The sequence below is a fragment of the Pseudomonas sp. SWRI111 genome (assembly GCF_014268555.1).
Lineage (GTDB): Bacteria > Pseudomonadota > Gammaproteobacteria > Pseudomonadales > Pseudomonadaceae > Aquipseudomonas > Aquipseudomonas hamedanensis.
In genome coordinates this window covers 1-48012 of sequence record NZ_JABWQQ010000031.1, presented here as the reverse complement: position 1 = coordinate 48012, position 48012 = coordinate 1, and the positions used below count along the sequence as shown (strand labels likewise).

Annotated in this window: 40 protein-coding genes and 7 tRNA genes; 39 read left to right on the top strand and 8 right to left on the bottom strand. The window is 60.5% G+C overall.

Features of this window, described 5'->3' with window-relative positions:
• Positions 1–235: 235 nt before the first annotated feature.
• From HU755_RS25020 to HU755_RS25005, 4 genes are all read left to right on the top strand, one after another.
• The gene (locus HU755_RS25020; RefSeq protein ID WP_186637599.1) at positions 236–1438 is read left to right on the top strand and encodes an EAL domain-containing protein; all 1203 of its coding nucleotides are present in this window, start codon (positions 236–238) and stop codon (positions 1436–1438) included.
• A gap of 91 nt (positions 1439–1529) precedes the next feature.
• Entirely contained in the window at positions 1530–1967 is a 438-nt protein-coding gene (locus tag HU755_RS25015) for a chemotaxis protein CheY (protein ID WP_186623404.1), read from the top strand.
• 138 nt (positions 1968–2105) lie between these two features.
• Positions 2106–2729, top strand: a complete 624-nt coding sequence (locus HU755_RS25010; protein WP_186637597.1) for a response regulator transcription factor — start codon at positions 2106–2108, stop codon at positions 2727–2729.
• A gap of 10 nt (positions 2730–2739) precedes the next feature.
• Positions 2740–5958 (top strand): transporter substrate-binding domain-containing protein, encoded by a 3219-nt coding sequence (locus HU755_RS25005; protein WP_186637595.1) that lies wholly within the window; start codon positions 2740–2742, stop codon positions 5956–5958.
• Here the strand turns inward: HU755_RS25005 and dkgB are convergent, their stop codons facing one another.
• Positions 5959–6762, bottom strand: a complete 804-nt coding sequence (gene dkgB, locus HU755_RS25000; RefSeq protein WP_186637592.1) for a 2,5-didehydrogluconate reductase DkgB — start codon at positions 6760–6762, stop codon at positions 5959–5961.
• 346 nt (positions 6763–7108) lie between these two features.
• Here dkgB and HU755_RS24995 point away from each other — a divergent pair, with 346 nt between their 5' ends.
• The 4 genes from HU755_RS24995 to HU755_RS24980 all read left to right on the top strand — a co-directional run bounded on the left by HU755_RS24995 (position 7109) and on the right by HU755_RS24980 (position 11458).
• Positions 7109–7975: a pirin family protein gene (locus HU755_RS24995; protein ID WP_186637590.1), complete on the top strand. Its 867-nt coding sequence runs from the start codon at positions 7109–7111 to the stop codon at positions 7973–7975.
• 240 nt (positions 7976–8215) lie between these two features.
• Complete coding sequence (locus tag HU755_RS24990; protein WP_186623410.1) at positions 8216–9658, top strand: mechanosensitive ion channel family protein; 1443 nt, start codon at positions 8216–8218, stop codon at positions 9656–9658.
• Between the two features lie 82 nt (positions 9659–9740).
• On the top strand, positions 9741–10535 hold the full coding sequence (gene xth, locus HU755_RS24985; RefSeq protein ID WP_186637588.1) for an exodeoxyribonuclease III: 795 nt from the start codon (positions 9741–9743) through the stop codon (positions 10533–10535).
• 89 nt (positions 10536–10624) lie between these two features.
• Positions 10625–11458 carry an arylamine N-acetyltransferase gene (locus HU755_RS24980; protein ID WP_186637586.1) on the top strand — a complete coding sequence of 278 codons (834 nt, stop codon included), beginning with the start codon at positions 10625–10627 and terminating at the stop codon, positions 11456–11458.
• Here the strand turns inward: HU755_RS24980 and HU755_RS24975 are convergent.
• Both HU755_RS24975 and HU755_RS24970 read right to left on the bottom strand, forming a co-directional pair.
• On the bottom strand, positions 11455–11790 hold the full coding sequence (locus HU755_RS24975; RefSeq protein ID WP_186637584.1) for a BrnA antitoxin family protein: 336 nt from the start codon (positions 11788–11790) through the stop codon (positions 11455–11457). The genes HU755_RS24980 and HU755_RS24975 overlap by 4 nt on opposite strands.
• Before the next feature lie 3 nt (positions 11791–11793).
• The gene (locus HU755_RS24970) at positions 11794–12078 is read right to left on the bottom strand and encodes a BrnT family toxin (RefSeq protein ID WP_186637582.1); all 285 of its coding nucleotides are present in this window, start codon (positions 12076–12078) and stop codon (positions 11794–11796) included.
• A gap of 253 nt (positions 12079–12331) precedes the next feature.
• On the opposite strand from HU755_RS24970, the gene HU755_RS24965 reads away from it, so the two are divergent.
• Positions 12332–13858 carry a nucleobase:cation symporter-2 family protein gene (locus HU755_RS24965; RefSeq protein WP_186637580.1) on the top strand — a complete coding sequence of 509 codons (1527 nt, stop codon included), beginning with the start codon at positions 12332–12334 and terminating at the stop codon, positions 13856–13858.
• Positions 13859–13984: 126 nt separating this feature from the next.
• Here the strand turns inward: HU755_RS24965 and HU755_RS24960 are convergent.
• A tRNA-Asn gene (locus HU755_RS24960) sits at positions 13985–14060 on the bottom strand.
• A gap of 219 nt (positions 14061–14279) precedes the next feature.
• Between HU755_RS24960 and HU755_RS24955 the strand changes: the two genes are divergently transcribed.
• On the top strand, positions 14280–14510 hold the full coding sequence (locus tag HU755_RS24955; protein ID WP_186637578.1) for a hypothetical protein: 231 nt from the start codon (positions 14280–14282) through the stop codon (positions 14508–14510).
• On the opposite strand, the gene HU755_RS24950 is transcribed toward HU755_RS24955, so the two are convergent.
• Positions 14507–14707 (bottom strand): hypothetical protein, encoded by a 201-nt coding sequence (locus tag HU755_RS24950; RefSeq protein WP_186637575.1) that lies wholly within the window; start codon positions 14705–14707, stop codon positions 14507–14509. The two genes, HU755_RS24955 and HU755_RS24950, sit on opposite strands and share 4 nt — an antisense overlap.
• Before the next feature lie 230 nt (positions 14708–14937).
• Positions 14938–16134, bottom strand: a complete 1197-nt coding sequence (locus HU755_RS24945; RefSeq protein ID WP_186552476.1) for an amino acid aminotransferase — start codon at positions 16132–16134, stop codon at positions 14938–14940.
• Positions 16135–16471: 337 nt separating this feature from the next.
• Between HU755_RS24945 and uvrB the strand changes: the two genes are divergently transcribed.
• The 11 genes from uvrB (at position 16472) to HU755_RS24890 (ending at position 24666) form a co-directional block, all read left to right on the top strand.
• On the top strand, positions 16472–18487 hold the full coding sequence (uvrB, locus tag HU755_RS24940) for an excinuclease ABC subunit UvrB (RefSeq protein WP_186637572.1): 2016 nt from the start codon (positions 16472–16474) through the stop codon (positions 18485–18487).
• 218 nt (positions 18488–18705) lie between these two features.
• The gene (gene gltX, locus HU755_RS24935) at positions 18706–20187 is read left to right on the top strand and encodes a glutamate--tRNA ligase (protein ID WP_186637569.1); all 1482 of its coding nucleotides are present in this window, start codon (positions 18706–18708) and stop codon (positions 20185–20187) included.
• A gap of 201 nt (positions 20188–20388) precedes the next feature.
• Positions 20389–20464, top strand: a tRNA-Ala gene (locus tag HU755_RS24930).
• A gap of 79 nt (positions 20465–20543) precedes the next feature.
• Positions 20544–20619 (top strand) — tRNA-Glu (locus HU755_RS24925).
• A gap of 53 nt (positions 20620–20672) precedes the next feature.
• Positions 20673–20748 (top strand) — tRNA-Ala (locus HU755_RS24920).
• Positions 20749–20828: 80 nt separating this feature from the next.
• Positions 20829–20904 (top strand) — tRNA-Glu (locus HU755_RS24915).
• A gap of 181 nt (positions 20905–21085) precedes the next feature.
• Entirely contained in the window at positions 21086–21625 is a 540-nt protein-coding gene (locus tag HU755_RS24910) for a TetR/AcrR family transcriptional regulator (RefSeq protein ID WP_186552347.1), read from the top strand.
• A 30-nt stretch (positions 21626–21655) separates the two neighbouring features.
• Positions 21656–22489 (top strand): alpha/beta fold hydrolase, encoded by an 834-nt coding sequence (locus HU755_RS24905; protein WP_186637566.1) that lies wholly within the window; start codon positions 21656–21658, stop codon positions 22487–22489.
• 46 nt (positions 22490–22535) lie between these two features.
• A complete protein-coding gene (locus HU755_RS24900) occupies positions 22536–22985 on the top strand; it encodes a thioesterase family protein (protein ID WP_186552349.1) in 450 nt (149 codons plus the stop codon).
• Between the two features lie 158 nt (positions 22986–23143).
• Positions 23144–24103, top strand: a complete 960-nt coding sequence (locus tag HU755_RS24895) for a tRNA-dihydrouridine synthase (protein WP_186637563.1) — start codon at positions 23144–23146, stop codon at positions 24101–24103.
• 119 nt (positions 24104–24222) lie between these two features.
• On the top strand, positions 24223–24666 hold the full coding sequence (locus HU755_RS24890) for an Hsp20 family protein (RefSeq protein WP_186552351.1): 444 nt from the start codon (positions 24223–24225) through the stop codon (positions 24664–24666).
• A 49-nt stretch (positions 24667–24715) separates the two neighbouring features.
• Here HU755_RS24890 and HU755_RS24885 read toward each other — a convergent pair whose 3' ends face one another.
• Together HU755_RS24885 and HU755_RS24880 are read right to left on the bottom strand one after the other, a co-directional pair.
• Positions 24716–27994, bottom strand: a complete 3279-nt coding sequence (locus HU755_RS24885; protein ID WP_186637560.1) for a PAS domain S-box protein — start codon at positions 27992–27994, stop codon at positions 24716–24718.
• 68 nt (positions 27995–28062) lie between these two features.
• Entirely contained in the window at positions 28063–28953 is an 891-nt protein-coding gene (locus tag HU755_RS24880) for a LysR family transcriptional regulator (protein WP_186637558.1), read from the bottom strand.
• A 139-nt stretch (positions 28954–29092) separates the two neighbouring features.
• Here HU755_RS24880 and leuC point away from each other — a divergent pair, with 139 nt between their 5' ends.
• The 18 genes from leuC to HU755_RS24790 all read left to right on the top strand — a co-directional run bounded on the left by leuC (position 29093) and on the right by HU755_RS24790 (position 48012).
• Positions 29093–30511, top strand: a complete 1419-nt coding sequence (leuC, locus tag HU755_RS24875) for a 3-isopropylmalate dehydratase large subunit (protein ID WP_186637555.1) — start codon at positions 29093–29095, stop codon at positions 30509–30511.
• An 11-nt stretch (positions 30512–30522) separates the two neighbouring features.
• Positions 30523–31167: a 3-isopropylmalate dehydratase small subunit gene (gene leuD, locus HU755_RS24870; RefSeq protein WP_186623428.1), complete on the top strand. Its 645-nt coding sequence runs from the start codon at positions 30523–30525 to the stop codon at positions 31165–31167.
• 129 nt (positions 31168–31296) lie between these two features.
• Positions 31297–32064, top strand: coding sequence for a class I SAM-dependent methyltransferase (locus HU755_RS24865; RefSeq protein WP_186637553.1), 768 nt, complete (start codon positions 31297–31299; stop codon positions 32062–32064).
• Positions 32065–32118: 54 nt separating this feature from the next.
• Positions 32119–33201 carry a 3-isopropylmalate dehydrogenase gene (gene leuB, locus HU755_RS24860; protein ID WP_186637548.1) on the top strand — a complete coding sequence of 361 codons (1083 nt, stop codon included), beginning with the start codon at positions 32119–32121 and terminating at the stop codon, positions 33199–33201.
• 66 nt (positions 33202–33267) lie between these two features.
• Positions 33268–34380 carry an aspartate-semialdehyde dehydrogenase gene (gene asd / locus HU755_RS24855; RefSeq protein WP_186637546.1) on the top strand — a complete coding sequence of 371 codons (1113 nt, stop codon included), beginning with the start codon at positions 33268–33270 and terminating at the stop codon, positions 34378–34380.
• A 248-nt stretch (positions 34381–34628) separates the two neighbouring features.
• Positions 34629–35639, top strand: coding sequence for an aspartate-semialdehyde dehydrogenase (locus tag HU755_RS24850; protein ID WP_186637544.1), 1011 nt, complete (start codon positions 34629–34631; stop codon positions 35637–35639).
• 208 nt (positions 35640–35847) lie between these two features.
• Entirely contained in the window at positions 35848–38475 is a 2628-nt protein-coding gene (locus HU755_RS24845) for a FimV family protein (RefSeq protein ID WP_186637542.1), read from the top strand.
• 266 nt (positions 38476–38741) lie between these two features.
• The gene (gene truA / locus HU755_RS24840) at positions 38742–39566 is read left to right on the top strand and encodes a tRNA pseudouridine(38-40) synthase TruA (protein WP_186552368.1); all 825 of its coding nucleotides are present in this window, start codon (positions 38742–38744) and stop codon (positions 39564–39566) included.
• A 63-nt stretch (positions 39567–39629) separates the two neighbouring features.
• Positions 39630–40262, top strand: a complete 633-nt coding sequence (locus HU755_RS24835) for a phosphoribosylanthranilate isomerase (protein ID WP_186637540.1) — start codon at positions 39630–39632, stop codon at positions 40260–40262.
• A 200-nt stretch (positions 40263–40462) separates the two neighbouring features.
• A complete protein-coding gene (gene accD, locus HU755_RS24830; protein WP_186624032.1) occupies positions 40463–41383 on the top strand; it encodes an acetyl-CoA carboxylase, carboxyltransferase subunit beta in 921 nt (306 codons plus the stop codon).
• Positions 41380–42687 (top strand): bifunctional tetrahydrofolate synthase/dihydrofolate synthase, encoded by a 1308-nt coding sequence (gene folC, locus HU755_RS24825; protein WP_186637537.1) that lies wholly within the window; start codon positions 41380–41382, stop codon positions 42685–42687. Before accD ends, folC begins: the two co-directional genes overlap by 4 nt.
• Positions 42671–43327, top strand: a complete 657-nt coding sequence (locus tag HU755_RS24820; protein WP_186624028.1) for an SPOR domain-containing protein — start codon at positions 42671–42673, stop codon at positions 43325–43327. Before folC ends, HU755_RS24820 begins: the two co-directional genes overlap by 17 nt.
• A gap of 98 nt (positions 43328–43425) precedes the next feature.
• On the top strand, positions 43426–43986 hold the full coding sequence (locus HU755_RS24815; protein ID WP_186552365.1) for a CvpA family protein: 561 nt from the start codon (positions 43426–43428) through the stop codon (positions 43984–43986).
• 41 nt (positions 43987–44027) lie between these two features.
• Entirely contained in the window at positions 44028–45533 is a 1506-nt protein-coding gene (purF, locus tag HU755_RS24810) for an amidophosphoribosyltransferase (protein WP_007956466.1), read from the top strand.
• Positions 45534–45606: 73 nt separating this feature from the next.
• Positions 45607–46818: an O-succinylhomoserine sulfhydrylase gene (locus HU755_RS24805; protein WP_186637534.1), complete on the top strand. Its 1212-nt coding sequence runs from the start codon at positions 45607–45609 to the stop codon at positions 46816–46818.
• Entirely contained in the window at positions 46815–47591 is a 777-nt protein-coding gene (locus HU755_RS24800; RefSeq protein ID WP_186552367.1) for an SDR family oxidoreductase, read from the top strand. Before HU755_RS24805 ends, HU755_RS24800 begins: the two co-directional genes overlap by 4 nt.
• Before the next feature lie 217 nt (positions 47592–47808).
• A tRNA-Val gene (locus HU755_RS24795) sits at positions 47809–47884 on the top strand.
• Positions 47885–47939: 55 nt separating this feature from the next.
• Positions 47940–48012: transfer RNA gene (locus tag HU755_RS24790), tRNA-Asp, on the top strand.

The following is a 48012-nucleotide window of genomic DNA, read 5'->3' as shown; positions in this document are numbered from 1 at the left end:
AGTGTGGGAGCCAGCCTGCTCGCGAAAGCGCAGTGTCAGTCGCAGATGCGTTGACTGACGAAACGCCTTCGCGGGCACAGTGCGCGCAAACCACGTCGGCTGATCCTGGCCCTGGGGCCATTGTTGACGTTCGACGTTTAGGAAATTTCTCACGAATTTTGAGACGTTTCCTGAAGATTTGCCTCCTCGAATGACCCAGACTGACTCACGCCATTCAACCCGTGAGTCCGTCCCCATGTCCGATCTGCCGCTACGGGTTTTAGTGCTGGAGGACCATCCTTTTCAACGTTCGGTTGCGGTGAATATCTTGCGCACCCTGGGCTGTCGCGAGGTACTTGAGGCGAGTGACGGTGCCCAGGCGCTGGCTTTGCTGGACAAGGTCGGCACGGTCGACGTGGCCCTGTGCGACTTGCAGATGGAAGGCATGGATGGGTTGGAATTTTTGCAGCGGGTCGGCGCGTCAGGCCAGGTCAAGTCAGTGATCATCAGCAGTTCGCTGTCGGTGGATTTACGCCGGGCTGTGCATCAAATGGTTGCGTTACTCGGTCTGGAACTGCTCGGCGATGTTGGCAAGCCGGTGCACATACAGGGGCTGGCAGACCTGTTGAAAAAAGCCGTCGACAGGCCGCGCGTGACCTGCCTGCCGGCAGCCACCGTGAAGCTGGCCAGCGCAGCGGCGGTGCGCCAGGCCTTGGCTGCACAGCAGTTGCGCGCCTGGTACCAGCCCAAGTTCAACCTGCACACCGGTGAAGTCTGTGGCGTCGAAGTGTTGTGCCGCTGGCTGCATCCGCAGCAGGGGATCATTGCCCCGGCGTTGTTCATGCCCGTGCTGGAACAATGCGGGTTGCTCGACGCGTTGTTGTTTTCTCAAATGGAACAGGCCCTGACGGTGCAACGCAGCGCCGGGGCCAACGGTTTCGCCGTGAACATGGCGTTCAATCTGCAAACGGTGCAACTGGCCAACGCTGAGCTGGCCGCCAGTCTCAAGGCTTTGCTCCGGCGCCACGGCGCGTGCGGCGCCAGCCTGACCTTCGAACTGACGGAAAGCGGCTTGCTGGAAGCGCCGGCCACCAGCCTGGAAACCCTGGTGCGTCTGCGGATGATGGGCTGTCGCTTGTCGATCGATGACTTCGGCGCCGGGTTCTCCTCCTTGCAGCGTTTGTGTCAGTTGCCGTTCAACGAGATCAAGCTCGACGCTGATTTCGTTCGCAACCTCGCCGATGAGCCGCGCTGCCGGGCGGCAATCAGCAGCACGCTGGCGCTGGGTGAGGCCTTGGGCATGAGCGTGGTGATCGAGGGCATCGAGACCGATGCCCAACGCCGCGAACTTCTTGCGCTGGGCTGCACGCAAGGTCAGGGCTACTGGTACGCGAAGCCCATGGCCGGAGCGGATCTTCTCGTCTGGTTGCAGCAGCGCAGCTCGGCGGACCTCGGATGAATAACCGGTTTTTTAGGAAAAGTCTTACAGAGTCTTCCAGGTGTCCTGCGTAGCCTTATCCTAAGAAAATTTCACCCTCGGGAGATTGACCATGATCAACAAAGCCCTGCGAATCCTGATCGCCGACCCGCAGCATTTTCACCGGATGAAGATCGAGCGCCTGTTCAACCACCTCGATTACTACCGCGTTGCCCCGGTGCAGGACCTCGCCGAGTTGTTGACCCTGGTCGACTACGGCTGTGACCCCTTCGATGTGGTGGTCATCAACGCCGAGCTGGCCGCTGGCCGGCTCGACCTGCTGGGCTTCTTCCTAGGCAATGCACAGGTGCGCCATGCCCTGATCTACAACGAACCCAGCGCACCCCTGCAGATGGCGGCCGGTTTTGCCCAGGAAAATGTCCAGATCAGCCCTGTCGCATTGCCCTCATCGGCGTTGATCCGGCAATTGATGGCGTTCGTCGATGCGCCAGAGCAGCAACCGGACGCGTCAGGCTGGGCACCGCAAGCAGCGCTGCAGCGTCGGGCCTAACACAGTTTGTTGTTTTGCGCACCTGTCAGACTTGACAGGTGTTTCGATTTTCATCCCGTGTAACAGTCGCTGTGCAGCCACCGTGTCTGGAACAGTCCAGTGGTCGCCTGCATTGCCAGTTTTGCCTCGGGAGTGTCCATGAAGTCAGCGCTGATCGTCGACGACCATCCAGTGGTGTGCGCTGCCGTCCGGATTGTGCTGCAAGCCGAAGGCTTCAAGGTGATCTACGAGGCCAGCAATGGCAACGAGGTGGTGTCGCTGATCCGCGAACACGCGCCGCAACTGGTGATCCTTGACTTGCATTTGCCGGTATTCGACGGACTGGAGGTCATGGCGCGGATCAAAACCACTGGGCTTGACTGTCGCATTGTGGTGTTCAGTTCCTATGATCCGTTGTTTTACCAGGAGCGCTGCCAGCGCGCCGGGGCCATGGCCTACGTGACCAAAACCAATCAACTGCAACAACTGCACGAAGCCATTCGCGCGGTGATGTCGGGCTATACATTTTTCTCTTCTTTGCCGGACGGCCACGCGTCGAGCATTGCGCAGCGCTCGGAAAAAGACCTGATCGACCGGCTTTCCGATCGCGAACTGAGTATTTTCCTGCAATTGAGCCAGGGCAAGACCAACAAGGCAATTGCCGAGGGCATGCACCTCAGCCATAAAACAGTGAGCACGTATAAGAAACGGCTGATGCAAAAGCTCGGGATGAGTTCGGTCGTGCATTTGCGCGAATTTGCCATACGCAATCATTTGATCTGAACGCACGGACATGGCACTGGGATATCGGCTTTTCGGGCTGTGGCTGAGCTGCCTGACCAGCGCTTGGGCGGATGAAACATCGCAGCGGCTGGAACTGGTGACGCGTGCCGGGGCGGCGCATGCCGAGGTTCGCCTCGACGCGCAGGATCGCCAGTGGTTGCGTGAGCACCCGGTATTGCGCATGGGCATTTCCGGGCCGGATTACCCGCCGTTCGAAATCACCCGTCATCAACATGAAGTGGAAGGGCTCACCGCCGATTACGCTGATCTGCTGGGGCAACTGCTCGGCGTCCGGATCGATGTTCGGCGCTTCGCCGACCGGCCGGCCTTGATGGCGGCGCTCAAGCGTGGCGAACTGGACTTGCTGGGCACCTCCAACCGCTTTGAAATCGCCGACCCCGATTTTGTGCTGTCCCGCGCTTACGCCGAAGACCAGCCGATGCTGGTGATCCGCCACGACGACACACTGTCGGCCGATCTTGCAGGCAAGCGTATCGCCATGGTCGAGGACTATCTGCCGCTGGCAAGCGTACAAGCGTTCTATCCCGACGCTCAGGTGCAACGCTACCCGTCGGCCATGGATGCCCTCGGTGCGGTGGCTTTCGGTGCGGATGATGTCTACCTGGGAGACTTCATCAGTTCCAACTACCTGATCAACACCAATTACCGCAACGATCTGCAGCTGGCCGGGCCGTCCGGGCTGGATGCCAACCCGTTCGGCTTTGCCCTGTTGCGCACCGACGTGCGCCTCAAGCGCCTTGTCGACAAGGCGCTTGAGGCCGTGCCCATGGAGCGCCGTCAGCTCATCGAGCAGCGTTGGAGTGTCGGTCATGCGGAGATGGCGGAACAGTCACAGGTGCAACTCAGTGTGATGGAGCAAGACTGGCTGAATCGACATCCGGTGGTGCGGGTCGGTGTCATCGATGATTTCGCCCCGCTGACTTTTTTCGATGCCGACGGCCGTTTCAGCGGGCTGGGCGCGCAGTTGCTGACTCTGATCAGTCAGCGCAGCGGTTTGCAGTTCGAACGGGTGCGCGGGGTTTCCCTCGACCGTCAGATCGAGCAGCTCAAGGCCGGTGAACTCGATCTGCTGCCGGTGGTAACGCCGAGCAATGAGCGCGAAGCCGAACTGGCCTTCACCCGCGCCTACCTGAACAATCCGTTTGTCCTGGTTGCTTCGACAGCCGCGCAGAGCCCGCGTCGCCTCGATGACCTGACCGGCAAACGCCTGGCCATTTATCGCGGCCACCCACTGCGTGACTACCTGTTGGAACGCATTCCCGGCGTGCGTCTGGTCGAAGTCGCAAGCCCCGCCGAGGGCATGGTACTGATCGCCAAGGGGCAGGTGGACGCCACGGTCAGTTCGTTGCTGGTTGCGCGCTTTTTACTGACCCGTCATTACCGTGATCGCTTGCGTATCATCGGTACGGTCGGCGACCAGCCGGCGCGGATTGCCTTGGCCACTGCTCCGCAGGCGACCGCGCTGCACTCGATTTTGAACAAGGCGCTGCTGAGTATTGCGCCGCAGCATATGGATGAATTGGTCGAGCGCTGGAGCCATGATGTGGTGGTGGATGACAGCTACTGGTTGCGCCATCGCCAGTCGATTTTGCTGAGCTTCGCCGCTGCGGCCGTGCTGCTGGTGCTGGCGCTGCTGTGGATCGGTTTTCAGCGCCGGCAGATTCGCCAGCGTCAGCAGTGGTTGCAACAATTGCAGCAAGCCAAGCAGACGGCCGACGACGCCAACCGCGCAAAAACCACGTTTCTGGCGACCATGAGCCATGAAATCCGTACGCCGATGAACGCCTTGATCGGCATGCTCGAACTGGCGCTCAAGCGGGCGGAGGAGGGCGAAACCGATCGGTTGGCGATTCAGGTTGCGGCCAACGCCGGGCAGCAACTGCTGGCGTTGATCGGCGACATTCTCGACATTGCCAGGATTGAGTCCGGGCACCTTTCAGTGGCACCGGAACGCGCCAACCTGCGCGATCTGGTGACGTCGGTGAGTCGTGTCTTCGAAGGGCTGGCGCGGCAAAAGCGGCTGTTGTGGCGCATCGATCTGGACGAACACAGTGACGTCGATGTGCTGATCGATCCGACACGTTTCAAGCAAGTGCTGTCGAACCTGCTGAGCAACGCCATCAAGTTCACTGAGCAGGGTGAAGTCAGTCTGTCGCTCAAACTCAAGCTGAAATCGGCAGAAAAACTGGCACTGACCGTGATCATCGAGGACAGCGGACTGGGCATCAGTGCCGTTGATCGGCAGCGGTTGTTCAGTCCGTTTGTCCAGGTCGGCAACCTTCCGGGTGCGGTGCGCAGCGGTTCTGGACTGGGACTGGTGATCAGTCGCAGCCTCTGCGAGCTGATGGGCGGCACCTTGCAACTCGACAGCGAACCGGGGCTCGGCACGCGGGTCGAGCTGCGCTTTGAACTGCCGCGCCTGACTGCACTCGCAGCGGCTCCGCCAAGTACGCAAGAGGCGCCGTGCGCGCTGCGATCGCTCGACGTGCTGGTGGTCGACGACCATCCGGTCAATCGGTTGTTGCTGTGTTGGCAACTCAGCGACCTCGGGCATCGCACCGTCGACACCGAGAATGGCGAGCAGGGCCTGGAGCGTTGGCGCGCTCGGGTGTTCGATGTGGTGATCACTGACTGCAACATGCCGCATCGCAACGGCTATGAGCTGGCACGGGCAATCCGCGATGAGGAAGCGCACAGCGCACGCGCACCGTGCCGGATCGTTGGGTTTACCGCCAACGCCCAAGTGCAGGAGCGGGTGCGCTGTTTCGAGGCCGGCATGGACGATTGCCTGTTCAAACCGATCCGCTTGAGCGACCTGGCACAGGCCTTAAAGGGGGTCGCCCATTGCCAGCAAGAAATCGAGCCATTGCCGGCCCCTGTGTTGACGGAAATCGACCTCAGTGCGCTGGAGCAAATGGCCGGCAATGACCACGCGTTGATTGAACGCCTGCGCGCCGAAGTCTCGCGCAGCCTGGACCAGGACCTGCAGCGTCTGGCGAGTTTGCAGGGCGGGGATGACCACAGTGGCTTGCGCGAACTGGCCCATCACATCAAGGGCGGTGCGCAAATGGTCGGCGCGGCGCGCCTGGTGGCCGCGTGTGTCGAACTCGAACAGGCTTGCCAGCAGGCCGATGCGGTGGCGGTTCTGCCGGCAATCAAGACGCTGCGCGAAGCCATGCACAACCTCGCGCAACGTCTTCAGGCCTGATCAGTCCCAGGCAGGGGCCAGGCCTTTTGGGCTGGTCAGGCGATGGCCGCGGTCCAGGCTGGCGATCAGCGCCATGTCGGCATCGCTCAGTGTCAGCGCGGTCGCGCCGAGGTTGCTGTGCAGGTTGGCGCGTCGGGTCGAGGACGGAATCACCGCAAAACCCGACTGCATCGCCCAGGCCAGCGTGACCTGCGCCGGGGTGGCGTGCAGGCGCTCGGCAATCTTCTGGATCAGCGGATCCTGCAACACTTCACCGTAGGCGAGGGTCATGTACGAGGTGATGTGAATGCCTTGGCTGTGGGCGAACTCGACGACTTTACGGTTTTGCAGGTACGGGTGCAGTTCGATCTGATTCGTCGCAATGTGCTCGGCACCGACGGCGGCGATGGCCTGTTTCATCAGGTCGATGGTGAAGTTGGACACGCCGATCTGTCGCGTCAGGCCCAGGCGTTTTGCCTCCAGCAGCGCGCCCATGAACTCTTCGACAGGAACCTCATGGTTGGGCGATGGCCAATGGATCAGCGTCAGGTCGAGGTAGTCGGTCTGCAATTTGTGCAGGCTTTCCTTGAGACTGGCGATCAGGCGATCTGCGGCGAAGTTGGCCACCCAGATCTTGCTGGTAATGAACAGCGCGTCGCGCGCGATTCCACTGGCAGCGATCGCCTGACCCACCTCGGCTTCGTTTTCGTAAATCTGCGCGGTGTCGATGGCGCGGTAGCCGAGTTCGAGGGCTGTGCTCACTGAATCAATGACCACCTGGCCTTGCAGTCGAAACGTACCAAGGCCGAAAGCGGGAACAGACATGGAATGACTCCTGGAATGCAGTGGGAATGGCCGCAGTATCCGCGTCCGGATCAATGAGAAAAACCGCTGGTTGGACAAAGCAATGTTGAGCAGAAGTCATGAATCATTTTCGAGACCCGGGTTGTCCGGCCTGTCCCCTTCGCGAGCAAGCTGGCTTCCACAGAAGTTGTGGTTATGCACAAATCACGAATTCATCCAGAATCCTGTGGGAGCGAGCCTGCTCGCGAAGGGCGCACCGCCGATCCAGCGTTCTGCATATAGAACACTCAAGCCGGTTTTCGCGGTCTAGTGCGAAACTCGATCTCCCTTTAGGCTTAATCCAAGGCATTTACCCATTGGAGAGCCCATGAAAAACATTCTCGGTATCTACACCAGCCCGCGCGGCCATTGGGTCGGCGATGGTTTTCCGGTTCGCACGCTGTTTTCCTACGACAACCTGGGCAAACACATCAGCCCGTTCCTGTTGCTCGATCACGCCGGTCCGGCCGAATTCACCCCGACCACCGAGCGGCGCGGCGTCGGCCAGCACCCGCACCGTGGTTTCGAAACCGTGACGATCGTGTACGACGGCGAAGTGCAGCACCGCGACTCCACCGGCAGCGGCGGCACTATCGGCCCGGGCGACGTGCAATGGATGACAGCCGCGTCGGGAATTCTCCACGAGGAGTTCCACTCCGACGATTTCGCCAAAACCGGCGGCCGTATGGAAATGGTGCAACTGTGGGTCAACCTGCCGGCCAAGGACAAAATGGCCGCGCCGGGCTACCAGACCATCCTCGACAGCGATATCCCGCGCATTGCGCTCAAGGACAACGCTGGCAGCCTGCGTCTGATCGCCGGTGAGTTCGAAGGCCATAAAGGTCCGTCGCGCACGTTTACGCCCATCGACGTCTGGGACTTGCGCCTGAACGCCGGCAAGTTGCTGACGCTGGAACTGCACGATGGGCGCAACACCGCGCTGGTGGTATTGAAAGGTTCGGTGCAGGTCAACGGCGCGGAATCGGTGGGGGAAGGGCAGTTAGTGCTCTTCGAGCGTGATGGCGATCGATTGACCCTCCAGGCCAGCCAACAAGCGGTAGTGCTGTTGCTCAGCGGCGAGCCGATCGACGAACCGATCGTCGGCCATGGCCCGTTCGTGATGAACACCGAGCAGGAAATCCACCAGGCATTCGCCGACTTCCAGTCGGGCCGCTTTGGCCGGATGCAGGCCTGAGTCACAGCCAGGGGCAGTCACCTGACACACCCCAAAACCCAATGTGGGAGCTAGCTTGCTCGCGAATGCGGTGGAACAGTCACAGACACATCGACTGACACGACGCCTTCGCGAGCAAGCCCGCTCCCACAGTTGTTTTGCGGTGTTTTTGTGCGGGTGTTCATCCGCTGAAATCAATTGCTCCTACACTGGCTCAATCTGTGCGATCTTCTCGCGATTGGCCTTCGTCGGAGTGGTTTGATGTTGTCTTTGCTGACCGAACATCCGCTGTTTTGCGCATTTGTCCTGATCCTCCTCGACCTTGGATTCTGGCGTCTGATCAGTTCCCGAGGCAGCGAGTGGAAGCTGTTGGTGCGGGTGCTGATTTTTACCCTGTTCAGCATCGTCCTGTTCAACGAAGGCCTGAATCCGATGGAGCCGGCACCGTGGGCCGACAACGTGCCGCTGCACCTGGCGGCGACGGCGTTGCAGATCGGTTGGTGGCTGTTCGGCGCGCGGACCCTGACGGTGTTGATCGGCGCAGTGATGATGCAGCGGGTCGGCCACACCGGACGGCTGTTGCAGGATTTGCTTGGCGCCGTGATTTTCCTCATCGCGATTATTGCCGCGCTGGCCTACGTGCTGGACCTGCCGGTCAAAGGCGTGCTGGCGACGTCGGGCGCGCTGGCGATCATTGTCGGCCTGGCCTTGCAGAGCACCTTGAGCGATGTGTTTTCCGGCATCGTCCTCAACACCACCAAGCCCTATCAGCTCGATGACTGGATTTCCATCGACGGCACCGAAGGCCGGGTCACCGATATCGATTGGCGCGCCACACGTCTGCAAACCAGTCAGGGCAGCATGGCGGTGATTCCCAATTCGCTGGCGGCCAAGGCCAAGATCATCAACTTCAGTCGGCCGAGCAACATGTTTGGCGTCGCGGTCGGCGTGCAAGTCAGCCCGCATGCGCGGCCCAGCTCGGTGATCGAGGCGCTGGAGCGGGCCATGCAAGGGTGCCGCCAGTTGCTCGACAGTCCGGCGCCGAGTGTCGCGCTGAAAAGCTCTGGCAGCAGCGGCGCGGAATACGAAATCAGTGGTTTCGTCGCCTCGATGGGCGAGAAGCGCGCAGTGCGCAATCAGTTGTTCGATCTGGCTTACCGCCACTTGCAGGCGTCCGGGGTCAATCTGCTGTCCAGCAATGAAGCCAGTACAGCGTCTACGCTGTCGCGGCCACGGGCACTGCTCGACAGTTCGCCGATTTTTTCCACGCTGCGTGAGGAAGAAAAAGACACCTTCAGCCAGAACATGACCCTGCAGACGTTCCGCGCCGGCGAGACCCTTCTGGCGGGCGGGGAGGTCAGCGATCATTTGTTCATTATCGAGTCCGGCGTGGTCTCGGTGACGTTGAAGCGGCACGGCACAGCGCTGGAGTCCGGGCGCATGGGGCCGGGCGAAGTGATCGGGGAGGCGGGGATTCTCAGCGACACGGCGCTGCCTGCCGACTTTACGGCGAAGACGTTTTGCACCTTGTATCGCATCGAAAAGTCATACCTGAAGCCGTGCCTGGACGCCCGCCATGACATCCACGATGCCATGCAGGCGTTGCTCGATTTTCGTCTGCACAAGGCGCAATCGCTCACCGAAGAAGCGCCAGCCGTTGCGCCGAAAAGAGGCTTCTTGCAGTGGCTGCGCAATCGCGCCTGAGGGCTGGCCGTGGTGATTGAATGCAACCTGCGCAACGGTTAGGGGGTCAGAAGTGCAATCCCCCTGACAGGAGCGGCGAACGATGAAAAACCTGCGCATTGCCACGTTCAACGTCAACGGCCTGCGCGCGCGGCTGCCGAATCTGCTGGCGTGGCTGGAGCGTGAGCAACCGGACATCGCATGCCTGCAAGAACTGAAATCGGTGGACAGCGCGTTTCCGGCAGCCGAGCTCGAAGCGGCGGGTTACGGGGCGATCTGGCAAGGCCAGGCGTCGTGGAACGGTGTGGCGATTCTGGCGCGGGATGCACAACCGCTGGAGAGCCGGCGCGGGCTGCCCGGCGATCCAGACGACGCCCAGAGCCGCTATATCGAAGCGGCGGTGCACGGGGTGCTGGTCGGTTGCCTGTACTTGCCCAATGGCAATCCGCAGCCGGGGCCGAAATTCGAGTACAAGCTGGCCTGGTTCGAGCGGTTGATCAGCTACGCGGAAGACCTGCAAAGCAGCGATCACCCGGTGGTGCTGGCCGGTGACTACAACGTCGTGCCTACTGACATGGACATCTACAATACCCGTTCCTGGCTCAAGGACGCCTTGCTGCAACCGCAAAGTCGCGAGTGTTATCAACGTCTGCTGGATCAAGGCTGGACCGATTCGCTGCGGCATTTGTATCCCGAGGAACGCCTCTACACCTTCTGGGATTATTTCCGCCAGCACTGGCAAACCAACTCCGGCCTGCGCATCGACCATCTTTTGCTGAACCCGGCGCTGAGTCCGTATTTGCACGAGGCGGGAGTCGATGCCTGGGTGCGCAACGAACCGCACGCCAGTGATCATGCGCCGACGTGGATTCGTATCGGCTCGCGTAAAAAACGCTGAGCGGTTGATTGGCGAAATCAATTGTCGAAAACCCCGCTCGATCCCGTATACAGGGTGTCTATCAACGCCCCCTGCATAAGGACCGAGCAATGAGCGAGCCACGCCTGACCCACCTGAAGCTGTACCTGCAACGCCTGGGTTTTGATGCGCCTCCATCGCCGACGCTGGCTACCCTGCGCCAGTTACAGTTGCGCCACACCGCTGTGTTTGTTTTCGAAAACCTGGCCACGGTTACTGGCGCGCCGGTGTTGATCGATTTGCCGTCAATTGAAGAAAAAATCCTGTTGGGTGGTCGCGGCGGTTACTGCTACGAGCTCAACAAGCTGTTTTTCACCCTGTTGCTTGAACTGGGCTTCGACGTTCGCGCAATCAGCGGGCGCGTGGTGATGAATCAGCCTGAAGGCAGTTGGACGGCGCGGACTCACCGCTTGAGCCTGGTCACCCTCGACGGTGTTCGCTATATCACTGACGTCGGCTTCGGCGGCATGGTGCCGACCGCACCGCTGATGCTCGACACGGAAGCCGTGCAACCCACCCCTCACGAACCTTATCGCATCGAAAAACAGGCCGACGGCTATATGTTGCACGCCAACGTCGCGGGCGAATGGCGGCCGATGTACCTGTTCGACCTGCAACGCCAGGAAGACGTCGATTACACCGTCGGCAACTGGTACGTCTCGACGCACCCAGACTCACCGTTTGCCCAGCGATTAATGGTCGCGCGCACCGGGGAGGGCTGGCGCAAGACGCTGAACAATGGCAGCTTCGCCCTTCATCGCATCGGTGATGAGAGTGAGCGGCGCGACGTGACGCAGGTCGATGAGTTGATTGAATTGCTGGCGCGCGAGTTTGGCCTGCAGGTGGCTGATTCGCCGTCAATGCGGCAATCGCTGGCGCAGGTGATCGCGCGAGTGTCTGCCTAGGGCTTCACGTCTGGTTCCAGCACGCGGCGGATTTCGCCGATGGCCGCCGACAGTTTTCTCTCGAGGCTCTTGAGGTCAGCGGCCGTAATGCCTTTTTTAAACTGCCCGGACACCTCGCCATTCTCCGCGTCGGTCTGCTGGCGAGGGTTTTCCAGCAGGGCATGGCGCAGCGTGTTGTTGATCACTGTCTGATAACCAAAACCCTCGTTTTCGGCGACTGCACGCGCCGCCTCGATCACCGCATCGTCAAGCATGATGGTAATGCGCCTTTTACCTTTGCTGGACGCCACGGCACCGCGTTTGCCCTGGGAAAAGTCATATTCATCGTTCATCGGTCAAGCCTCCGGAAAATACGCGCGCCGTTCGCTCGGACTGGCGGCACGTGCAGAAATGATTCGAACCACATTGGCTGCGCGATAGCTGTATGCAACGACCAGCAAGCGTCCTTTGCCATCGAGGCCAAGGGTGATCCAGCGTTGTTCGTCATGGTCGCTGTCCTCAAGGGTGATCGCGCGTTCGTCGTAGAAGACCGGTTCGGCTTCGGCGAGGCTGATGCCTTTGTGCTTGAGTTTGTTGGCTGCGTTCTTGCTTTTGTCGTACTGAATGTCGAATGACTTCATTATGCATACTTTATATGTATAGAGAAGGGCGGGACCGCGCCGTCGGTCGCCATGAACACTTCAGCCTAGTGGGCAGGTGCGCTGGCGCAGTCGGGGATGTGTTGCCGGATTTGTGCGGGCGCAAACCGCAGGCTGGAAGGTTGGGTGGCTAGCTAACCATTATGTGACTGATAAGTTGTATACAACTCTATGGACATTTGTCCCGAGTATTGAATACAGTGTGCGCATAACAAAAACCAGGGAACCCCCCACCATGAAAACGCCCCATGTTTCACACCAACGGCCCGAGGATGAAAATCTCGGGGTCGGCGCGAATATGGCTTACGGCCTGCAACATGTTCTGACGATGTACGGCGGTATCGTTGCGGTGCCACTGATCATTGGCCAGGCGGCCGGTTTGTCGCCGGCGGACATCGGCTTGTTGATTGCTGCTTCATTGTTTGCGGGGGGGCTGGCGACGCTGCTGCAAACCCTGGGCCTGCCGTTTTTTGGTTGTCAGTTGCCGCTGGTACAGGGCGTGTCGTTCTCCGGCGTGGCGACCATGGTCGCGATCGTCAGCAGTGGCGGGGAGGGCGGCTTTCAGTCGGTGCTGGGCGCGGTGATTGCCGCTTCGTTGATCGGCTTGCTGATCACGCCGGTGTTCTCACGCATCACCAAGTTCTTTCCGCCGTTGGTCACTGGCATTGTCATCACCACCATCGGCCTGACGTTGATGCCGGTGGCCGCCCGCTGGGCCATGGGCGGTAACAGCCATGCGCCGGATTTTGGCAGCATGCAGAACATCGGTCTGGCGGCGGTCACGCTGGTGCTGGTGTTGCTGCTGAGCAAGGTCGGCAGTGCAACCATTTCGCGCTTGTCGATCCTGTTGGCGATGGTGATCGGCACGGTGCTGGCGGTGTTCCTCGGCATGGCGGATTTCTCCAGCGTCACCACAGGTCCCATGTTCGGCTTCCCGACGCCGTTCCACTTCGGCATGCCCACCTTCCACTTCGCCGCGATTCTGTCGATGTGCATTGTGGTCATGGTGACGCTGGTGGAAACCTCGGCGGACATTCTGGCGGTCGGCGAAATCATCGAAACCAAGGTTGATTCAAAACGTCTGGGCAATGGCCTGCGCGCCGACATGTTGTCGAGCATGTTTGCGCCGATCTTCGGTTCCTTCACCCAGAGCGCTTTCGCCCAGAACGTCGGGCTGGTGGCGGTGACCGGGATCAAGAGCCGTTTCGTGGTCGCCACCGGCGGTCTGTTTCTGGTAATCCTTGGCCTGTTGCCATTCATGGGAAGGGTGATTGCTGCTGTGCCGACGTCGGTCCTCGGCGGCGCCGGTATCGTGCTGTTCGGTACCGTAGCAGCAAGCGGCATTCGTACGCTGTCGAAGGTTGACTACCGCAATAACGTCAACCTGATCATCGTCGCCACGTCGATCGGTTTCGGCATGATTCCGATTGCTGCGCCGAACTTCTACGACCAGTTCCCGAGCTGGTTCGCGACGATTTTCCACTCCGGCATCAGCTCGTCGGCGATCATGGCGATCCTGCTCAACCTGGCGTTCAACCACTTTACCGCTGGCAACTCGGATCAGCAGTCTGTGTTTGCCGCGGCGGAAGAGCGAACCCTGCGTTATCGCGATCTGGCTGCGCTGCGTGAAGGCGACTACTTCAGCGACGGCAAGCTGCATGACTGCGACGGCAAGGAAGTGCCGGTGATCGAGGTGGATTCGGAGCACGATCATGGGCATGGCGCACCGAAAGCGCAGGCGAAAAGCAGCGAACATGTCTGACCGCGGCGTCTGAAAAAAGGGCCGATCTGTTAAGTACTGATCGGCCCTTTTTATTGTCGATGTTTTGATCTTTTGGAGCGCCCACAAAAAAGCCCCTGAATCTTTCAATTCAGGGGCTTTGCTATTTGGCTCCACAACCTGGACTCGAACCAGGGACCCAATGATTAACAGTCATTTGCTCTACCAACTGAGCTATTGCGGAATTGGTGCGTATGTTACTGATTCAAAAAGAGAAGTCAAGCTCCGAATAACACCTTTTGCGATTCGTCGGGACGGACGGCGTTTTGTCAGCGATTGGCGCTTACCAGAGCGGCACCGGAGGTCTACCATGGCCACCCGGAAGTGGTCACACGCGCTGCCGGCCATTCGCCGAAAAGGTACGCGCCATGAGTCAGTTCATTTGTATCACCGAGGTATCCGTATGAGCATCACGCAGATCAGCCTGCCAAAAGGCGTCGGCCCACACGCCGAAAAACTCTTCGACGCGATCACTCAGGCAAGCACCGCCGAAGAATTGAACCGCGCCGGCGGCAAGGCCGAAGGTTTCGTGCTCGGTCTTGAGAGCACCAAAGCCATCAAGAGCCAGATTGCCGAATCGCTGTATGTCGTCTATGACGACGCCGCGAGTCAGCGCGCGACCGAGTTGGCTTAACCGCCAAAGGTAATCGTGCCGAGCATCAGCCTGGCGTAAGCGGCCGTGGCCGCCAGTTGCACCAGCCACAGCGCCAGGCCGCCGAGGAAAACCCCGGTGGCGATTTGCAGGACCAGGCTTTTTTCCCGTTTGGCCGACACACGGGGAATGAAATCCTCCAGTTCGTCACGGTCGGCACGCAGGTTGTCGTTTTTCATGTGGGTTCTCATCAAAAATGCAGGGCGTACACAAAAACCAATTGTGGGGGCGGGCTTGCTCGCGAATGCGGTAGGTCAGTCAATCCATTTTTGGCTGACAGACCGCTTTCGCGAGCAAGCCCGCTCCCACAGTTAAAGCTCTGTGCAGTCTAGAGGTTGTGGGACGTTTCCAGACACAAACAAAAAACGGGAAGCCATCAAGGCTTCCCGTTTTTCATCACGCCGCGAAATCAGATGACCTGAACAATCGCATCCGTCACGGCCTTGATGTTGCTCTGGTTCAGCGCCGCCACGCAGATGCGGCCGGTGTCCAGGGCATAGATGCCGAACTCGTTGCGCAGGCGATGCACCTGTTCAGTGGTCAGGCCGGAGTAGGAGAACATGCCACGCTGGCGACCGACGAAGCTGAAGTCGCGGCCCGGCGCTTTCTCCGCCAGCAGATCGACCATCTGCGTGCGCATGCCACGAATGCGCAGGCGCATCTCGGCCAGTTCCGCTTCCCACTGTGCGCGCAGTTCCGGGCTGTTCAGCACGGCGGCAACGATGCTGGCGCCGTGGGTCGGCGGGTTGGAGTAGTTGGTGCGGATCACGCGTTTGACCTGCGACAGCACACGTGCGCTTTCTTCTTTCGACTCGCTGATGATCGACAACGCGCCCACACGCTCGCCGTACAGCGAGAACGATTTGGAGAACGAACTCGAGACGAAGAAAGTCAGACCGGATTCCGCGAACAGGCGCACGGCCGCAGCGTCTTCGTCGATGCCGTCGCCAAAGCCCTGATAAGCCATGTCGAGGAACGGCACGTGACCTTTGGTCTTGACTACTTCCAGCACCTTGTTCCAGTCCGCCGGGGTCAGGTCGACGCCAGTCGGGTTGTGGCAGCAAGCGTGCAGAACAACGACAGAGCCGTTCGGCAGGGCGTTGAGGTCGTCGAGCATGCCGGCACGGTTGACGTCGTGGGTGGCCGCGTCGTAGTAGCGGTAGTTCTGCACCGGGAAACCAGCGGTTTCGAACAGTGCGCGATGGTTTTCCCAGCTCGGGTCACTGATCGCGACCACGGCGTCGGGCAGCAGCTGCTTGAGGAAGTCGGCACCGATTTTCAGTGCGCCGGTCCCGCCGACTGCCTGAGTGGTGATGACCCGACCGGCGCTGATCAGCGGCGAGTCGTTGCCAAACAGCAGCTTCTGCACGGCCTGATCGTAGGCGGCGATGCCGTCAATCGGCAGGTAGCCGCGCGAAGCGTGTTGAGCGACGCGAATCGCCTCGGCTTCGATCACCGCGCGCAGCAGTGGAATTCGCCCCTCTTCGTTGCAGTAAACACCCACGCCCAGATTGACCTTGGTGGTCCGGGTATCGGCGTTGAATGCTTCGTTGAGGCCCAGGATTGGATCGCGGGGTGCCATTTCGACAGCGGAGAACAGGCTCATTATTACGGCGGCTCTGAATGGAGAGTGGAGGGACGTGTCGCGCTCCAGCCGAATGCACTAGAGCGGTGCACAAACGGGGAGCTAGTATAGAGGCCATCACCGCGCAATGGCGACAGGCGAATCGGCTTTTACGGTAAGTTTTTCCGATTATTTCTTGACCGTTAGTCGATTGTCTTTGTCAGAGTCTTTACCGGATGTAGGACGTTTGCCTTGAAAGGCCGGGCAATCGCCACCACATTAAGCACAATCCAGGTTTTTTCTTGCGCGACATCGGTCGTTTGCGGTCGTCCTCGTGGTGCTCCGTCTGAGGCGGAACGCCGCGATTCCAGAGGTGTGTATGTCGGAATTCCAGCTAGTCACCCGCTTCGATCCCGCCGGCGATCAGCCGGAAGCCATTCGCCAGTTGGTCGAAGGCATTGAAGCCGGGCTGGCGCACCAGACGCTGCTTGGTGTGACCGGTTCGGGCAAGACCTTCAGCATCGCCAACGTCATCTCGCAGGTACAGCGTCCGACGCTGGTGTTGGCGCCGAACAAGACTCTCGCCGCGCAGTTGTATGGCGAGTTCAAGGCATTCTTCCCCAACAACGCCGTCGAATACTTCGTTTCCTATTACGACTATTACCAGCCCGAAGCTTATGTGCCGTCATCCGACACCTTCATCGAGAAGGATGCGTCGATCAACGACCACATCGAGCAGATGCGTCTGTCCGCGACCAAGGCGTTGCTGGAGCGCAAAGACGCGATCATCGTCACCACGGTGTCGTGCATCTACGGTCTGGGCAGTCCGGAAACCTACTTGAAGATGGTCTTGCACGTCGATCGCGGCGACAAGCTCGATCAGCGTGCGCTGCTGCGCCGGCTGGCTGACCTTCAGTACACCCGCAACGACATGGACTTTGCCCGTGCGACCTTCCGCGTACGTGGCGATGTGATCGACATCTACCCGGCGGAATCCGACCTGGAAGCGATCCGCATCGAGTTGTTCGATGACGAGGTAGAGAGCATTTCCGCGTTCGACCCGCTGACCGGCGAAGTCATCCGCAAAATGCCGCGCTTCACCTTCTATCCGAAGAGCCACTATGTGACGCCGCGGGAAACCCTGCTCGACGCCATCGAAGGGATCAAAGTCGAGTTGCAGGAGCGTCTCGAATACCTGCGCAGCAACAATAAACTGGTGGAGGCCCAGCGCCTGGAGCAACGCACCCGTTTCGATCTGGAGATGATCCTCGAACTGGGCTACTGCAATGGCATCGAAAACTACTCGCGTTATCTGTCCGGGCGCCCGTCCGGCGCTGCGCCGCCAACCCTTTACGATTACCTGCCGGCGGACGCCTTGCTGGTCATCGACGAATCCCACGTCAGCGTGCCGCAGGTTGGCGCCATGTATAAGGGCGACCGGTCGCGCAAGGAGACGCTGGTCGAATACGGCTTCCGCTTGCCGTCGGCGCTGGACAACCGGCCCATGCGTTTCGACGAGTGGGAAGGGGTCAGCCCACAGACCATTTTCGTCTCGGCGACGCCGGGCAACTATGAAGCTGAACACGCCGGGCGCGTGGTCGAGCAAGTGGTGCGGCCGACCGGGCTGGTCGACCCGCAGATCGAGGTGCGGCCAGCGCTGACTCAGGTCGACGATTTGCTCTCGGAAATCACCAAGCGGGTGGCGATCGAAGAGCGCGTGCTGGTGACCACGCTGACCAAGCGCATGGCCGAAGACCTCACTGATTATCTCGCCGACCACGGCGTGCGCGTACGTTATCTGCACTCGGACATCGACACGGTCGAGCGCGTCGAGATCATCCGCGATCTGCGCCTCGGCACGTTCGACGTACTGGTGGGGATCAACTTGCTGCGTGAAGGCCTGGACATGCCGGAAGTGTCGCTGGTGGCGATTCTCGATGCGGACAAGGAAGGGTTTCTGCGTTCCGAGCGTTCATTGATTCAGACCATCGGCCGTGCCGCGCGTAACCTCAATGGTCGGGCGATTCTGTATGCCGATCGCATGACCGGCTCGATGGAGCGCGCGATTGGCGAGACCGAGCGCCGTCGCGATAAGCAAATTGCCTTTAACCTCGAACACGGCATCACCCCGAAAGGCGTGTTCAAGGACGTCGCCGATATCATGGAAGGCGCCACCGTGCCGGGGTCGCGCAGCAAGAAGCGCAAAGGCATGGCCAAGGCTGCCGAAGAAAACGCCAAGTACGAAGCCGAGCTGCGTTCGCCGAGCGAAATCGCCAAACGCATTCGTGCGCTGGAAGAGAAAATGTATCAACTGGCGCGCGATCTGGAATTTGAGGCAGCGGCGCAGATGCGTGATGAGATTGCCAAACTGCGCGAACGATTGCTGACCGTTTGATCTGCGTCGTTTGACCCGGCGCCTTCGCGAGCAAGCTCGCTCCCACAAGGGCAATCTGCACAGGCCCTGTGGGAGCGAGCCTGCTCGCGAATGGCGGCGACTCGGTAGAGCGGCGACCCATGTCTGGCTTAAATACCCTGCCCGCTGGAGCCGGGCAGGTCTCGCCTGTTACCATTCGCCGCTTGATTGTTCTGCTCTTCATTTTTTCGAGACATGCCATGACCACCGTCCGCACTCGCATCGCGCCATCGCCTACCGGGGACCCCCACGTAGGTACCGCTTACATCGCATTGTTCAACTACTGCTTTGCCAAGCAGCATGGCGGTGAGTTCATCCTGCGCATCGAAGACACCGACCAGTTGCGTTCGACCCGCGAGTCCGAACAGCAGATTTTCGACGCGCTGCGCTGGCTCGGCATCGACTGGAGCGAAGGCCCGGACGTCGGCGGCCCGCACGGCCCGTACCGGCAGAGCGAACGCGGCGACATCTATCAGAAGTACTGCCAGCAACTGGTCGACATGGGGCACGCGTTCCCATGCTTCTGCACTGCTGAAGAACTCGATCAGATGCGCGCCGAGCAAATGGCTCGCGGCGAAACCCCGCGCTACGACGGCCGCGCGCTGCTGCTGTCGAAGGAAGAAGTCGCTGCCCGTCTGGCTGCCGGCGAACCCCACGTGATCCGCATGAAAGTGCCAAGCGAGGGCGTTTGCGTGGTGTCGGACATGCTGCGTGGCGATGTCGAGATCCCGTGGGATCGCATGGACATGCAAGTGCTGATGAAGACCGACGGCCTGCCGACGTACTTCCTCGCCAACGTGGTTGACGACCACCTGATGGGCATCACCCACGTCCTGCGCGGCGAAGAATGGCTGCCATCGGCGCCGAAACTGATTCTTTTGTACGAATACTTCGGCTGGGAACAGCCGGAGCTGTGCTACATGCCACTGCTGCGTAACCCGGACAAGAGCAAGCTGTCCAAGCGCAAGAACCCGACCTCGGTGACATTCTACGAGCGTATGGGTTTCATGCCCGAAGCGATGCTCAACTACCTGGGGCGCATGGGCTGGTCGATGCCGGACGAGCGCGAGAAGTTCTCGCTGCAGGAAATGGTCGACAACTTCGACCTCAAGCGCGTGTCCCTCGGCGGGCCGATTTTCGACATCGAGAAGCTGTCGTGGCTCAACGGCCAGTGGCTGCGCGACCTGCCGGTCGAAGAGTTTGCCGCACGCGTGCAAAAATGGGCATTCAATGCCGACTACATGATGAAAATCGCCCCGCACGTACAGGGCCGCGTCGAGACGTTCAGCCAGGTCGCGCCGTTGGCCGGGTTCTTCTTTGCCGGTGGCGTCAACCCGGACGCCAAGCTGTTTGAATCGAAAAAGCTCTCGGGCGATCAGGTTCGTCAGTTGATGCAGTTGATCCTGTGGAAGCTGGAAAGCCTGCGTCAGTGGGAAAAGGACAACATCACCGCGACGATTCAGGCGGTGGTCGAATCCCTGGAGCTGAAACTGCGCGATGCGATGCCGCTGATGTTCGCCGCGATCACCGGCCAGGCAAGCTCGGTGTCGGTGCTCGACGCGATGGAAATCCTCGGCCCGGATCTCACCCGTTTCCGCTTGCGTCAGGCGATTGACCTGTTGGGCGGCGTGTCGAAGAAAGAAAACAAGGAATGGGAAAAACTGTTGGGCGCCATCGCCTGATGGCTTTTGTGTCTCTGTAGGGGCTGCCGAAGGCCGCGATCTTTTGATCCTGCGTTCGGCGTTTCTCCCGAATTTACGGGGGAGGGCGGTAAGTGATTGTAATCCCGACAAAAAACTTTGAAATTTTTCAAAAATAAGTTTGACAGACTTTTGATACGCCCTTAAGATTCGCCCCGTCCTCAGCGATGACATCAACGATGAGGGGCTATAGCTCAGCTGGGAGAGCGCTTGCATGGCATGCAAGAGGTCGACGGTTCGATCCCGTCTAGCTCCACCAATTTACACTTCAAGGCCTGGCCACACCGGCCTTGAAGCGATCAACACTCAGCGTTGATCAGTTGTATAGAAGGGTTTGCGTCCCCTTCGTCTAGTGGCCTAGGACACCGCCCTTTCACGGCGGTAACAGGGGTTCGAGTCCCCTAGGGGACGCCAGTTTTACAGAAGTGATGTTGCAAGACTTCACTCCGCCGCGAGGCGAAAAATCCGGGGCTATAGCTCAGCTGGGAGAGCGCCTGCATGGCATGCAGGAGGTCAGCGGTTCGATCCCGCTTAGCTCCACCAATTTTACAGTTCAAGGTCTGGCCACACCGGCCTTGAATCGATCAGCACTCAGCACTGATCAGTTGTATAGAAGGGTTTGTGTCCCCTTCGTCTAGTGGCCTAGGACACCGCCCTTTCACGGCGGTAACAGGGGTTCGAGTCCCCTAGGGGACGCCACGATTACCCGCTCTGCGGGATTTATAAGGGTCATTCAATTATTGAATGGCCCTTTTGTTTGTCTGGCGTTTGGCCAATTCTCCTTTCTCCCTACACTGTGCTTCAGACCAGCGGTCATATTCTTGACTTGCGGAATATTATTATGCGAATAATATTCTAGTCGTAATATTCGGAGGCAACGATGAACGATAAAAAAGCTCAAACCCGCGAACGCATCCTCAAGGCTGCCAGCGCCGCCCTGATCCAGCGTGGCCCGGCAGACCCGAGCGTGGGCGAAGTGATGGGCGCAGCCGGCCTCACGGTGGGAGGCTTTTATGCGCACTTCGAAAGCAAGGACGCGATGATGCTCGAAGCGTTCAAACAACTGCTGGGCCGGCGTCGCGACCTGATTGCCGACATGGATGCCGATCTGACCGGTGAAGAGCGTCGCGCCCTGGTCGCTGCCTTCTACCTGTCGCGCAAGCATCGCGACTCCAGCGAGGCGGCTTGCCCGATTCCGGCTTCGATCGGTGAGCTGGGGCGTTTGCCGGAGTCGTTCCGTCTGGCGCTGAACGAGCACATGGAGTTGATGGTGGCGCAACTGGCGGCCAGTCCTGAAGACACCGACAAGGCGCTGGCCGATGTCGCGCTGATGGTAGGTGGTCTGGCGCTGGCAAGAGCGTTGGGCCCTGGCGAGTTATCCGATCGATTGCTGCGCGCCGCCAAGTCGGCGGTGCGTTGACCTGAAGGCAGCACGCCTGAGGAGAGAGCGATGAACACGTTGAAGTGGATTCGTGGCGTTAACGGCACCTTGGGCTGGTTTGCACCGAAACTGGTGGCAAGCAAAATGCGTCTGGCGTTCATGACGCCGCGTGCGCTGCCACTGCGTGACTGGGAGCTGCCATTGCTGGCCAGTTCCGAGCGCATCACTTTGCGTTTTGGCCTGTCGGCGCTGCGCTGGGGTCAAGGCCCCACGGTGTTGCTGATGCACGGCTGGGAAGGGCGGCCGACGCAATTCGCTTCGCTGATCATCGCTCTGGTCGATGCCGGCTATACCGTCGTCGCGCTCGATGGCCCGGCTCACGGCCGCTCACCCGGGCGAGAAGCCAACGTGGTGCTGTTCGCCCGCGCCATGCTCGAAGCGGCTGCCGAATTGCCGCCGCTGCAAGCCGTCATCGGCCACTCCATGGGCGGTGCCAGCGCGATGCTCGCCGTGCAGTTGGGCCTGCGCACCGAAACCCTCGTCAGTATCGCCGCGCCGTCGCGGATCCTTGGCGTGCTGCGCGGTTTCGCCCGTCATGTCGGCATGCCGCCCAGAGCCCGTTCCGCCTTCATTCGACAGGTCGAGCAGGATGTCGGCATGCGCGCGGCCACATTGGATGTCACGCATTATCAGCTCGACATGCCCGGCCTGATTGTCCATGCCGAGGACGACAATTTCGTCTCGGTCAAGGAGTCGCAATTGATTCATGAAGCCTGGTTCGACAGCCGCTTGCTGCGCCTCGAGGGCGGCGGTCATCAGCGCGTACTGGCCGACCCGCGAGTGATTGATGGCGTGTTATCACTGCTGGCCGGTCGCAGCCTTCAGGCGCGCCAATCGGCGTGAGCTCCGTTACACTGCCCCGGTTGAATCAAATGACCGGGAGTGGGGCATGGGCTGGGATCGGGCAACGCCGTTTACCATTGATTTGCAAGTGGGCGCCGAGGATATCGACGGGCTGGGCCATGCGAACAACGCGGTCTACGTGACCTGGCTTGAACGCTGCGCGTGGCGCCATTCGCAGCGCCTGGGGCTGGATCTGGTCGAATATCGGCGACTGGATCGGGCGATGGCCGTGGTGCGTCATGAAATCGATTATCTGGCCGCGGCCTACGAAGGCGACGAGCTGCAATTGGCGACCTGGATCGTCGACTGGGATCAGCGCCTGAAAATGACCCGGCATTTCCAGCTCAAGCGTCCGAGCGACAACGCCACGCTGCTGCGTGCCCAGACCACTTTCGTCTGCATCGAGCTCTCGACCGGCAAGCCCAAGCGTATGCCGGCGGAGTTCATCGAAGGCTATGGTCCGGCGATACAGCTCCCGGATACAGCTCAAATCTAAATGGTAGGAGTGAGCCTGCTCGCGATCGCGGTGTATCAGTCGATGCATATGTGGCAGATACATCGCTATCGCGAGCAGGCTCACTCCTACATGGGATCTGCGGGTTTGCGCGATATCCAGTAAACTGCCGCACGTTTTTCTTCAAGTAGTGTTTTCCCATGCAAATTGCTCTGGCGCCCATGGAAGGGTTGGTCGACGACATCCTTCGCGACGTGCTGACCCGCGTTGGCGGCATTGACTGGTGCGTGACCGAATTTATTCGGGTCAACGATCAGTTACTCACACCGGCGTATTTCCACAAGTTCGGCCCGGAGCTGCTCAATGGCGCCCGCACCGCGTCCGGTGTGCCATTGCGCGTGCAATTGCTGGGGTCCGATCCGGTGTGTCTGGCGGAAAACGCTGCGCTGGCCTGCGAACTTGGCTCGGAAGTCATCGACCTGAATTTCGGCTGCCCGGCCAAGACCGTCAACAAGTCCCGTGGCGGTGCGGTGCTGCTCAAGGAGCCGGAGCTGCTTAACCAGATCGTCGAGCACGTCCGTCGCGCCGTGCCTGCACACATACCCGTCACCGCGAAAATGCGCTTGGGTTTCGACAGCCCGGACGGCTCGCTGGTCTGCGCCACGGCGCTGGCCGAAGGTGGCGCCGAGCACATCGTGGTCCATGCGCGGACCAAAGTGGACGGCTACAAACCCCCCGCTCACTGGGAGTGGATCCCGCGTGTGCAGGACGTGGTCAAGGTGCCGGTGTTCGCCAACGGCGATATCTGGAGTGTCGAAGACTGGCGTCGTTGCCGCGAGATCAGCGGCGTGGAAGACATCATGCTCGGTCGAGGTCTGGTCTCGCGCCCGGATCTGGCCCGCCAGATCGCTGCGGCCCGCGCCGGAGAAGAGGTCGTCGAGATGACCTGGAACGAACTGATGCCTTTGATTCAGGATTTCTGGCTGCAGGCCAAGGCGCAGATGACCGCGCGTCAATCGCCCGGTCGCCTCAAGCAATGGCTGGCCATGCTGACGCGTAATTATCCCGAAGCCACCGAGCTTTTCAGCGTTCTGCGCCGCGAAACCGAGCCTGATCACGTCTCGCGTTTACTTGGATTGCCGCTCGTCGACGCCGCCTGAAAAATCTGAAAAAAATCTCTTGAAATCAAAACAGCGGTCCCTATCTAAGGGTTACGCGATGCCGAATTCGGGTCGCGGAGACACAAAACCTTGCTGATTGTTTTCAGGAGATTTGAACCATGAGTACTGCATTTTCTCTCGCGCCACTGTTCCGTTCCTCGGTAGGTTTCGACCGTTTCAACGACCTGTTCGAAACCGCCCTGCGCAACGAGCCAGGCAGCAGCTATCCTCCTTACAACGTCGAAAAACACGGTGATGACCAATACCGTATCGTCGTCGCGGCCGCTGGCTTCCAGGAAGATGACCTGGACCTGCAAGTCGAGAAAGGCGTGCTGACCATTAGTGGTGGCAAGCGTGACACTGACGAGAACGTCACGTTCCTGCATCAGGGCATCGCGCAGCGAGCCTTCAAGCTGTCTTTCCGTCTGGCCGATCATATCGAGATCAAGGCCGCCGACCTGCGCAACGGTCTGCTGAGCATCGACCTGTTGCGAGTGGTTCCGGAAGAAGCGAAAGCCAAGCGCATCCCGATCAATGGAGCGCAGCAGGCGGTTCTGCAATAACGCCAGGCAAGAAGAAGGGCGCCAGTGATGGCGCCCTTTTTTGTGGTCGTTATTTGAGCAACGTCTTTAAGTCCTCCAGCGCCACCGGCCGGCTGTGCAAATAGCCCTGATACAAATGGCAGTCCAGCCCCTGCAAGAACGCCAACTGCTCCGGGGTTTCCACGCCCTCGGCAATCACCTCTAGCTCCAGGCTGCGCGCCATGGCGACAATCGCGCGAATGATCTCCGCAACATTGGAGTCGGTGGTCGCGTCGCGAATAAACGACTGGTCGATTTTCAGCGTGTCCACCGGTAAGCGCTTCAGATAAGTCAACGACGAATAGCCGGTGCCGAAATCGTCCATGGCGAAGCTGACGCCGAGTTTCTTCAAGCGGCGCATTTTGCCGATGGTGTCGTCCAGATTCTGAATGACGATGCCTTCGGTGATCTCCAGTTTCAGCAGCGAGCAGGGCAGGCCGTGGCTGCTCATGCTGTGTTCGATACGCTCGACGAAATCGTTCTGGCGGAACTGTCGCGGGCTGATATTCACGCACAGGCTGAAATTCAACGGATCGACCAATTGCAGCGCGATCAGCTGTTTGAACGCCTCGCAGGCTTCATCGAGAATCCACGTGCCGACCTCCAGAATCAGGCCGCTGTCCTCCAGCACCTTGATGAATTCGGTGGGCGACTGCGCGCCGAGTTCCGGGTGGTTCCAGCGTACCAGTGCTTCGGCGCCGATGATGCGGTTGTCCCGGGCGTCGACCTGCGGCTGGAAGTGCACATTGAACTCACCGCGCGATAACGCCAGGCGCAGATCGGTCTCCATGCGCAGCCTTTCGCTGGCCGCTTTCTGCATGGTGTTGTGATACATCTGCGTGGTATTGCGCCCGGAATCCTTGGCCCGATACAGGGCGATGTCGGCGCGCTTGAGCAAGTCAGTCGGGGTCGAGCCGTGGTCGGGGATCAGCGCCACGCCGATGCTCGGCGTCACTTGCAGACGCTGGCCATCGAGGAACATCGGCTCGGAGAGCAGCTCGCGCAGGGTGTCGGCCAATGCACGAACCTGCGTGCTGACTTCATGGCGCGAGCCTTCCAGGCCACTGAGCAAAACGACGAATTCGTCACCGCCCAGGCGCGCCACGGTGTCTTCCATGCGCACGCTGGCTTCGAGTCGCGCGGTGATGATCTTCAGCACCGTGTCGCCCACCGGGTGACCGAGCGAGTCGTTGATGTGCTTGAAATGATCGAGGTCGAGAAACAGCAAGGCCCCGCGCAAATTGTGGCGCTTGAGCAAGGCAATCTGCTGGCTCAGGCGATCCATCAGCAGCGCGCGGTTGGGCAGGTTGGTCAACGGGTCGTGATAGGCGAGGTGGCGAATCTGCGCTTCGGCGTTTTTCAGCAGGCTGACGTCCCGTGCCGTCAGCAACAGGCACGCGGTTTCATTGAGCGTGATCGGCTCGACCGAGACCTCCACCGTCAGCCGTTCGCCACGCTTGTTGCGGCCGAGCATTTCCTGATGGTGCACGCGGCCCTTGATCTGCAATTCGGCGAGCAGGGCCGAGCGCTGTTTTTCTTCGGCCCAGATGCCGACCTGATAGACGGTTTTGCCCAGCACTTCATCGGCGCGGTATCCGGTAAGGCGGCAGAACCCGTCGTTGACCTCCAGGTAGCGGCCAGTGTCGCGTTCGGTGATGGTGATCGCGTCGGGGCTGGAGTGAAAGGCCTTGGCGAATTTCTCTTCGCTGGCCTTGAGCGCGGCTTCCGAGCGTTGTTGCTGGGTGATGTCGCGCAGGGTGGTAACGATGCAGGGCAGATCCCCGACGCTGATCTGTCGGCTGGAAATGACGCAGGTCAGCGACTGTCCGTCCTTGTGCTGGACGATGATCGCGACATTGCTCAGGCCTTGCTCGCGGATCACCCGCTCGATGCGTTGCAGACTTTTTGCAGAAGCGTCCCACAGGCCGATTTCCTCGGCGGTATGGCCGATGACGTCGGCGGCGCTCCAGCCGAAGGTCTGGGTAAAGCTGGAATTGATCTCGATGAACTCGCCGGTTTCCTGGCGCGTGACGCAGATCGGATCGGGGCTGACCTGAAACAGCGTGGCGAATTTTTCTTCCGAGGCCACCAGGCGCTGTTCGCGCTCGACCTGATCGGTGATGTCCAGCAGCGTGCCGGCCATGCGCAACGGCGCGCCCTTGTCATCGCGATAGAGGCGGGCGCGGCTTTCCAGATAACGCGAGCTGCCGTCCGGCAGTTGCACGCGATACGTCAGTTGGTAATTGCCTGCCGGGCCTTCACGCAGGCTGCGGTAGGCATCGCGCATGCTGTCGCGCTCCTCGCCCGGTACGCCCTCGAAAAACGCTTCGAAGGATTCGTGAAACGGAATCGGCTCCAGCCCGTGCAATTGCGCCGCCCGCGCCGAGCCATAGAGCATGCCGCTGGGGATGTGCCAGTCCCAGGTGCCCAGTTGTGCCGAGTCCAGCGCCAGATCGAGGCGTTCCTGGCTGTCTTTGAGCGCGAGTTCGGCGGCTTTGCGCTCGGTGGTATCGAGGAACGTGCTCAGCAGGTACGGCTGCCCTTCAAGCTCGACCTTTTGCGCGCTTAGAATACCGTCATGAACCTGGCCGTTGCTGGCACGAAACTGCACTTCCATGCTGACCAGATCGCCCTTGGCCTTGGTTTTTTTCACCAGTTCACCGCGTTGCTCGGGGTGCACCCACAGGCCCAGTTCCAGCGTGGTGCGGCCAATCGCGCTTTGCACTGGCCAGCCGAAAAGGCTTTCGAAATACTGATTGGCCTCGCTGATCAGGCCGTCTTCCTGACGGGTCAGCAGCACCATATTCGGGCACAGGTGAAAAAGTGTCGCGAAACGTTTCTCCGAACTGCTCAGGGCCTGCTCGCGTTGACGCTGTTGGGTGATCTCGCGAATCACCCCGATCATTCGCGGGCGCCCGTGTTTGTCCGGCAGCAGGCTGCCGCTGACCTCCAGCCAGTGCAGACTGCCGTCGGGCCAGCGAATGCGATGATGCATCGCTTGTTCCAGCGGCGCGCCGGCAATCACCGCGTGAAAGGCGCGAACGGTCTTCGCACGGTCTTCCGGCGGCAGCAGGTCGAGGTATTCCAAATCCTGCGGCAACGGTTGCCGCGGATCGAAGCCGAACAATGCCTGCGTGCCGCGCGACCAGCTGATCTGCCCGCGCTCGATGTCCCAATACCAGGCGCCGAGCCGGGCGCCATTGAGCGCGGCGAGCAATTGCGGCGCGCTCTCCCAGCTCTGCTCGGAATGACGCGGGTCGATGGCCTGGATGCGCGGCATCGGCGGAATTCGGTCAACAGATTTCGGCATTGATCACGGGCCTTGAGCTGATGTGGGGCGTTAGGCACAAAAACGGTGGTTTACCGGCGTGGCACAAGTCAGCCCGGAGTCCCTGGCCGATCGATTTGCGCATCCAGCAAGGCCATGAAGGCTTTTGCCGCATTCGACAGCGTCCGTTCGGTGTGCAGGATATAGCCTAGCTGGCGAGTGAGCTGTATGCCCGGCAAAGCGATACTTGCGACCTGATCGTCGAGCATGGTGCGCGGCAGCACGCTCCAGGCCAGACCGATCGAGACCATCATCTTGATGGTTTCCAGGTAGTTGGTGCTCATGGCGATGTTCGGCGTCAGGCCCTGGGCTTCGAACAGACGCTGCACAATATGGTGGGTAAAGGTGTTGCCGCCGGGGAACACCGCCGGATGCCCGGCAATATCGGCCAGACTGACGGCGCCGTTATTGATCAGCGAATGTTCCGGGGCGACCACGAAATCCAGCGGGTCGTCCCACACCGGCATCGCATGCACCAGCGCGTGGGGCTCGGGCGCGAGGGTGATGACCGCCAGTTCGGCGCGGCCGTGAAGAATTTCCTCGTAGGCCACTTCCGAATCGAGGAACTGAATATCCAGCGCCACCTTCGGATAACGCCGGGTGAATTCCCTTAATAGAGGGGGCAGGCGGTGCAGGCCTATGTGGTGACTGGTGGCGAGCGTCAGGCGGCCGCCGACTTCGCCGGTCAGATTGGTCAGGGCACGACGCGTGTCGTCCAGCACATTCAGCATCTGATAAGCCCGCGGTAGCAAGGCGCGGCCGGCCTCGGTCAGGCCGACTTCACGGCCCAGTCGGTCGAACAGGCGCACCTTCAATTGCTGCTCGAGACCGGCGATGCGTTTGCTGATCGCCGGTTGCGTCAGGTGCAGGCGTTCGCCCGCACCGGAGAAACTGCCGGTCTCGGCGATGGCTATAAAAGCGTTGAGGTTAGCCAAGTCCATGTCGCATTCCAGTTGGTTATCCAAAGCATGAAAAATATGAATTTGAGTTATTTAATCTAACCCCATAGGATCGGCCTCACAAGCCAAAGGGTTATTGATAAGCCCAGGGCATAGAAACAAGCTGATGAGGAACCGTCTGATGGCCGGCAAAACGCTCTACGACAAGCTCTGGGATTCGCATTTGGTCAAGCAGCGCGACGATGGCTCTGCGCTGATCTATATCGATCGTCACATCATCCACGAAGTGACCTCGCCGCAAGCCTTCGAAGGCCTGCGTCTGGCCGGGCGCAAGCCTTGGCGCATCGATGCCAACATTGCGACCCCGGACCACAACGTACCGACCACGCCGGAGCGCAAGGGCGGCATCGAGGCCATTGCCGATCAGGTTTCGCGTTTGCAGGTGCAGACCCTCGATGACAACTGCGACGAGTACGGCATCGTCGAGTTCAAGATGAACGACGTGCGCCAGGGCATCGTCCACGTCATCAGCCCGGAGCAGGGCGCGACCTTGCCGGGCATGACCGTGGTCTGCGGCGACTCGCACACCTCGACCCACGGCGCATTCGGCGCGCTGGCCCACGGTATCGGCACTTCCGAGGTCGAACACGTCCTCGCCACCCAGTGCCTGGTCGCCAAGAAAATGAAAAACATGCTGGTGCGCGTCGAAGGCCAATTGCCGTTCGGCGTGACCGCCAAGGACATCGTCCTCGCGGTGATCGGCAAGATCGGCACCGCCGGTGGTAACGGCCATGCCATCGAATTTGCCGGCAGCGCGATTCGCGATTTGTCCGTCGAAGGCCGCATGACCATCTGCAACATGTCCATCGAGGCCGGCGCCCGCGTAGGCCTGGTGGCGGCGGACCAAAAGACCATCGACTACGTCAAGGGCCGCCCGTTCGCGCCAAAAGGCGAGCAGTGGGACATGGCCGTCGAAGCCTGGAAAGATCTGGTCTCCGACGCCGATGCCAAATTCGACACGGTGGTTGAGCTGGACGCGGCGAAAATCAAGCCACAAGTCAGTTGGGGTACTTCCCCGGAGATGGTCTTGGCCGTTGATCAGAACGTGCCGGATCCGGCCAAGGAGATGGATCTGGTCAAGCGCGACTCGATCGTCCGCGCCCTGAAATACATGGGGTTGACCGCCAATCAGGCGATCACCGACATCCAGCTTGATCGCGTGTTCATCGGCTCTTGCACCAACTCGCGGATCGAAGATCTGCGCGCCGCTGCGGTGATCGCCAAGGGCCGCAAGGTTGCCGCGACCATCAAGCAGGCCATCGTCGTGCCGGGCTCGGGCCTGGTGAAGGCCCAGGCTGAAGCCGAAGGTCTGGACAAGATTTTCCTCGAAGCCGGTTTCGAATGGCGTGAGCCAGGGTGCTCGATGTGTCTGGCGATGAACCCGGACCGCCTGGAGTCCGGCGAGCATTGCGCCTCGACGTCCAACCGTAACTTCGAAGGCCGTCAGGGTGCCGGTGGCCGTACCCACCTCGTCAGCCCGGCCATGGCGGCGGCAGCGGCAGTGAACGGTCGTTTTATCGACGTTCGTGAATTGATCTGAAGGAGCGCAGCATGAAAGCTTTTACCCAGCACACTGGTCTTGTCGCGCCTCTGGATCGTGCCAACGTCGACACCGACCAGATTATTCCAAAGCAGTTTTTGAAGTCGATCAAACGCACCGGTTTTGGTCCGAACCTGTTCGATGAATGGCGTTACCTGGATGTCGGCCAGCCGTATCAGGACAACTCCAAACGTCCACTGAACAAGGATTTCGTCCTAAACGCCGAGCGTTATCAAGGCGCCAGCGTTTTGCTGGCCCGCGAGAACTTCGGCTGCGGCTCCAGCCGTGAACACGCGCCGTGGGCGCTGGAAGAGTACGGTTTCCGCAGCATCATCGCGCCGAGCTATGCCGACATCTTCTTCAACAACAGTTTCAAGAACGGCTTGCTGCCGATCATCCTCAGCGACGCAGAAGTTGATGAACTGTTTAAACAGGTTGAGGCCGAGCCGGGTTATCAATTGCAGATCGACCTGCAAGCGCAGACCGTGATCCGCCCGGATGGCAAGGTGTACAGCTTCGAGATCGATGCGTTTCGCAAGCATTGCCTGCTCAACGGTCTGGACGATATCGGCCTGACCTTGCAGGACGGCGATGCGATTGCGACGTTTGAGGCCAAACATCGGGTTAGTCAGCCGTGGTTGTTTCGCGACGTTTGAGGTTGATGTAGTCAAGGCCGGCCTCTTCGGGAGCAAGCCCCCTCCCACAAGGGAATGCATTTCAAAATGTGGGAGCGAGCCTGCTCGCGAAGACGGCAGCTCAAACAACACAAATACAGGATGTGACCCATGACCAGCACCGCCCAGCACACCCAAGTCGTCCAGAAGCAATTCGGCGAACAGGCCGCCGCTTACCTGAGCAGCGCCGTTCACGCTCAGGGCCGCGAATTCGCACTGCTACAGGCTGAACTGGCCGGGCAGGGCGAGGCGCGGGTACTGGATCTGGGTTGCGGCGCCGGTCATGTGAGTTTTCATGTGGCGTCGCTGGCCAGGGAAGTGGTGGCGTATGACCTGTCGCAGCAGATGCTCGACGTGGTCGCCGCTGCTGCGGTTGATCGCGGCCTGGACAACATCATCACGGTCCACGGCGCCGCCGAGTGCTTGCCGTTCGCCGACGGCGAGTTCGATTTTGTGTTCAGCCGTTATTCGGCGCATCACTGGAGCGATCTCGGCCTGGCCCTGCGCGAAGTGCGCCGTGTATTGAAACCGGGCGGCGTGGCGGCGTTCGTCGACGTGTTGTCACCGGGCAGTCCATTGTTCGACACTTACCTTCAAAGCGTCGAAGTGCTGCGTGACACCAGTCATGTGCGCAATTACTCCGGCGCCGAATGGCTGCGCCAGGTCAGCGAAGCGGGCCTGCATGTGCGCAGCACTTCGCGCCAACGCCTGCATCTGGAATACAGCAGTTGGGTCGAGCGCATGCGCACCCCAGAGGTGATGCGCGCGGCGATCCGCCAGTTGCAGCAATCGATGGGCAATGAAGTACGCGAATATTTCGAGATTGCGGCCGATGGTTCGTTCAGCACCGATGTGCTGGTACTGATGGCCGAACGATAAGCATTTTTCCGGGCGCGTCGTGATGGGCGCACCGACTGAAGACATGAGGAAAGCATGAGCAAGCAGATTCTGATTCTCCCAGGTGACGGTATTGGCCCGGAAATCATGGCCGAAGCGGTCAAGGTGCTGGAGCTGGCCAACGACAAGTACAGTCTGGGCTTCGAACTGAGCCACGACGTGATCGGTGGCGCTGCCATCGACAAGCACGGCGTGCCGCTGGCCGACGAAACCCTCGATCGTGCCCGCGCTGCCGATGCCGTGCTGCTGGGCGCGGTCGGCGGTCCGAAATGGGACACCATCGAGCGTGACATCCGCCCTGAACGCGGCCTGCTGAAGATCCGTGCGCAACTGGGCCTGTTCGGCAACCTGCGCCCGGCGATTCTGTACCCGCAACTGGCTGAGGCATCGAGCCTGAAGGCGGAAATCGTTGCCGGTCTGGATATCCTCATCGTGCGTGAACTGACCGGTGGTATCTACTTCGGCGCACCGCGTGGCACCCGTACCCTGGACAACGGCGAGCGTCAGTCCTACGACACCCTGCCGTACAGCGAGAGCGAGATCCGTCGCATCGCCCGCGTCGGTTTCGACATGGCCATGGTCCGCGGCAAAAAGCTCTGCTCGGTGGACAAGGCCAACGTGCTGGCGTCCAGCCAGTTGTGGCGTGAAGTGGTCGAGCAGGTCGCCAAGGATTACCCGCAAGTCGAACTGAGCCACATGTACGTCGACAACGCCGCCATGCAACTGGTGCGCGCGCCGAAGCAGTTCGACGTGATCGTCACCGACAACCTGTTCGGCGACATTCTGTCCGACGAAGCGTCGATGCTCACCGGTTCCATCGGCATGCTGCCCTCAGCTTCGCTGGATGCCAACAACAAGGGCATGTACGAGCCGTGCCACGGTTCTGCACCGGACATCGCCGGCCAAGGCATCGCCAACCCGTTGGCGACGATCCTGTCGGTGTCGATGATGCTGCGTTACAGCTTCAATCTGCACGACGCCGCCGATGCCATCGAAAAAGCCGTCAGCGTGGTGCTCGATCAAGGGCTGCGCACGGGCGACATTTATTCGCCCGGTTGCACCAAAGTCGGTACGCAGGAAATGGGCGACGCAGTAGTCGCCGCGCTGCGGAATCTGTAATCTCTCGGGCCCGCTGCGAAATTCAATACAAAGCAGCGGCCCACTTTTCAAGAAGGTGTAGTTGCGATGAAACGTGTAGGTCTGATCGGTTGGCGCGGGATGGTCGGTTCCGTGCTCATGCAGCGGATGCTGGAAGAGCAGGATTTCGATCTTATCGAGCCGGTGTTTTTCACCACGTCCAATGTCGGTGGCCAAGGCCCGTCCGTGGGCAAGGACATTGCTCCGCTCAAGGACGCTTACAGCATTGACGAGCTGAAGACCCTCGACGTGATCCTGACCTGCCAGGGCGGCGACTACACCAGCGAAGTGTTCCCGAAACTGCGCGAAGCCGGCTGGCAAGGTTACTGGATCGACGCGGCGTCGAGCCTGCGCATGAACGATGACGCGGTGATCATTCTCGATCCGGTCAACCGCAAGGTCATCGATCAGCAACTCGACGCGGGCACCAAGAACTACATCGGCGGCAACTGCACCGTCAGCCTGATGCTGATGGGCCTGGGCGGTCTGTTCGAAGCCGGTCTGGTCGAGTGGATGAGCGCCATGACTTATCAGGCGGCCTCCGGTGCCGGCGCGCAGAACATGCGTGAACTGATCAAGCAGATGGGCGCGACCCACGCCGCTGTCGCCGATCAACTGGCCGACCCGGCCAGCGCGATCCTCGACATCGACCGTCGTGTAGCCGAGGCCATGCGCAGCGACGCGTACCCGACCGAGAACTTCGGTGTGCCGCTGGCCGGCAGCCTGATCCCATGGATCGACAAGGAACTGCCGAACGGCCAGAGCCGCGAAGAGTGGAAGGCCCAGGCCGAGACCAACAAGATCCTCGGTCGCTTCAAGAGCCCGATCCCGGTCGACGGCATCTGCGTGCGCATCGGCGCCATGCGTTGCCACAGCCAGGCGCTGACCATCAAGCTGAACAAAGACGTACCGATCGCCGATATCGAAGGGCTGATCAGCCAGCACAACCCTTGGGTCAAACTGGTGCCGAACAACCGCGACATCAGCATGCAGGAGCTGAGCCCGACCAAGGTCACCGGCACCCTGAATGTACCGGTCGGCCGTTTGCGCAAGCTGAACATGGGTTCGCAATTCGTCGGTGCCTTCACCGTCGGCGACCAGCTGCTATGGGGCGCGGCCGAACCGCTGCGCCGCATGCTGCGGATCCTGCTGGAGCGTTGATCGCTTGAAGTTGTGAAAGGACCCGTGCCTTGCGAGAGGTGCGGGTTTTTTTATGCCATGGATTTCTCCGGTGTCTGTGCTGCCTTCTTCGCGAGCAGGCTCGCTCCCACATTGGAATGCGGTCCCCTGTGGGAGCGAGCCTGCTCGCGAAAGGGCCGGCACAGCCACCGCAAGTCCCCGGCAGAAATTGCCTGCACGCCAACCACCCGGTAAAGTGCCGCTCCCCCCGTTTTGCCAGAGGTAGCTCCATGACCCAGACTTTCGATATCGCCGTTGTCGGCGCCACCGGTACTGTCGGCGAAACCCTCGTACAGATTCTCGAAGAACGCAATTTCCCGGTCGGCAATCTGCATTTGTTGGCCAGCAGCGAGTCCGCCGGCAGTTCGGTGCTGTTCCGCAATAAAAACGTGCGCGTGCGCGAAGTCGACGAGTTCGATTTTGCCAAGGTCAAACTGGTGTTTTTCGCCGCCGGCCCGGCCATCACCCTGAGCTATGCCGCCCGCGTCCATGCTGCCGGTTGTTCGCTGATCGACTTGTCCGGCGCCTTGCCGGTCGATCAGGCGCCGCAAGTGGTGCCGGAAGCCAACGCCAGCGTGCTCGCCGGCCTGGCAGCGCCGTTCCAGGTCAGCAGCCCGAGCCCGTCGGCCACTTCGCTTGCCGTGGTACTGGCGCCGTTGCTCGCCCTGATCGACCTGCAATACGTCAACGTCACCGCCAACCTGGCCGTTTCCGCCCAGGGGCGCGAAGCTGTTGCCGAACTGGCGCGGCAAACCGCCGAGCTGCTGAACATGCGTCCGCTGGAGCCGACCTTCTTCGACCGGCAGATGGCGTTCAACCTGCTGGCTCAGGTCGGCACGCCCGACGCTCAAGGCCATACGCTGCTGGAAAAACGTCTGGTGCGCGAGTTGCGTCAGGTGCTGGCACTGCCTTTATTGAAGATTTCCGCAACTTGCGTTCAAGCCCCGGTGTTTTTTGGCGATAGCTTTAGCGTGACCTTGCAGTCAACAAAGGCTGTCGACCTGCAAAAAATCAATGCTGCGCTGGAAGCCGCGCCCGGCATCGAACTGGTCGACGCTGGCGATTACCCGACCGCCGTCGGCGATGCGGTGGGGCAGGACGTGGTCTACGTCGGCCGCGTGCGCAGTGGTGTCGACGACCCGGCGGAACTAAATCTGTGGCTGACGTCAGATAACGTACGCAAGGGCGCCGCGCTCAACGCGGTGCAGGTGGCTGAGTTGTTGATAAAAGGCCTGCTGTAAAAGATACTTGGCAACAATTTGTCGACTGATTCTAGGTGAGCGCTATGCTTGCCCGAAGCACTTGATAACGTGTCACTCTCCGGGACTTTCCGGGGCATCAAAGAAATGATCGCGCGCGACGGCTGTCGTCGTTGCGCGCAATGCCTTACGGCAGCGGTATTCAACATCTTCTCGCTGGCCGAGGAACGTTCAAACAAAGGATGAGGCTATGGTTCAAGTTCGCAAACTGGTGTTAGCAATAGCGGCCGCCTCGGCGCTGTCCTCCGGTATGGCGCATGCCCTCGGGCTCGGGGAGCTGACCCTGAAGTCGACCCTGAACCAGCCGCTGGTGGCTGAAATCGAGCTGCTCGATGTCAAGGATCTCACCGCTGCCGAAGTGGTGCCGAGCCTGGCTTCACCTGAAGATTTCGCCAAGGCCGGCGTTGATCGTCAGGCTTTCCTCAATGACCTGACGTTCACTCCGGTGCTCAACGCCGGCGGCAAAAGCGTGCTGCGCGTGACCTCGAGTCAGCCGCTGTCGGAACCGATGGTGAAATTCCTCGTGCAGGTGATGTGGCCGAACGGCCGTCTGCTGCGTGATTACAGCGTGCTGCTGGACCCGTCGAAGTTCTCGCCGCAGACCGCTGACGCCGCCGCGCAACCGGCGCCGTCGTCGACCATCGCCGCGCCGACCACCGGCGCCACCCATCGCAATCAATACACCACCACGCCGCGCGACACCCTGTGGGAAATCGCGGCGAAGGCGCGCAACGGCGGGTCGGTGCAGCAGACCATGCTGGCGATTCAGGCGCTCAATCCGAATGCGTTTATCGACGGCAACATCAACCGTCTGAAAACCGGACAGGTGCTGCGCCTGCCGGACCCGGTGCAAAGCACGGCGCTGCCACAGTCGGCCGCCATCGCTGAAGTGGCGGCTCAGAACGAGGCCTGGCGTCAGGGTCGTCGTTACGTGGCCAAGCCTGGTACCGGTCAGCAGCAGCTTGATGCAACCAATCGCGGCCGTGGCAATGCCGGCGCGGCGCCCAACACGCAGGACAACCTGAGCCTGGTGTCGGCCGAAAGTGCCAAGCCGGGCGCAAAAGGTCCGGCGGGCGATGCCAAGGCGCTGAGCAACAAACTGGCGATCACTCAGGAAAACCTCGACACGACCCGTCGTGACAACGAGGAACTGAAAAGCCGTATGGCCGATCTGCAGAGCCAGTTGGACAAACTGCACAAGCTGATCGAGCTGAAGAACAATCAATTGGCGAAGATGCAGGCGCAAGGGGCAGGTGCTGCACCAGGCGACGCTGCTGCAGTGCCAGCCGTTCCGGCGATCACCGCCGAGTTGGCCGCTACGCCACCGGCAACGCCAGCAGAAGCGGCACCGACACCGGAATCGGCGATTGCACCCCCCGTCGATACGCCGGTTGAGCCGGCTGTTGAACCGAAACCGCCTGTCGATGAAGAGAAAACCTTCAACGAACTGCTGACCAATCCGATCCTGCTGGGGCTGATCGGTGGCGGTGCCGTCGTTCTGCTGCTTTTGCTGTTGCTGCTGGCACGTCGCCGCAAAGCCCAGCAAGAAGCCGAAAAACATCTGCGTATGGCCCGCGCGCTGGCAGAAGAGCAAACGTTCTCTGCCGAGCAGGATCTGCCTGAGAGCAGTTTCGAAGGCCTGGAAACCCCGGCTGCGAGCGTCAAGCTCAATACCCCGGCGCCAGCGCCAACACCTGCTCCGGTCGTAACGCCGGTGGTCATGGCCGAACCGATCGCCGCGCCGCTGGTGGCGCCGGCCGCCGAGCGTTCCGATGACGTACTCGACAAGGCTCAGTCGCATATCAACGCCGGTCGTTTGAATCAGGCTGCTGCACTGCTGGAAGAGGGCGTCAGCCTGGAGCCGCAGCGCAGCGATCTGCGCCTGAAGCTGATGGAAGTCTATGGTCAGCAGGGCGATCGCGATGCGTTCGTCGGCCAGGAGCGTCAGTTGGTAGCCAATGGCGACAACTTCGCCAAGGTCGAAGCGCTGAAAAGCCGCTTCCCGGCCATGGCCGTGGTTGCTGCCGGTGGGCTGGCTGCGGCTGCCGTCGCCGCCGAGCTGGACGCGCAATACGTCAAGGATCTTCTGCAGGACGAGCCAGAGGCGCCCGAGGCTGCCGCTGACGGCCTCGACACCGCTTTTGATCTGAGCCTGGACGATCTCGACAACATCACGCCGGTAGATCCTGCTCCGGTGGTTGAACCAGAAGCGCCGGTCGAGCTGGATGCGTTTCCGGCCGAAGACGATCTGAGCTTCGAATCGGTGCTGCAACAGCAAACCGAGGTGAAGGACAATCTGGACGATCTGTCGGATTTCGACCTGGATCTGGATCTTGGTGCAGAGCCATCGCCGTCCACCCTGGCGGAAGATGACTTCCTGCTGGATCTGGACGAGGGCGTGAAAGATCTGCCACCCGTCGAGGCGCCGGTCGTCGCTGACGTACCGCAGGACGATCTGGAGTTGCCGGATGATTTTGATTTGTCGCTGGCGGACGAAATGGACAGCCATCCAGCCGCCGAGCCGGATGCCTTTGCGGCCGAACTGGATGACGTCAACGCTGAGCTTGATCGTCTGTCGCAAAGCATTGCCGAGCCGACCTTCACCGAAGCGGATGCAGCGATGGGCGATGATCTGGGTGAGGACGATTTCGACTTCCTTGCTGGCACTGACGAAATCGCCACCAAGCTCGATCTGGCCCAGGCCTATGTCGATATGGGCGACAATGAAGGTGCGCTCGAAATCCTGGAGGAAGTTATCAAAGACGGTAACGAGACGCAGCAGAGCGAGGCGAAGGAAATACGTTCCAGGCTGGGATAAGTTCAGCGCTAAACAGAAGCGGCAGCCGGTGAGGCTGCCGTTTTTGTTTTTGCCCGTTTCAGCGGCGTTCGAAAGATTGCTATCGCGAGCAGGCTCACTCCTACAGTTGAAATGCATACCCCTTGTAGGAGTGAGCCTGCTCGCGATGGGGCCCGATTCGCCGATAGAGAACTCTGGCATCCCCAGCCCACCGCCTTATAATGCCCGCCTTTGCAAAATCAGCAGGCTGTCCCACCTTGGCAAACATAGATAACCCGGTCGCCGAAATGGCCCCCGACGGCTTTTACCGCGTCGCGCTGGGCGTTGAGTACAAAGGCTCGCGCTACAGCGGCTGGCAGCGTCAGCTGACCGGCGTGGCAACGGTGCAGGAAGAACTTGAAAAAGCTTTGTCGAAAGTCGCCAACTCGCCAGTTTCCCTGCAGTGCGCCGGGCGCACCGACGCTGGCGTGCATGCCTGCGGGCAAGTGGTGCATTTCGACACTCAGGTCGATCGTTCGCTGAAAGCCTGGGTGATGGGCGCCAATATCAATCTGCCCCACGACATCAGCGTCAGTTGGGCCAAGGTCATGCCGGCGCATTTTCACGCACGCTTCAAGGCGATTGCGCGGCGTTATCGCTACGTGATCTACAACGATCAGATCCGCCCGGCGCATCTGAACGAAGAAATCACCTGGAACCACCGGCCGCTCGACGTCGAACGCATGGCCGAGGCGGCGCAATACCTGATCGGTACCCATGATTTCAGTGCCTTTCGCGCCGGCCAGTGCCAGGCCAAGTCGCCGATCAAGAAAATGCACCATCTACGCGTGACCCGGCACGGCAAAATGATTGTGCTCGACATTCGCGCCAACGCCTTTCTGCATCACATGGTGCGCAATATTGCCGGGGTGCTGATGACCATCGGTGCCGGCGAGCGCCCTGTGGAGTGGATGAAAGAAGTGCTGGAAAGTCGTGAGCGCCGCTCCGGTGGTGTAACAGCGCATCCTTACGGGCTGTATCTGGTGCAAGTTGAGTATCACGACGAGTTCCCGCTGCCGGAGCGCTTTATCGGGCCACATTTCCTTACGGGTTTCTCCGAACTTGACGGCTGACGCCCTCGAACGCTTTTGTTACCATCCGGGACTTTCCGGATTTTGCTTGAGGTTGTTATCGACATGTCCGCCGTTCGCAGCAAGATTTGCGGGATTACCCGCATCGAAGATGCCTTGGCTGCGGTTGAGGCCGGCGCGGATGCGATCGGCCTGGTGTTTTACGCCAGGAGCCCGCGTGCGGTGAACGTGCAACAGGCGCGGGCGATCATCCAGGCGTTGCCGCCGTTCGTGACCACCGTGGGTCTGTTCGTCAACGCCAGCCGCTGCGAGCTGGGCGAGATCCTCGACGCGGTGCCACTGGACTTGCTGCAGTTCCATGGCGACGAAAGCGCCGAGGCCTGCGAAGGCTGGCATCGTCCGTACATCAAGGCGCTGCGGGTCAAGGCCGGCGATGACATTGCCGCCGCCTGCGATGCCTATCCCGGCGCCAGCGGTGTGCTGCTCGACACATATGTCGAAGGGGTGCCTGGCGGAACTGGCGAGGCGTTTGACTGGTCACTGATTCCGCAGCGCTTGAGCAAGCCGTTGATTCTCGCGGGTGGCTTGACGCCGGAAAACGTCGCAGAGGCAGTTGCACGGGTCAAGCCGTACGCGGTGGATGTCAGCGGCGGGGTAGAGGCTAGCAAGGGCATCAAGGATCACCACAAGATTCGCGCATTCATCAACGCGGTGCGCGGCAATACATTGCCGATGTGACGGCTGGCAGTCTGCCGCCGTCCATCAATGCACTTGCACACAGCAGGCGCGGCTGAGGGTTTCTGGATCGCACGCAGGTCATGTTTCGCGCTGACCGCGGCTGTTCACCAACCATCGCCACACACATGAATTTAGCTCAAGGGCATACGCGGGGCTGCGAACCAGAGCGTTCGGGCCGCCGGTACTGGAGAAAAGAAAGCATGAGCAACTGGTTAGTAGACAAACTGATCCCTTCGATCATGCGTTCCGAGGTCAAGAAGAGCTCGGTGCCTGAAGGTCTGTGGCACAAATGCCCGTCTTGCGAGGCTGTGCTGTATCGTCCGGAGCTGGAAAAGACCCTGGACGTTTGCCCCAAGTGCAACCATCACATGCGCATCGGCGCACGCGCGCGCATCGACATCTTCCTCGATGCCGAGGGCCGCAACGAACTGGGCGCCGATCTGGAGCCGGTTGACCGTCTGAAATTTCGCGACGGCAAAAAATACAAGGACCGTCTGACCGCGGCCCAGAAGCAGACCGGCGAAAAGGATGCGTTGATCTCCGTCAGTGGCACGCTGCTCGGCATGCCGGTGGTGGTTTCGGCGTTCGAGTTCAACTTCATGGGCGGTTCCATGGGCGCCATCGTCGGTGAGCGCTTTGTACGCGCCGCCAACTACGCCCTGGAAAACCGTTGCCCGATGATCTGCTTCGCCGCTTCCGGCGGTGCGCGCATGCAGGAAGCCCTGATCTCGCTGATGCAGATGGCCAAGACTTCCGCCGTGCTGGCGCGTCTGCGCGAAGAGGGCATTCCATTCATCTCCGTGCTGACCGACCCGGTCTACGGTGGTGTTTCCGCCAGTCTGGCAATGTTGGGCGACGTGATTGTCGGCGAGCCGAAGGCGCTGATCGGTTTTGCCGGTCCGCGGGTGATCGAGCAAACCGTGCGCGAAAAACTGCCGGAAGGTTTCCAGCGCAGCGAGTTCCTGCTGGAACACGGCGCGATCGACATGATTATTCATCGTCAGGAGCTACGTCCGCGCCTGGGTAATCTGCTGGCACAAATGACCGGCAAGCCGACGCCGAAATTCGTTGCTGCGCCCGTCGAGCCGATCGTGGTCCCGCCGGTGCCTGCCAACGTATGACCGAGCGCACCCTTGGCGAATGGCTCGCCTACCTTGAGCAGTTGCATCCGTCCGCCATCGACATGGGGCTGGAGCGTTCGCAACAGGTAGCGTCCCGTATGGGGCTGGGCCAGCCGGCGCCTCGGGTGATTACGGTCACCGGCACCAACGGCAAGGGATCGACCTGCGCGTTCGTGGCTTCGTTGCTGCGCGCGCAGGGCCTCAACGTAGGTGTCTACAATTCCCCGCACCTGCTGCGTTATAACGAGCGGGTGCAGCTCAATGGCGTCGAAGCCACTGACGCGCAGTTGTGCGGAGCCTTCGCGGCGGTCGAGGCCGGGCGTGGCGACACTTCCCTGACGTACTTCGAAATGGGCACTCTTGCGGCGTTCTGGCTGTTTCAGCAGGCCGGCCTTGATGCGGTGGTTCTGGAAGTCGGTCTGGGCGGGCGTCTGGACACGGTCAACGTGGTCGATGCCGACATCGCTCTGGTCACCAGTATTGGCGTCGATCACGCCGATTATCTGGGCGATACCCGCGAATCCGTAGCCTTTGAGAAGGCCGGTATTTTCCGTCAGGGCAAGCCTGCCTTGTGTGGCGATCTGAATCCTCCGCAACCGCTGCTCGACAAGGCGCGCGAACTGGCTTGCCCGTTCTTTCTGCGCGGGCGCGATTTCGACCTCGGTGTTACCGATCGGCACTGGCAGTGGCGCGGTACCGATGCGCAGGGCCACGCAGTCGAATTGCACGACTTGCCGTTGCTTGATCTGCCGATGGAAAACGCTGCACTGGCATTGCAGGCCTATCTGCTGCTCGGCTTGCCGTGGGAGGCGGGGCAAATTGTGGCGGCGTTGCAGGCGACGCGCGTGGTCGGGCGTCTGGATCGTCGCGTGTTCGAATGGCAGGGCAAGCGCCTGAATTTGTTGCTGGATGTCGGTCACAATCCGCATGCCGCTGAATATCTCGCTCGTCGGCTGGCTGCGCGCCCGCCGGCTGGCAAGCGCCTCGCCGTGTTCGGTCTGCTGGCGGACAAGGATCTCGATGGTGTTGTTGGCGAATTGAATGCTAGTGTCGCGCATTGGGCCGTTGCACCGTTGGATTCGCCGCGTGCCCGCCCGGTGGCCCAATTGCACGCTGCCTTGCAGGACCTGGGTGCTTCGGTCACGTCGTACGATAGCGTGGCGGCCGCTCTGGAAGGGCAGTGCGCTGTAGCGACCGGCGACGACGAGATTCTGTTGTTCGGATCATTTTATTGTGTCGCCGAGGCCCTTGAATGGTTGGCCCGGCGCTCCACGGAGGACGCGGCAAATGGCTTTGCTGGATAAAGCGTACAAGCAGCGCATGGTCGGTGCTTTGGTGCTGGTGGCGCTGGCGGTGATTTTCCTGCCGATGCTGTTTTCCCGTCAGGATGAGCAGCGTCAGGTGACTGTCGAGGCGCCGGCGGCTCCGCAAGCGCCGGTCGTGCCGCAAGTGCAAATGGAAACCGTGGCGGTGCCGGAGCCGCAAGCCTTGCCGCAAGAGCCGGTACCGACTGACGAGGAAGTCACGCAGGATATCGCGCCTGCCGCCCCGGTGGCGCCCGCGCCTGCGCCAGTCGCCCCCATCGCTATCGCCAAACCGGCTGCGCCGCCGGCGGTGGCCAAGCCGATTCCGGCACCGGCCCAGCCGATCACATCGGCAACGAGCAAGCCTGACACTACGCAAAGCCGCGTTGATGCCAACGGCCTGTCGGTAAGCTGGTCGGTGCAATTGGCCAGTCTGTCGAGTCGCGCCAGTGCCGAGAGCCTGCAGAAAACCCTGCGCAGTCAGGGCTACAACGCCTACATTCGCTCTGCGGATGGCAAAAACCGGGTATTCGTAGGTCCACTGATCGAGCGCGCCGAAGCCGACCGTCTGCGTGACTTGTTGAGTCGTCAGCAGAACCTCAAGGGCTTCGTTGTCCGTTTCCAGCCTGAACGTGGCTGAAATCTATCACTCCGATTGAAAAGCACTGACAATCGCAGCTTACCGAGTGGCATGCGCTCTGCTAAAATGCGCCGCCTTATCCGTCTGTAGGCTGCACTGTGCCATTTACCTGGGTTGACTGGGCGATCGTTGCAATCGTCGCCATCTCCGCTTTGATCAGTTTGAGCCGCGGCTTCGTCAAGGAAGCATTATCGCTGGTGACCTGGATCATCGCAGGAGCGGTTGCCTGGATGTTCGGTGGCTCATTGTCCGAGTACCTCGCCGGATACATCGAAACCCCATCGGCTCGCGTGATCGCGGGCTGTGCCATCATGTTTGTCGCCACACTGATCGTGGGCGCAATGATCAATTATCTTATCGGCGAGTTGGTTCGCGTCACCGGGTTGTCCGGGACCGATCGATTCCTCGGCATGGCTTTCGGCGCTGCGCGTGGCGTGCTGCTGGTGGTCGTGGCGGTCGGGCTGTTGAGCCTGGGGCCGGTACAGCAGGACGGGTGGTGGAAAGAATCACAGCTCGTGCCAAAGTTTCTATTGGTCGCCGACTGGTCCAAAAACCTGATTCTCGGGTGGAGCAGTCAGTGGCTTGCCAGCGGAATCAGCGTACCCGCTGATATTCCGTTCAAGGAGCAACTCTTGCCGTCGGCGAAAACGCCACAGTGAGTGTTGTTCAGTTCAGATCCATTAAGTAGGGGTTGCGTCGCATGTGTGGCATCGTCGGTATCGTCGGTAAGTCGAACGTCAATCAGGCGCTGTATGACGCGCTAACCGTGCTCCAGCACCGCGGCCAGGACGCTGCCGGTATCGTGACCAGCCATGATGGCCGGTTGTTCCTGCGCAAGGACAATGGCCTGGTGCGTGACGTGTTCCAGCAGCGTCACATGCAGCGTCTGGTCGGTCACATGGGTATCGGTCACGTCCGTTACCCGACCGCCGGCAGCTCGACGTCGGCCGAAGCCCAGCCGTTCTACGTCAACTCGCCTTACGGCATCACTCTGGCGCACAACGGTAACCTGACCAACGTTGAGCAGTTGGCCAAAGAGATCTATGAATCCGACCTGCGTCACGTCAACACCAGTTCCGACTCGGAAGTGTTGCTCAACGTGTTCGCTCACGAACTGGCGCAACGCGGCAAGCTGCAACCGACCGAAGAGGACGTGTTCGCCGCTGTGACCGACGTGCATAACCGTTGCGTTGGCGGTTACGCGGTGGTGGCAATGGTGACCGGCTACGGCATCGTCGGTTTCCGCGATCCGCATGGCATCCGTCCGATCGTGTTCGGCCAGCGTCACACCGACGAAGGCGTCGAGTACATGATCGCCTCCGAAAGCGTTTCGCTGGACGTGCTCGGTTTCACCCTGATCCGCGACCTGGCGCCGGGCGAAGCGGTGTACATCACCGAAGACGGCAAGCTGCACACCCGTCAGTGCGCGACCAATCCATCGCTGACTCCGTGCATCTTCGAACACGTTTATCTGGCGCGTCCGGATTCGATTATCGACGGCGTGTCGGTTTACAAGGCACGTCTGCGCATGGGTGAGAAGCTCGCCGAGAAGATCCTGCGCGAGCGTCCGGAACACGATATCGACGTGGTCATCCCGATTCCGGACACCAGCCGTACAGCGGCGCTGGAACTGGCCAACCATCTGGGCGTGAAATTCCGCGAAGGTTTCGTCAAGAACCGTTACATCGGCCGCACTTTCATCATGCCAGGCCAGGCGGCGCGCAAGAAGTCGGTACGCCAGAAGCTCAACGCCATCGAACTGGAGTTCCGCGGCAAGAACGTGATGCTGGTCGATGACTCGATCGTGCGCGGTACCACCTGCAAGCAGATCATCCAGATGGCCCGCGAAGCCGGCGCGAAAAACGTCTACTTCTGTTCGGCGGCACCGGCGGTTCGCTTCCCGAACGTGTACGGCATCGACATGCCAAGCGCTCACGAACTGATCGCACATAACCGCTCGACGCAGGACGTCGCTGACCTGATCGGCGCCGACTGGCTGATTTATCAGGACCTGCCTGACTTGATCGAAGCGGTCGGTGGCGGCAAGATCAAGATCGAGAACTTCGATTGCGCCGTGTTCGACGGCAAGTACGTGACCGGTGACGTCGACGAGGCTTACCTGAACAAGATCGAACAGGCGCGCAACGATGCCTCGAAGGTCAAGACCCAGGCGGTCAGTGCGATCATCGATCTGTACAACAACTGAGTTTCAACCGGCCCTGAGGGGCCGGTTTTGTATCTGACTTTTATTTTTCGAGAACACAGCAAGGAGTGACAGCATGAGTCAGGAATGGGATGCCGGTCGGCTGGACAGCGACCTTGAAGGCGTAGCGTTCGATACCCTGGCCGTCCGTGCCGGTCAGCACCGTACGCCGGAAGGCGAACACGGTGATCCGATGTTCTTCACCTCCAGCTATGTGTTTCGCACCGCTGCCGATGCTGCCGCGCGGTTTGCCGGGGAAGTGCCGGGTAACGTTTACTCGCGCTACACCAACCCGACCGTGCGTGCGTTCGAAGAGCGCATTGCCGCACTGGAAGGCGCCGAGCAGGCAGTCGCCACGGCAACCGGCATGGCCGCGATCATGGCGGTGGTGATGAGCCTGTGCAGCGCTGGCGATCATGTGCTGGTGTCGCGCAGTGTGTTCGGTTCGACCATCAGCCTGTTCGAGAAATACTTCAAGCGCTTCGGCGTTGAAGTCGATTACGTGCCGCTGGCCGACCTCTCGGCCTGGGAAGCGGCAGTCCAGACCCATACCAAATTGTTGTTTGTCGAGTCGCCGTCCAATCCTCTGGCCGAGCTGGTCGACATCGCCGCGCTGGCAGAAATCGCGCACGCCAAAGGCGCGATGCTGGTGGTCGACAACTGCTTCTGCACGCCTGCGTTGCAGCAGCCGCTGAAGCTGGGCGCGGATATCGTCGTGCACTCGGCGACCAAGTTCATCGACGGCCAGGGTCGTTGCATGGGCGGTGTCGTCGCCGGTCGCAGTGAGCAGATGAAGGAAGTCGTCGGCTTCTTGCGTACGGCCGGGCCGACCCTGAGCCCGTTCAACGCATGGATCTTCCTCAAAGGTCTGGAAACCCTGAATCTGCGGATGAAGGCGCATTGCGCCAACGCGCAGGCACTGGCCGAATGGCTGGAGCAGCAGGACGGTATCGAAAAAGTCCATTACGCCGGTCTCAAGAGTCATCCGCAGCACGCGCTGGCCCAGCGTCAGCAGAAGGGCTTCGGTGCCGTGGTCAGCTTTGAGGTCAGGGGCGGCAAAGAGGGCGCATGGCGTTTCATTGATGCGACGCGGCTGATTTCGATCACCGCCAACCTCGGCGACAGCAAAACCACGATTACACACCCAAGCACGACCTCCCATGGTCGCTTGGCGCCGGCGGAGCGTGAGGCAGCAGGCATTCGTGACAGTCTTATCCGCGTTGCGGTCGGGCTGGAAGACGTGGCAGATCTGCAGGCCGACCTGGCACGCGGTCTGGCGGCGTTGTGATCGAGTTGTCCACACCGTCGGCCAATACCCATGGCCGCGTTGCGTTGGTCACCGGTGCCGCGCGCGGCATCGGGCTGGGCATTGCGGCGTGGCTGATCAGCGAAGGCTGGCAAGTGGTGCTGACCGATCTCGATCGGGCGCGCGGTTCGAAAGTGGCGAAGGTGCTCGGCGAAAACGCCTGGTTCATCGCCATGGACGTAGCTGACGAAAATCAGGTTGCACTGGGTGTGGCCGAAGTGCTGGGGCAGTTTGGCCGGCTCGATGCACTCGTCTGCAACGCGGCGGTGGCCGACCCGCACAACATCACCCTGGAAAGCCTTGATCTGGCTTACTGGAACAGGGTACTTGCAGTGAACCTCAGTGGGCCTATGCTGCTGGCCAAGCACTGTGCGCCGTATCTGCGCGCGCACAACGGCTCGATCGTCAACCTGGCCTCGACCCGTGCGCGACAGTCCGAGGCGGACTCTGAGGCGTATGCGGCGAGCAAGGGCGGCTTGCTGGCGCTGACCCACGCGCTGGCAATCAGCCTTGGGCCGGAAATCCGCGTGAACGCCGTCAGCCCGGGCTGGATCGATACTCGTGATCCCTCGGTGCGGCGGGCCGAGCCTCTGGCTGATGCTGACCATGCCCAGCATCCGGCGGGCAGGGTAGGCACGGTCGAGGACGTGGCGGCAATGGTTGCATGGCTATTGTCGAGGAATGCCGGGTTTGTGACTGGCCAGGAATTCGTCGTCGATGGCGGCATGACGAAAAAGATGATCTACAGCGAGTAAGGTCGCCTTTTTCGCCTGACTTTGCGTTGAATCAACTGACGCCTTCGCGAGCAAGCTCGCTCCCACATTTGGAATGCAATCCCCTGTGGGAGCGAGCTTGCTCGCGAAGGCGGTCTTGCAGGATGGAAGCAATTTCGTCTTTTTCAGAAAAACTTCAATCCCGCTATTGACTTAGCTTCGCCACCTGCGTAAATTTCGCGGCCTCGGAGATGCAAACGGGTGATTAGCTCAGCTGGGAGAGCGTCTGCCTTACAAGCAGAATGTCGGCGGTTCGATCCCGTCATCACCCACCACTCCCGAGAAGCTTGCGCAAGCAAGAGAGTAGGCTGAAAGTGCCTGCACCGACGCGCAGCGGTAGTTCAGTCGGTTAGAATACCGGCCTGTCACGCCGGGGGTCGCGGGTTCGAGTCCCGTCCGCTGC

Coding starts and splice junctions, on each gene's coding strand:
- leuC (WP_186637555.1), top strand. CDS start 29,093: ATGGCCGGCAAAACGCTCTACGACAAGCTCTGGGATTCGCATTTGGTC.
- HU755_RS24970 (WP_186637582.1), bottom strand. CDS start 12,078: ATGAAGTCATTCGACATTCAGTACGACAAAAGCAAGAACGCAGCCAAC.
- truA (WP_186552368.1), top strand. CDS start 38,742: ATGGCCCCCGACGGCTTTTACCGCGTCGCGCTGGGCGTTGAGTACAAA.
- leuD (WP_186623428.1), top strand. CDS start 30,523: ATGAAAGCTTTTACCCAGCACACTGGTCTTGTCGCGCCTCTGGATCGT.
- dkgB (WP_186637592.1), bottom strand. CDS start 6,762: ATGTCTGTTCCCGCTTTCGGCCTTGGTACGTTTCGACTGCAAGGCCAG.
- purF (WP_007956466.1), top strand. CDS start 44,028: ATGTGTGGCATCGTCGGTATCGTCGGTAAGTCGAACGTCAATCAGGCG.
- HU755_RS25020 (WP_186637599.1), top strand. CDS start 236: ATGTCCGATCTGCCGCTACGGGTTTTAGTGCTGGAGGACCATCCTTTT.
- HU755_RS24995 (WP_186637590.1), top strand. CDS start 7,109: ATGAAAAACATTCTCGGTATCTACACCAGCCCGCGCGGCCATTGGGTC.
- HU755_RS25010 (WP_186637597.1), top strand. CDS start 2,106: ATGAAGTCAGCGCTGATCGTCGACGACCATCCAGTGGTGTGCGCTGCC.
- gltX (WP_186637569.1), top strand. CDS start 18,706: ATGACCACCGTCCGCACTCGCATCGCGCCATCGCCTACCGGGGACCCC.
- HU755_RS24835 (WP_186637540.1), top strand. CDS start 39,630: ATGTCCGCCGTTCGCAGCAAGATTTGCGGGATTACCCGCATCGAAGAT.
- HU755_RS24805 (WP_186637534.1), top strand. CDS start 45,607: ATGAGTCAGGAATGGGATGCCGGTCGGCTGGACAGCGACCTTGAAGGC.
- HU755_RS24885 (WP_186637560.1), bottom strand. CDS start 27,994: ATGCCGAAATCTGTTGACCGAATTCCGCCGATGCCGCGCATCCAGGCC.
- HU755_RS24910 (WP_186552347.1), top strand. CDS start 21,086: ATGAACGATAAAAAAGCTCAAACCCGCGAACGCATCCTCAAGGCTGCC.
- HU755_RS24905 (WP_186637566.1), top strand. CDS start 21,656: ATGAACACGTTGAAGTGGATTCGTGGCGTTAACGGCACCTTGGGCTGG.
- asd (WP_186637546.1), top strand. CDS start 33,268: ATGAAACGTGTAGGTCTGATCGGTTGGCGCGGGATGGTCGGTTCCGTG.
- HU755_RS24845 (WP_186637542.1), top strand. CDS start 35,848: ATGGTTCAAGTTCGCAAACTGGTGTTAGCAATAGCGGCCGCCTCGGCG.
- HU755_RS24990 (WP_186623410.1), top strand. CDS start 8,216: ATGTTGTCTTTGCTGACCGAACATCCGCTGTTTTGCGCATTTGTCCTG.
- HU755_RS24900 (WP_186552349.1), top strand. CDS start 22,536: ATGGGCTGGGATCGGGCAACGCCGTTTACCATTGATTTGCAAGTGGGC.
- xth (WP_186637588.1), top strand. CDS start 9,741: ATGAAAAACCTGCGCATTGCCACGTTCAACGTCAACGGCCTGCGCGCG.
- HU755_RS24865 (WP_186637553.1), top strand. CDS start 31,297: ATGACCAGCACCGCCCAGCACACCCAAGTCGTCCAGAAGCAATTCGGC.
- HU755_RS24965 (WP_186637580.1), top strand. CDS start 12,332: ATGAAAACGCCCCATGTTTCACACCAACGGCCCGAGGATGAAAATCTC.
- HU755_RS24950 (WP_186637575.1), bottom strand. CDS start 14,707: ATGAAAAACGACAACCTGCGTGCCGACCGTGACGAACTGGAGGATTTC.
- HU755_RS24820 (WP_186624028.1), top strand. CDS start 42,671: ATGGCTTTGCTGGATAAAGCGTACAAGCAGCGCATGGTCGGTGCTTTG.
- HU755_RS24895 (WP_186637563.1), top strand. CDS start 23,144: ATGCAAATTGCTCTGGCGCCCATGGAAGGGTTGGTCGACGACATCCTT.
- HU755_RS24975 (WP_186637584.1), bottom strand. CDS start 11,790: ATGAACGATGAATATGACTTTTCCCAGGGCAAACGCGGTGCCGTGGCG.
- uvrB (WP_186637572.1), top strand. CDS start 16,472: ATGTCGGAATTCCAGCTAGTCACCCGCTTCGATCCCGCCGGCGATCAG.
- leuB (WP_186637548.1), top strand. CDS start 32,119: ATGAGCAAGCAGATTCTGATTCTCCCAGGTGACGGTATTGGCCCGGAA.
- HU755_RS24980 (WP_186637586.1), top strand. CDS start 10,625: ATGAGCGAGCCACGCCTGACCCACCTGAAGCTGTACCTGCAACGCCTG.
- HU755_RS24850 (WP_186637544.1), top strand. CDS start 34,629: ATGACCCAGACTTTCGATATCGCCGTTGTCGGCGCCACCGGTACTGTC.
- accD (WP_186624032.1), top strand. CDS start 40,463: ATGAGCAACTGGTTAGTAGACAAACTGATCCCTTCGATCATGCGTTCC.
- HU755_RS24955 (WP_186637578.1), top strand. CDS start 14,280: ATGAGCATCACGCAGATCAGCCTGCCAAAAGGCGTCGGCCCACACGCC.
- HU755_RS25015 (WP_186623404.1), top strand. CDS start 1,530: ATGATCAACAAAGCCCTGCGAATCCTGATCGCCGACCCGCAGCATTTT.
- HU755_RS24890 (WP_186552351.1), top strand. CDS start 24,223: ATGAGTACTGCATTTTCTCTCGCGCCACTGTTCCGTTCCTCGGTAGGT.
- folC (WP_186637537.1), top strand. CDS start 41,380: ATGACCGAGCGCACCCTTGGCGAATGGCTCGCCTACCTTGAGCAGTTG.
- HU755_RS24880 (WP_186637558.1), bottom strand. CDS start 28,953: ATGGACTTGGCTAACCTCAACGCTTTTATAGCCATCGCCGAGACCGGC.
- HU755_RS24945 (WP_186552476.1), bottom strand. CDS start 16,134: ATGAGCCTGTTCTCCGCTGTCGAAATGGCACCCCGCGATCCAATCCTG.
- HU755_RS25005 (WP_186637595.1), top strand. CDS start 2,740: ATGGCACTGGGATATCGGCTTTTCGGGCTGTGGCTGAGCTGCCTGACC.